This is a genomic window from Amycolatopsis sp. NPDC003861 (assembly GCF_053605405.1).
Map to the genome: position 1 here is coordinate 1 of NZ_JBSGJD010000028.1, position 54,579 is coordinate 54,579.

Annotated in this window: 44 protein-coding genes; 18 read left to right on the top strand and 26 right to left on the bottom strand. The window is 73.6% G+C overall.

Features of this window, described 5'->3' with window-relative positions; translation table 11 throughout:
* Window positions 1–347 precede the first annotated feature (347 nt).
* Window positions 348–956, bottom strand: a complete 609-nt coding sequence (locus ACWEVN_RS10295; RefSeq protein WP_452051014.1) for an SGNH/GDSL hydrolase family protein — start codon at window positions 954–956, stop codon at window positions 348–350.
* A gap of 38 nt (window positions 957–994) precedes the next feature.
* Between ACWEVN_RS10295 and ACWEVN_RS10300 the strand changes: the two genes are divergently transcribed.
* From ACWEVN_RS10300 to ACWEVN_RS10330, 7 genes are all read left to right on the top strand, one after another.
* Complete coding sequence (locus tag ACWEVN_RS10300) at window positions 995–1,774, top strand: alpha/beta hydrolase (RefSeq protein WP_452051015.1); 780 nt, start codon at window positions 995–997, stop codon at window positions 1,772–1,774.
* A gap of 69 nt (window positions 1,775–1,843) precedes the next feature.
* Window positions 1,844–2,113: an alcohol dehydrogenase catalytic domain-containing protein gene (locus tag ACWEVN_RS10305; protein WP_452051016.1), complete on the top strand. Its 270-nt coding sequence runs from the start codon at window positions 1,844–1,846 to the stop codon at window positions 2,111–2,113.
* On the top strand, window positions 2,089–2,817 hold the full coding sequence (locus ACWEVN_RS10310; protein WP_452051017.1) for a quinone oxidoreductase family protein: 729 nt from the start codon (window positions 2,089–2,091) through the stop codon (window positions 2,815–2,817). The genes ACWEVN_RS10305 and ACWEVN_RS10310 overlap by 25 nt, the downstream gene beginning before the upstream one ends.
* Window positions 2,818–3,283: 466 nt before the next feature.
* Window positions 3,284–4,036, top strand: coding sequence for an SDR family oxidoreductase (locus tag ACWEVN_RS10315; protein WP_449687703.1), 753 nt, complete (start codon window positions 3,284–3,286; stop codon window positions 4,034–4,036).
* Window positions 4,033–4,803, top strand: a complete 771-nt coding sequence (locus ACWEVN_RS10320; RefSeq protein WP_452051018.1) for an SDR family oxidoreductase — start codon at window positions 4,033–4,035, stop codon at window positions 4,801–4,803. Before ACWEVN_RS10315 ends, ACWEVN_RS10320 begins: the two co-directional genes overlap by 4 nt.
* Window positions 4,800–6,335, top strand: coding sequence for an acyl-CoA carboxylase subunit beta (locus tag ACWEVN_RS10325; RefSeq protein ID WP_449687705.1), 1,536 nt, complete (start codon window positions 4,800–4,802; stop codon window positions 6,333–6,335). Before ACWEVN_RS10320 ends, ACWEVN_RS10325 begins: the two co-directional genes overlap by 4 nt.
* A gap of 122 nt (window positions 6,336–6,457) precedes the next feature.
* The gene (locus tag ACWEVN_RS10330; protein WP_452051019.1) at window positions 6,458–7,711 is read left to right on the top strand and encodes a cellulose binding domain-containing protein; all 1,254 of its coding nucleotides are present in this window, start codon (window positions 6,458–6,460) and stop codon (window positions 7,709–7,711) included.
* Between the two features lie 12 nt (window positions 7,712–7,723).
* On the opposite strand, the gene ACWEVN_RS10335 is transcribed toward ACWEVN_RS10330, so the two are convergent.
* The gene (locus ACWEVN_RS10335; protein WP_452051020.1) at window positions 7,724–9,298 is read right to left on the bottom strand and encodes a long-chain-fatty-acid--CoA ligase; all 1,575 of its coding nucleotides are present in this window, start codon (window positions 9,296–9,298) and stop codon (window positions 7,724–7,726) included.
* A 177-nt stretch (window positions 9,299–9,475) separates the two neighbouring features.
* On the opposite strand from ACWEVN_RS10335, the gene ACWEVN_RS10340 reads away from it, so the two are divergent.
* Window positions 9,476–10,249 (top strand): maleylpyruvate isomerase family mycothiol-dependent enzyme, encoded by a 774-nt coding sequence (locus ACWEVN_RS10340; RefSeq protein WP_452051021.1) that lies wholly within the window; start codon window positions 9,476–9,478, stop codon window positions 10,247–10,249.
* Here the strand turns inward: ACWEVN_RS10340 and ACWEVN_RS10345 are convergent.
* Together ACWEVN_RS10345 and ACWEVN_RS10350 are read right to left on the bottom strand one after the other, a co-directional pair.
* A complete protein-coding gene (locus ACWEVN_RS10345) occupies window positions 10,209–10,919 on the bottom strand; it encodes an alpha/beta fold hydrolase (RefSeq protein ID WP_452051022.1) in 711 nt (236 codons plus the stop codon). The two genes, ACWEVN_RS10340 and ACWEVN_RS10345, sit on opposite strands and share 41 nt — an antisense overlap.
* Entirely contained in the window at window positions 10,916–12,106 is a 1,191-nt protein-coding gene (locus tag ACWEVN_RS10350) for an MFS transporter (protein WP_452051023.1), read from the bottom strand. The genes ACWEVN_RS10345 and ACWEVN_RS10350 overlap by 4 nt, the downstream gene beginning before the upstream one ends.
* An 84-nt stretch (window positions 12,107–12,190) precedes the next feature.
* On the opposite strand from ACWEVN_RS10350, the gene ACWEVN_RS10355 reads away from it, so the two are divergent.
* Complete coding sequence (locus ACWEVN_RS10355; protein ID WP_452051024.1) at window positions 12,191–13,084, top strand: LysR family transcriptional regulator; 894 nt, start codon at window positions 12,191–12,193, stop codon at window positions 13,082–13,084.
* Between the two features lie 260 nt (window positions 13,085–13,344).
* On the opposite strand, the gene ACWEVN_RS10360 is transcribed toward ACWEVN_RS10355, so the two are convergent.
* Entirely contained in the window at window positions 13,345–14,013 is a 669-nt protein-coding gene (locus ACWEVN_RS10360; RefSeq protein WP_452051025.1) for a TetR family transcriptional regulator, read from the bottom strand.
* Between the two features lie 130 nt (window positions 14,014–14,143).
* Here ACWEVN_RS10360 and ACWEVN_RS10365 point away from each other — a divergent pair, with 130 nt between their 5' ends.
* Window positions 14,144–15,052: an SDR family NAD(P)-dependent oxidoreductase gene (locus ACWEVN_RS10365; RefSeq protein ID WP_452051026.1), complete on the top strand. Its 909-nt coding sequence runs from the start codon at window positions 14,144–14,146 to the stop codon at window positions 15,050–15,052.
* 73 nt (window positions 15,053–15,125) lie between these two features.
* Here ACWEVN_RS10365 and ACWEVN_RS10370 read toward each other — a convergent pair whose 3' ends face one another.
* From ACWEVN_RS10370 to ACWEVN_RS10385, 4 genes are read right to left on the bottom strand one after another with little or no spacing between them, the layout of a single operon-like run.
* Window positions 15,126–16,301 carry a mandelate racemase/muconate lactonizing enzyme family protein gene (locus ACWEVN_RS10370; RefSeq protein ID WP_452051027.1) on the bottom strand — a complete coding sequence of 392 codons (1,176 nt, stop codon included), beginning with the start codon at window positions 16,299–16,301 and terminating at the stop codon, window positions 15,126–15,128.
* Window position 16,302: 1 nt separating this feature from the next.
* Window positions 16,303–17,130 (bottom strand): carbohydrate ABC transporter permease, encoded by an 828-nt coding sequence (locus tag ACWEVN_RS10375; RefSeq protein WP_310969720.1) that lies wholly within the window; start codon window positions 17,128–17,130, stop codon window positions 16,303–16,305.
* The gene (locus ACWEVN_RS10380; RefSeq protein WP_452051028.1) at window positions 17,130–18,077 is read right to left on the bottom strand and encodes a carbohydrate ABC transporter permease; all 948 of its coding nucleotides are present in this window, start codon (window positions 18,075–18,077) and stop codon (window positions 17,130–17,132) included. The genes ACWEVN_RS10375 and ACWEVN_RS10380 overlap by 1 nt, the downstream gene beginning before the upstream one ends.
* Window positions 18,078–18,082: 5 nt before the next feature.
* Window positions 18,083–19,351 carry an ABC transporter substrate-binding protein gene (locus ACWEVN_RS10385; protein WP_452051029.1) on the bottom strand — a complete coding sequence of 423 codons (1,269 nt, stop codon included), beginning with the start codon at window positions 19,349–19,351 and terminating at the stop codon, window positions 18,083–18,085.
* 151 nt (window positions 19,352–19,502) lie between these two features.
* Here ACWEVN_RS10385 and ACWEVN_RS10390 point away from each other — a divergent pair, with 151 nt between their 5' ends.
* A complete protein-coding gene (locus tag ACWEVN_RS10390) occupies window positions 19,503–20,261 on the top strand; it encodes a FadR/GntR family transcriptional regulator (RefSeq protein WP_452051030.1) in 759 nt (252 codons plus the stop codon).
* A gap of 32 nt (window positions 20,262–20,293) precedes the next feature.
* Here the strand turns inward: ACWEVN_RS10390 and ACWEVN_RS10395 are convergent, their stop codons facing one another.
* From ACWEVN_RS10395 to ACWEVN_RS10465, 15 genes are all read right to left on the bottom strand, one after another.
* Window positions 20,294–20,671 carry a hypothetical protein gene (locus ACWEVN_RS10395; RefSeq protein ID WP_449683427.1) on the bottom strand — a complete coding sequence of 126 codons (378 nt, stop codon included), beginning with the start codon at window positions 20,669–20,671 and terminating at the stop codon, window positions 20,294–20,296.
* Window positions 20,672–20,747: 76 nt separating this feature from the next.
* Window positions 20,748–21,938, bottom strand: coding sequence for a glycosyltransferase (locus ACWEVN_RS10400; RefSeq protein WP_452051031.1), 1,191 nt, complete (start codon window positions 21,936–21,938; stop codon window positions 20,748–20,750).
* Complete coding sequence (locus ACWEVN_RS10405) at window positions 21,935–23,392, bottom strand: serine hydrolase domain-containing protein (RefSeq protein ID WP_452051044.1); 1,458 nt, start codon at window positions 23,390–23,392, stop codon at window positions 21,935–21,937. The genes ACWEVN_RS10400 and ACWEVN_RS10405 overlap by 4 nt, the downstream gene beginning before the upstream one ends.
* Window positions 23,393–23,394: 2 nt before the next feature.
* Window positions 23,395–24,075 carry a hypothetical protein gene (locus ACWEVN_RS10410; RefSeq protein WP_449683429.1) on the bottom strand — a complete coding sequence of 227 codons (681 nt, stop codon included), beginning with the start codon at window positions 24,073–24,075 and terminating at the stop codon, window positions 23,395–23,397.
* Window positions 24,072–25,280 (bottom strand): cytochrome P450 family protein, encoded by a 1,209-nt coding sequence (locus ACWEVN_RS10415; protein ID WP_452051032.1) that lies wholly within the window; start codon window positions 25,278–25,280, stop codon window positions 24,072–24,074. Before ACWEVN_RS10415 ends, ACWEVN_RS10410 begins: the two co-directional genes overlap by 4 nt.
* Window positions 25,281–25,293: 13 nt before the next feature.
* Complete coding sequence (locus ACWEVN_RS10420; protein WP_452051033.1) at window positions 25,294–26,166, bottom strand: TauD/TfdA dioxygenase family protein; 873 nt, start codon at window positions 26,164–26,166, stop codon at window positions 25,294–25,296.
* Between the two features lie 23 nt (window positions 26,167–26,189).
* Complete coding sequence (locus ACWEVN_RS10425) at window positions 26,190–34,592, bottom strand: amino acid adenylation domain-containing protein (RefSeq protein ID WP_452051034.1); 8,403 nt, start codon at window positions 34,590–34,592, stop codon at window positions 26,190–26,192.
* On the bottom strand, window positions 34,589–38,332 hold the full coding sequence (locus ACWEVN_RS10430; RefSeq protein WP_452051035.1) for a non-ribosomal peptide synthetase: 3,744 nt from the start codon (window positions 38,330–38,332) through the stop codon (window positions 34,589–34,591). The genes ACWEVN_RS10425 and ACWEVN_RS10430 overlap by 4 nt, the downstream gene beginning before the upstream one ends.
* 147 nt (window positions 38,333–38,479) lie before the next feature.
* A complete protein-coding gene (locus ACWEVN_RS10435; RefSeq protein ID WP_452051036.1) occupies window positions 38,480–39,328 on the bottom strand; it encodes a sulfotransferase domain-containing protein in 849 nt (282 codons plus the stop codon).
* A gap of 103 nt (window positions 39,329–39,431) precedes the next feature.
* Window positions 39,432–40,640, bottom strand: coding sequence for a cytochrome P450 (locus ACWEVN_RS10440; RefSeq protein WP_449683435.1), 1,209 nt, complete (start codon window positions 40,638–40,640; stop codon window positions 39,432–39,434).
* Window positions 40,637–41,170, bottom strand: coding sequence for a GTP-binding protein (locus ACWEVN_RS10445; RefSeq protein WP_449683490.1), 534 nt, complete (start codon window positions 41,168–41,170; stop codon window positions 40,637–40,639). The genes ACWEVN_RS10440 and ACWEVN_RS10445 overlap by 4 nt, the downstream gene beginning before the upstream one ends.
* A 52-nt stretch (window positions 41,171–41,222) precedes the next feature.
* Window positions 41,223–41,582, bottom strand: coding sequence for a DUF742 domain-containing protein (locus tag ACWEVN_RS10450; protein ID WP_310969732.1), 360 nt, complete (start codon window positions 41,580–41,582; stop codon window positions 41,223–41,225).
* Window position 41,583: 1 nt separating this feature from the next.
* Window positions 41,584–42,000, bottom strand: a complete 417-nt coding sequence (locus tag ACWEVN_RS10455; RefSeq protein WP_310969733.1) for a roadblock/LC7 domain-containing protein — start codon at window positions 41,998–42,000, stop codon at window positions 41,584–41,586.
* Window positions 41,997–43,313, bottom strand: a complete 1,317-nt coding sequence (locus tag ACWEVN_RS10460; RefSeq protein WP_452051037.1) for a sensor histidine kinase — start codon at window positions 43,311–43,313, stop codon at window positions 41,997–41,999. The genes ACWEVN_RS10455 and ACWEVN_RS10460 overlap by 4 nt, the downstream gene beginning before the upstream one ends.
* 257 nt (window positions 43,314–43,570) lie before the next feature.
* Window positions 43,571–47,026 carry a CHAT domain-containing protein gene (locus ACWEVN_RS10465; protein ID WP_452051038.1) on the bottom strand — a complete coding sequence of 1,152 codons (3,456 nt, stop codon included), beginning with the start codon at window positions 47,024–47,026 and terminating at the stop codon, window positions 43,571–43,573.
* Window positions 47,027–47,112: 86 nt separating this feature from the next.
* On the opposite strand from ACWEVN_RS10465, the gene ACWEVN_RS10470 reads away from it, so the two are divergent.
* From ACWEVN_RS10470 to ACWEVN_RS10490, 5 genes are all read left to right on the top strand, one after another.
* Window positions 47,113–47,475 carry a hypothetical protein gene (locus ACWEVN_RS10470; RefSeq protein ID WP_449675502.1) on the top strand — a complete coding sequence of 121 codons (363 nt, stop codon included), beginning with the start codon at window positions 47,113–47,115 and terminating at the stop codon, window positions 47,473–47,475.
* A complete protein-coding gene (locus tag ACWEVN_RS10475; protein ID WP_449683438.1) occupies window positions 47,472–48,278 on the top strand; it encodes a hypothetical protein in 807 nt (268 codons plus the stop codon). Before ACWEVN_RS10470 ends, ACWEVN_RS10475 begins: the two co-directional genes overlap by 4 nt.
* A 22-nt stretch (window positions 48,279–48,300) precedes the next feature.
* A complete protein-coding gene (locus ACWEVN_RS10480) occupies window positions 48,301–48,891 on the top strand; it encodes a tetratricopeptide repeat protein (RefSeq protein WP_452051039.1) in 591 nt (196 codons plus the stop codon).
* Between the two features lie 133 nt (window positions 48,892–49,024).
* Window positions 49,025–50,485 carry an RICIN domain-containing protein gene (locus ACWEVN_RS10485; RefSeq protein WP_452051040.1) on the top strand — a complete coding sequence of 487 codons (1,461 nt, stop codon included), beginning with the start codon at window positions 49,025–49,027 and terminating at the stop codon, window positions 50,483–50,485.
* 89 nt (window positions 50,486–50,574) lie between these two features.
* Complete coding sequence (locus ACWEVN_RS10490; protein WP_449683441.1) at window positions 50,575–51,438, top strand: expansin EXLX1 family cellulose-binding protein; 864 nt, start codon at window positions 50,575–50,577, stop codon at window positions 51,436–51,438.
* A 12-nt stretch (window positions 51,439–51,450) separates the two neighbouring features.
* On the opposite strand, the gene ACWEVN_RS10495 is transcribed toward ACWEVN_RS10490, so the two are convergent.
* Window positions 51,451–51,930, bottom strand: coding sequence for a MarR family winged helix-turn-helix transcriptional regulator (locus ACWEVN_RS10495; RefSeq protein ID WP_452051041.1), 480 nt, complete (start codon window positions 51,928–51,930; stop codon window positions 51,451–51,453).
* A 109-nt stretch (window positions 51,931–52,039) separates the two neighbouring features.
* On the opposite strand from ACWEVN_RS10495, the gene ACWEVN_RS10500 reads away from it, so the two are divergent.
* Window positions 52,040–53,215, top strand: a complete 1,176-nt coding sequence (locus ACWEVN_RS10500; RefSeq protein WP_452051042.1) for an FAD-dependent monooxygenase — start codon at window positions 52,040–52,042, stop codon at window positions 53,213–53,215.
* An 87-nt stretch (window positions 53,216–53,302) separates the two neighbouring features.
* Here the strand turns inward: ACWEVN_RS10500 and ACWEVN_RS10505 are convergent, their stop codons facing one another.
* Entirely contained in the window at window positions 53,303–53,524 is a 222-nt protein-coding gene (locus tag ACWEVN_RS10505) for a hypothetical protein (RefSeq protein WP_449683444.1), read from the bottom strand.
* A 171-nt stretch (window positions 53,525–53,695) separates the two neighbouring features.
* On the opposite strand from ACWEVN_RS10505, the gene ACWEVN_RS10510 reads away from it, so the two are divergent.
* Window positions 53,696–54,579: ROK family transcriptional regulator (locus ACWEVN_RS10510; RefSeq protein ID WP_452051043.1), on the top strand; the 884-nt coding region annotated here is incomplete at its 3' end.

The following is a 54,579-nucleotide window of genomic DNA, read 5'->3' on the forward strand; positions in this document are numbered from 1 at the left end:
CAGCCTGCAGCGCGCGTCACGACGGACGCGGGAAGAGCTCCCCCAGTACCCCCTGGCTGCCAGGCGACCGGCACCCTCCCACCGGCAGATCCCCCCGGCCGGTGAGCTCCGGACCCCCAGCCCCTCGCTCCGACCGCCTGGCGGAACTGATCTTGCCGGTCGCCGGTTAAAGCCGGGCAAAACCGGCCGGAGGTTGGGTTGGGCCCGCTGTGGTCACGCCGCCGGCCCGGACGGCCCGGACGGGGCCAGCGGCGAGTTCGGAGCGTGCGGCCTCCACGAACCAGCTCGGGGGCCCGCCGGTGCTTGCTGGTGGCGAGCACCGCCGTGGCCGGGCGCCACGAACCCGGTCAGGCGGCCAGGTCCCGCGCCGCCGTCAGGATGTGGGGGGCCAGGCCTTCGGCGATTGCTGCGTAGCCGGCCGACGAGGGGTGGAATCGGTCGGCGGAAAACAACCCCGGCTCCGCCGCGAAGCGAGCCGCGAGTTCGGGACCGGCCGTTGCCACCGCGCCACCGGCGCGGATCGCCGCCTCCGCCTGCGCCTGCGCGTAATGGCCGCTGGCCGCCGAGACCAGCTGCCGATACGGGCCCGGTACGCGCGCCACGATTCCCAGGTCCGGCGCCGGTACCACGATGACCCGGGCACCGGCGCGCACCAGGCGGGCCACCGCGTCGTGCAGCTGGCGGGCGCCGACCGGCGGGGCGACGAATCCGGCCAGGTCGTTCGCGCCGATCACGATCAACGCCAGATCGACGCCCTCGGCCAGGGCGATGCCGACCTGGCGTTCGAGGTCGGCCGAGCGGGCTCCGGGCACGCCGAAGTTCCGCAGGCGCACCTCGTGGCCCGCGTCGCGCAGGCGGCGGGTCAGCCGCCGGCCGAGGGTGTCGTCCTCGTGGCTGCTGCCGACACCGGCAGCCAGCGAGTCGCCGAGGACGCAGAATCGGAGTGGTGAAGGCATCGAGGGGTACAACGTGGGCGCGCCGCGGTTGCTTCCCCGTGGCCGTGGTCCTCGTGCTGCTGCTCACCGCTCTCTGGTCGTTCCAGCGGCGCCTGGTCTACGTCCCGGACCCGGCACCCGTACCCGCCGCCGCGAGCCTGCTGCCGGGCGCCGAAGAGGTCCGCCTCCGCACCGCCGACGGCCTCGACCTGGGCGCCTGGTACCTGCGCCCGGCCGGCCGGGACCCGGCGGCGACCGTGCTGGTCGCGGGCGGCAACGGCGGCAACCGAGCGGGGCGCGCGCCGCTGGCCGCGAAGCTCGCCCAAGCCGGGCTGGCCGTCCTGCTCCTCGACTACCGTGGTTACGGCGGCAATCCCGGCGACCCGAGCGAGGACGGCCTCGCCCTCGACGTCCGCGCCGCCCACCGGTTCCTCACCGAGGAGCGGCAGGTGCCGCCCGGGCGGCTGATCTACTTCGGCGAAAGCCTCGGCTCCGCCGTCGTGACGGAGCTGGCCCTCGACCACCCGCCGGCCGGGCTGCTGCTGCGGTCGCCGTTCACCGACCTCGCGGCCGTCGGCGCGGAGATCTACCCCTACCTGCCGGTGCGGCTGCTGCTGCGCGACCGCTTCCCGGTCGAGGAGCAGGTCGCGCGGCTGCGCGTCCCGGCGGTGGTGGTCCTGGGCGGCCGCGACTCGCTCGTCCCGCCGGCCCAGAGCCGCGCGGTGGCGGCCGCGGCGTCGGCCCGGCTGGTCGAGGTCCCCGGCGCCGATCACAACGACCCGGTGCTGCTCGACGGCCCTGAGCTGGTCGCGGCCTTTCTCTCGCTGGTTCCGCGCTGAACCTGGTCCTGGCGGACCCAGGCTGGACCGGGCCTGTCCGGGTGCGCCCGGCCGCCGCACGATGGCCGCATGACGAACACCATGCAGGCGGTCACCATCCCCGAGTTCGGCCCGGCCGACGTCCTGCGGCTCGACGCCGTGGCGGTCCCGGAGCCCGGCCCGGGCGAGGTCTCGATCGACGTCGCCTACGCCGGCGCCAACTTCGCCGAGGTCCTCTACCGGCAGGGCGTCGTGGACGTCCCGCTGCCCTTCGTCCCCGGCATCGAGGTCGCCGGCCGGATCCGCGCGCTCGGCGAAGGCGTCACGGGCCGGGGGTGGGGGAGCCGGTCGCCGCGCTGACGATCGTGGCGAGCGGGGGCTACGCCGAAGTCGTCACGACCTCCGCGGACCTCGTCGCCCCGCTGCCCGGGACCGACCTGGCCACGGCGGCCGCGGTGCCGTCCAACAGCAGCACCGCGTTCCTCGTGCTGGAGCGGGTGGCCCGGCTCGCGCCCGGTGAGCGCGTGCTCGTGCACGCCGCCGCCGGCGGGGTCGGCAGCCAGCTGGGCCAGGTGGCCCGCCTGCTCGGGGCCGGCCGGGTGGCCGGCACCGTCGGGAGCGCCGCGAAGATCGCCGCCGCGAAGGCGTTCGGTTACGACGAGGTCGTCCTGCGCGACGAGGTCGCGGGCCTCGGCGAGTTCGACGTCGTGGTGGACGTGGTCGGCGGCCCGGCGCGCCGCGCGAGCCTGGACCGGCTGGCTCCGATGGGCCGCCTGGTGGTGCTGGGCAACGCCTCGGGCGCCGCGGACGTCGGCATCCCGGCCAACGAACTGTGGTTCACCAACAAGACCGTGGCGGGCTTCAACCTCGCCGCGTTCTCCGCCGTGGCCCCGGACACCGCGGGCCGGGCGCTGCGCCGGGCCGTGGCGGCCGTCGCGGACGGCACCCTGCGCGTCGACGTCGAGGTCCTGCCGCTGGCGGACGCGGTCACGGCCCACCGCCGCATCGAATCCGGGGCGACGACCGGCAAGCTCGTCCTGCGCGTCAGCGACCCCTCTGCTTGAGCAGTTCGCCGAGGTCGACGACCTGGTCGGCGGGCGGCGGCCGGATGTCCACCGGCTTGCCCCAGTCGCGGTAGCCGGTCGCGCCCGTGAACGTCCCCTCGCGCCGGAACCCGGCGGACAGGGTCGACGGTGAACCGCGCGGGCCGCTGGGCCGTCAGCGCGCCGGGGGTGTTCGTGGTGCCGGCGCCCTGCACCGCGATCGTGGTGCAGGCGGCGGACGGCGCCGCGGCGATGTCGGCCACGAGCTGGGCGACGTTGTCGACCGGCGCGGTGAGCGTCGCCGGGGCCGTCGGCGGGGCGCTGCCGCCGGGACCGGGGTCGCAGGCGGTCAGGACGAGTGCCGCCGCCGCGATGATCGGGCCGGGCAGTGTGACGTGTGTCCGCCTTGAGACCTCGGCCGCATCGCGCATAATGGCCCCTGACCGACTGCTTGGTATGTGCCGGGCACCACAGCCGAAGGAGACCCGTGAACTCGTTCAAGGATCGCGTCGCGATCGTCACCGGGGCCAGCCGGGGCATCGGCCTCGGGATCGCGAAGACGCTCGTCGAGCGCGGGGCCAAGGTGTGCCTCACCGCGCGCAAGACCGACGCCCTCGAAGAGGCCGTCAGCTCGCTCGGCGGCCCGGACGTGGCCATGTTCGTGGCGGGCAAGTCCGACGACACCGACCACCAGGACGAGACGGTCGCCAAGACGATCGAGACCTTCGGCCGGCTCGACTACCTGGTCAACAACACCGGCATCAACCCCGCCTACGGCCCCACCCTGGACATCGACCCGGCCGCCGCGGCGAAGATCCTCGGCGTCAACGTGCTCGCGCCGCTGGCCTGGACCAAGCGCGCCCGCGACGCGTGGATGGGCGAGCACGGCGGCGCCGTCGTCAACGTCGCCTCCGTCGCCGGCCTCGGCGCTTCGCCGGGCATCGGCCTGTACGGCGTCAGCAAGGCCGCGCTGATCCGGCTGACCGTCGAACTCGGCGCCGAGCTCGGGCCGAAGATCCGGGTCAACGCCGTCGCGCCGGCCGTGGTCAAGACGAAGTTCGCGACCGCGCTCTACGAAGGCCGCGAGGAGGAGGTCGCCGCGGCGTACCCGATGAAGCGGCTCGGCGTGCCGTCGGACATCGCGGGCGCGGTGGCGTTCCTGCTGTCGGACGACGCGGGCTGGATCACCGGGCAGACCGTGGTCCTCGACGGCGGCGTGACCCTCGGCGGTGGCCTGTGACCGGGGTCGTCGTCACCGGGGGCGGCGGCGGTATCGGCGCCGCGCTGGCCCGCCGCTTCGCCGCCGACGGAGCCGAAGTCGTGGTGGCCGACCTCGACGGGGACAAGGCCGCGGAGGTGGCCGCCGAAGTCGGCGGGACGGCGTTCGCGGGCGACGTCGCGAGCCTCGACGGTGTCACGAAGCTGATCGACAGCGCGCGTTCGGCGCTCGGTGAGATCGACGTCTTCTGCGCGAACGCGGGCATCGCGCCCTTCGGCGGCGCGGAAAGCGGCGAGGACGTGTGGGCGCGCACCTGGGACGTCAACGTCATGTCCCACGTCCGCGCGGCGAACCTGCTGCTGCCGGCGTGGCTGGAACGCGGTCGGGGGCACTTCATCGCGACGGTGTCCGCGGCCGGCCTGCTGACCAGCCTCGGTTCGGCGCCGTACTCGGTGACCAAGCACGGCGCGCTGGCCTTCGCGGAATGGCTGTCGGCGACCTACCGCCACCGCGGCATCACCGTGCAGGCGATCTGCCCGCAGGGTGTCCGCACGGCGATGCTGGAGAGCACCGGCACGGCGGGGCAGCTGCTGATGGGCGCCTCGGCGATCGAGCCGGAGCAGGTGGCGGACGCGCTGTTCGCGGCGATGGACGACCAGCGGTTCCTGGTGCTGCCGCACCCGGAAGTCGCGGGCTACTACGCGGCGCGCGCGACCGAGACCGACCGGTGGCTCGGCGGGATGAACAAGCTGCAGCGCAAGGTCGAAGAGGCCGTCGGAGAGCTGTGAACTGGCAGCCCGAGGTCGACGAGATCGCCCGGCGGCGCGAGCTGGCCGAGCGCATGGGCGGGCCGGAGAAGGTGGCCCGCCAGCACGCCGCCGGGCGTTCGACGGTCCGCGAGCGCATCGCGGCACTGGCCGACCCGGGCAGCTTCGACGAAATCGGGGCGCTGGCCGGCACCCGGTCCGCAGTGGACGGATTCACCCCGGCCAACTTCGTGCTCGGGACGGCCCGCCTCGACGGCCGCCGGGTGGCCCTCGGCGCGGACGACTTCACGATCCGGGGCGGCGCGGCGGACGCGGCGATCATGGAGAAGCAGGTCTACGCCGAGCGGTTGGCCAACGAGCTGGGACTGCCGCTGGTCCGGCTGATCGAGGGCACCGGGGGCGGCGGCAGCGTCAAGATGCTGGAGCAGCACGGGTTCAGCTACGTCCCGGTCAACCCGGGCTGGGACGTGGTGGTGGACAACCTGTCCGCGGTCCCGGTCGTGTCGCTGTGCTTGGGCCCGGTGGCCGGGCTGGGCGCGGCGCGGGCGGTGATGTCGCACCTGTGCGTGCTGGTCGAGGGCACGGGTCAGCTGTTCGTCGCGGGACCGCCGGTGGTGCAGCACGCCACCGGCGAGGACCTGACCAAGGAGGAGCTCGGCGGCGCCGAGGTGCACCGGCGCAGCGGCGCGGTGGACCGGATCGTGCCGTCCGAGGCGGCCGCGTTCGCGGTGGCCAAGCAGTTCCTGTCGTACCTGCCGTCCTCAGTGGACTCCCTGCCGCCGGTGGTGTCCACTGTGGACCCGGTCGGCCGCCGTGACGAGGCGCTGCTGTCGCTGGTGCCGCGCAACCGCCGTCACCCGTACCGCCTGCGGCCCCTGCTCGACGGCGTCTTCGACGAGGGATCGGTGTTCGACTACGCCGTTTCGGGCGGCTCGGCGTACGCGGGTCTGGCCCGCTTGGCGGGTCACCCGGTGGGCGTGCTGGCCACCGACGCCTACCGCGGCGCGACGCTGACGCCCGAGGGTGCCGACGTGCTGACGCGGCTGGTGGACCTGTGCGAGACGTTCCACCTGCCGCTGGTGTCCTTGACCGACCAGGCGGGCATGGTGATCGGCGCGGCGGCGGAGCGGGCGGGCGCGATCCGCCACGGCGCCCGCGCGGTGACGGCGGTGTACCAGGCCCGCGTGCCGATGGCGGAGGTGATCGTCCGCCGGGTGTTCGGCGTCGGCGGAGCGGGCCAGGTGAACCGGCACCGCCTGGTCCGCCGCTGGGCCTGGCCCTCGGGGGACTGGGGCTCGCTGCCGGTGGAGGGCGGCATCGAGGCGGCCTACCGCGCGGAACTCGACGCGGCCCCGGACCGGGAGGCGCGGATCGCGGAAATCCGGGCGCGGCTGGACGAGGTGCGCTCCCCGTTCCGCACGGCGGAGCGGTTTTCGGTGGAGGACGTGATCGACCCGCGGGAGACGCGCGCCCGGCTGTGCGACTGGGTGGCGGACGCCTACGCGGTGCTGCCGAAACTGGTGGGCCGGCCGTCGTTCGGGATGCGGCCCTGAGGGCGCCCGCTGAAAGTTACACCGGGCCGGAGCCCGCTGACCCGCACGATTCCGCGGCCGGTTGACAGCTTCGTCACGCCGGTTCCAGCATCGGCCTGCTGACCGCCGGAAGGAGTCGCGTGATGATCAAGAAGGTCCTGGTGGCCGTGGCCGCCGCGGCGCTCGTGCTGGGAACCGGCGGGGTGGCCGCGAGTGCGCCCCGGCAGCCGGCCGCCACCACCGCCGCCACCGCCGGCTGCGGGAAGGCGCCGACGCTGACCAGCGGCACCCGGACGATCCAGACCAGCGGGAAGAACCGCAACTACATCCTGCGGATCCCCGACGGCTACGACCGCACCCACCCCTACCGGCTGATCTTCGGCTTCCACTGGCTGGGCGGCACCGCCACCGACGTCGACACGGGCCGGACCGTGCAGACCGGGGCCTGGGCCTACTACGGCCTGCAGCGGCTCGCGAACAACAGCGCGATCTTCGTGGCGCCGCAAGGGTTCAACAACGGGTGGGCGAACTCCGGCGGCGAGGACGTCACTTTCACCGACGACATCATCCGGCAGGTCGAGGGTGACCTCTGCGTCGACACGACCCAGCTGTTCTCCGTGGGCTTCAGTTACGGCGCCGCCATGAGCTACTCGCTCGCCTGTTCCCGGGCGGCGGTGTTCCGCGCGGTGGCCGTGCAGTCCGGCGGCGTGCTCAGCGGGTGCAGCGGCGGCACGCAGCCCATCGCCTACCTCGGCGTGCACGGGCTGCGGGACAACGTGCTCGGCATCGCGGGCGGCCGGTCGCTGCGGGACCGGTTCGTGGCCAACAACGGCTGCACCGCCCAGAACCCGCCCGAGCCGGCCCAGGGCAGCCTGACGCACCGGGTGACGAGCTACGCGGGCTGCCGGGCCGGGTACCCGGTGCAGTGGGCGGCCTTCGACGAGGGGCACATCGCCGCCCCGCAGGACGGCGCGACCGGCGACAGCGGCTCCCGGACGTGGGTGCCGGCGTTGGTGTGGCAGTTCTTCTCGCAGTTCGGTTCCACCACGCCGCCGCCCGACGACCCGCCGCCGGGCACCGGCGCCTGCCGGGTCGGCACCACGGTCAACGCGTGGAACACCGGCCTGACCGAGAACATCACCATCACGAACACCGGTTCGGCCGCGATCAGCGGCTGGTCGCTCGGGTTCACCCTGCCCGCCGGTCAGACCATCACCTCCGGCTGGAGCGCCACCTACGCGCCGTCGAGCGGGCAGGTGAGCGCCACCAACGTCGCTTACAACGCCGATCTCGCCGCCGGGGCGTCGATCACCATCGGCTTCCAGGCCAACCACACCGGGAACCCGGCCCCGGCCACCGCGTTCACCCTCAACGGCGCGGCCTGCACGGCCGGCTGACCAGCGCCGGGGTCACGCCTTCGTGGCGCGGAGGCGTGACCCCGCTTCGGTGTAGGCGATGGCCTTCCCGTCGCGTTCCCAGAGCACGTCGGCGCACTCCACACCCTCGGCGGACAGCTGCCGCTTGAGGACCTTGAACGTCGAGGTCCGCGGGAGTTCCCGGGCCGTGCGCACGTACCGGGGCACCTGCTTGGGCCCGAGATCGGGCTGGCCGGCGAGGAACCGGCCGAACTCCGCCGGGTCCAAGGGCGGCCCGTCGGTGACGATCGCGGCCATCACCTGGTCGCCGGTCACCGGGTCGGGGACCGCGTAGACGGCGGCGTCGGTGATCGCCGGGTGCCGCAGCAGGATCCGCTCGATCGGGGCCGTGCCGAGGTTTTCGCCGTCGACGCGCAGCCAGTCGCCGAGGCGGCCGGCGAAGTAGCAGAACCCCTCGGCGTCGGCGTAGGCGAGGTCGCCGGTGTGGAACCGGCCGTCGCGCAGCCGTTCGGCGTCGGCCGCGGGATCGCGGTAGTAGCCGGCGAACCAGCCGGCGCCCGCGGTGTTGACCAGCTCGCCGACGGCGTCGGCGGCGTTGACCAGGTGGCCGTCGGCGTCGAACTCGGCGGGCGGGCACGGGCGGCCGGTGTCCGGGTGCAGGATGGCGACGTCGCCGGCCGGTTTGCCGAGCGAGCCGGGCGGGGTGTCGTCGGTGCGGGCGAACCCCACCCCGCCCTCGGTGGAGCCGAACGCGTCGACGACCTTGCAGCCGAAGCGGGTCTCGAACGCGGCCAGGTCGGCGCTCGCCCCTTCGTTGCCGTAGACGAGCCGCAGCGGGTTGTCGGCGTCGTCCGGACGTGGGGGTGTGGCGACCACATAGGACAGTGGCTTGCCGACGTAGCTGGCGTAGGTCGCGCCGAACTTCCGCACGTCGGGCAGGAAGCCGGAGGCGGAGAACCGCCGGCGCAGGGCGATGCCCGCGCCGGCCGCGAGCCCGACGGCCCACCCGGCCATGACGGCGTTGGAGTGGAACATCGGCATCGTGACGTAGACGGTGTCCGATGTGGACAGCCGGAAGCGATCGGCGAGCATGGCGCCGGGGAAGGCGATCTTGCCGTGGGTGCAGCGCACGGCCTTCGGGTCGCCGCTGGTGCCGGAGGTGAAGATCAGCATCAGCAGGTCGTCCGCGGTCGCGGGGACCGGCTCGATCGGGTCGTCCGCCGGGGTCCAGGCCGCCAGGTCCCGCACGTCGAGGTCCAGTCCCGCCAGCAGGGGCCGGTACTTGGCTTCGGCGAGCACGAACTGGCAGTCGGCGAGCCGGACGTCCCGCGCGAGCGCGGCACCGCGCCGCGTGGGGTTGAGCCCGACCAGCACCGCCCCGGCGAAGGCGCAGGCGCCCAGCAGGAACGAGAACTGCGGGACGTTGTCGGCCAGGATCCCGACGTGGGGTGGCTCGCCGGGGCGCAACGCTTCGCGGAGGCTGCCCGCCCAGCGCGTGGACGTCCGGACGTGCTCGGCCCACGACCAGGTTTCGTCCTCGAACCGCAGGCCGGGCCGCTCGTCGCCGGCCCGGGCCAGCAGCAGCTCGGTCACCGTCGGGACGCTCATCCGCGCACCTCCAGGGCCAGTGCGGTCAGAAGTGAAACACGTTCTACTTCTATCACGAGGTCCGCCGCGGGGTCCACCACGCCGGTGGCCTGCTTCAGTGGTGGTTGCCGCGGACCCGGTCACCGGAGCTGCTGTGCTCGGCGGAACACCTGCGGCCCGTCGTGAGTTGTGGGTGGCATGACCCAACTCGTGGACCGCACGATCGCCGCCCTCCGTTCCGAGCACGACACGCTCGCCGAGCTCGTCCGCGGCCTCACCGATGAGCAGCTGGCCGCCCCCAGCGGGGCCGCCGAATGGACCGTCGCCCAAGCCCTTTCCCACCTCGGCAGCGGGGCCGAGATCGGCCGCGCGCCCCTCGCACGAGCCGCCGGTGAAACCGTGGCCGCCGAAGAGAACCAGGCGATCTGGGCCCGCTGGGACGCCTCCGCCCCGCGCGCGCAGGCCGAAGGCTTCCTGGAGTACAACGCCCGCTGGCTCGAAACGGTCGAGGCGCTCACGCCCGAGCAGCGGTCCTCGCTGACCGTCGACCTCGGCTTCCTGCCCGAGCCCGTCCCGCTGGTGACCGCGCTGGGACTGCGGCTCAACGAGGTCGCCAACCACTCGTGGGACGTGCGCGTCGCGTTCGACGAAACCGCCGGGGTGGCCGCCGGCTCGGCCGACGTCGTCGTCGAGCTGCTGGCCGGGCCCGTCGGGTTCATGCTGAACTTCCTCGCGAAGCCGGCCGAGCTCGCCGAGCCGGTGTCCGTCGCGGTGCCCGGCGCCGGCCTGGTGATCGACGACGCGGTCACCGTGGTGGACCACCTCGAAGGGCCGACGGCAACGTTCGACGGGCCGGCCGAAGCGTTCGTCCGGCTGGTGAACGGCCGGCTCAAGGCGCCGTACGACAAGGGTGTCACCGTCGAGGGCCGGGTCACGCTCGACGAGCTGCGCCGGGTGTTCCCCGGCTTCTGAAGCTCTCGAGGAGGGCGGCCAGTTCGGCCGGGCGGCTGAGCGCGGCGCAGTGACCGGCGGTGATCTCGTCGGGCACGATGCCGAGCCGCTCGGCCGCCAGCCGGCGGACGAAGTCCGGCGGGAAGCAGCGGTCCTCGCGGCACAGCACGAACCGGGTGGGCACGTCCGGCCACGCGGCCAGGGGCCACGGCTCCCGCATCGCGGCAGGGGAGGGGTGGGCGCGTTCCTTGCTCAGCGCTTCGTCGGCGAGGGCGCGCGGGACGTCGTGGTAGAAGCTGACGTACGGGTCGGCGTGGCCGGTGCGGCCCTCGTCGCGGGCCGCCTGGGTCTGCACGGCCTCGCCGCAGCCGGTGTTCCGGCTCCAGGCTTCGGGCGGTTCGCCGGGTGCGGGGATCATGCCGGCCACCAGGACCAGCAGCCCGGCCGCGAGCCGGTCGGCGACCAGCGGGGCGGTGAAGCCGCCGAACGAGTGGCCGACGACGACCACGTCGGTCCGGTCGCCGACGTCCTCGACGACCGCGTCGGCGTAGTCGGTGAGCGTCGCCGTGTCGTCGTCGCCGGGCAGGTCCGGGGCGATCACCTCGTGGCCGCGGGCCCGCAGCTCGGCGGCGACCAGGTGCCAGGACCAGCCGACGTCGCCGCCGCCGTGGATCAGGACGTACGTGCTCATGGGACTGCCTTTCCGGGGTTTCGACGGCGCAGGGCGGGCCCGAGCGCCATGTGGACGGTGCACAGCGCGATCCCGCCGATCGCGCAGGCCGCGCCGAGGACGGTGGCCCCGGCGAGGTCGAGAACTGCGGTCCCGGCCAGCGGGCCGAGTACCGCGCCGACGCTCCAGGAGGTCGAGGCGAGACCCAGGTAGCCGCCGCGGAGTTCGGCCGGCGCGAGGCTCGCGAAGGTGTCGCCGAACCGGACGGCGATCCCGATCTGGCCGAGCGTCCAGAGCACCACCGAGCCGGCGAAGGCGGCGGTGCTGTGGCCGACCGCGCCCCATCCGGCTCCGAGCCCGGCCAGGAGCATCGAGACGGCCGACACCGCAGCGGCGTTGCGGCCGGCGAGCAGCCGGACCGCCGGCGGCTGGAGGGCCACGACGGCGATCCCGTTCAGCGCCAGCACACCGCCGTAGGCCGCGGGGCCGAGCCCGCGGGCCGCCATCAGCAGCGGCAACGTCGTGAACGTCTGCAGGAACAGCGTGAAGTAGCCGCCGTACAGCGCCAGCATCGCGAGCATCAACCGGTCGCGCAGCACGACGGGCAGCAGCGCCCGCCGCGTCCGCACCGAGCCCGGCGGACGGGTTTCCGGCACCTGGCGCCAGACGATCAGGGCCGCGGCCAGCGCGGTCAGGACGTTGATCCAGAACAGCAGCCCGTAGCCGTACCGGGCGAGGATCCCCGCGGTGACGGTGGCGACCGAGAAGCCGAGGTTGGCCGCCCAGTAGAGCATCCCGAACGCGCGGATCCGTTGCGACGCGGGGAGATCGGCGACCGCGGCCGAGCCGGCCGGGCGGAACAGCTCGAGCGTCAGCCCGACCGCGACGGCGGCCGCCCAGATCCCGGGCAGCGAGTCCGCCGAGCCGAGCGCGGTGAGCGCCGCGGCGGCGCCCAGGAAGCCGGCCAGCATGGTGTTGCGCCGGCCGATCCGGTCGCCGAGCCAGCCGCCGAGCAGCTGGGAGCCGATGTCGCCGAGGCCGACCGCCGCGACCACCGTCCCGGCGCTCGCGGCGGAGAGGTGCTGCGCCTGCGTCAGGTACAGCACCAGGAACGACCGCACGACACCCCCGGCGCGGCCGACGAAGTGCGTGGCCGCCAGGGCCCAGACGAGTTTCGGGAGTCCCTGCCGGGTGTCTGTGGTGGTCATGGGAATCACGCTAGATCCGCGGAGACATCACGAAAAGCGATGAATTCCGATTGAATCGATCGCCTTCGGCTATGTTAGGGAGTTATGGCCGACTTCGAGCTGCGTCACCTGCGGACCATGGCGGCGATCGCCGAGGAAGGCACGTTCGGGCAGGCGGCCGCCCGGCTCGGCTACACGCAATCCTCGGTGAGCCAGCAGATCGCCGCGCTGGAGAAGGCCGTCGGCGGCCCGGTGTTCGACCGGCCGGGCGGGCCGAGGCCGGTCCGGATCACGCGGCTCGGCGAGGTGGTCCTGGCGCACGGCCGCGAACTGCTGGCGAAGGGCGAGGCGCTGACCGACGCCGTCGACCGGTTCCGGGCCGGCCACGGCCGCATCGACATCGGCACCTTCCAGAGCGTGTCGAACCTGATCCTGCCGTCCGTCATCCGCCGGCTGCTGGACGAGCACCCCGGCTGCGACATCCGGCTGTCCGACGTGACGCCGGACGACCCGCGGATCGGCGAGCTCGACCTGCTGTTCCACGACGGCCCGGTGGCCGGCGACGTCGAGCGCGTCACGCTGTTCGACGAGCCCTACCTGCTGGTGACGGGCGCGGGCGCGCTGCCGGACGGCCCGGTGCGGGTGAAGCGGCTCGACGACGGGCCGATGGTCGCCTGGCCGCCCACCCACCACCAGCGCTGGCTGGAGCGCACGTTCGCCCGCGCCGGCGCGCAGCCCCGGTTCGTCTTCCGCACGACGGGCCACGAGACGATCCTGTCGATGGTCCGGGCGGGCATCGGCTGGGCGGTGCTGCCGTGGCTGGCGCTGCACGGCCAGGACGCCTGGTCCGACGACCAGCTGAGCCTCCACCGGCTGGCACCGTCACCGGAGCGCGAGCTGTCCCTGTACTGGCCGGCCGGGCGCACGGAGTCCCCGCTGGCGATCCGGACGCGGGAGATCGCGGTCGAGGTGGCGGGCGAGCTGGCCGGGCGGATGTGACCCGCCGTAGGCCCCCGAGGACGGCGCGGTTGGTGGAGGCGGAGCAGGAATCGGCCGCGTCGGCGAAGTCGGGGGCCGCGACGGCCGAGCCGACGGCGACGGCGAGGGCGCCGAGCGCTCCGAGGCAGCGACGCACGAACTCGGCGGAACTCCTTTGCCGGGCCGGGCACCGCCGTGGTGCGGCGCGGGCGTTTCGTGGTCTATCACCCGGGCGTGCGGAGGTTTCACGGCACTTGTGACGACAGGTCCGGACCGGCGCGTCAGCCGTTGCGGGCCATGGCGCCGGTGATCAGCAGCGCCAGCCCGTGCTCCAGGGCCGGCGCCAGATCCAGGTGCAGCGCGGCCAGTGCCGGGTCCGCTTCGTAGGCCGCGCGGGCGCTGGGGGACGGGCGGCAGTGTGTCCACAGCCCGCCGGCCAGGATCATGGCGAGGAGGCACACCGGGGCCGCCTCGGTGCCGACCTCGGGGACGGACCGGCCGAGCAGCTCGGCCATCTCCTCCAGCCCGCCGAGGGCGGACCTCTTGAACCGCACCACGACGTCGGTGGACACGTTGTGCTCCAGCACCCCCGCCTGCGCACCGATCAGGTCGCACAGCACCGTGCGGCGGGCCAGCGAACCGGCGACCACCCCGGCGAACGCTTCGGCGCGCTCCTTCGCCGGGCGGTCCGGGTCGACGCCTTCGGCCACTTCGCCGGCCACCTCGGCCAGCCAGTCGCGCAGCGCGCGGTCGAGCAGTTCGAGCAGCACGGCTTCGCGGGATTCGAAGTAGCGCAGCACGTTCGACTTGGCCAGGCCGACCCGGCGGCTGAGCTCGTTGAGGCTGACCTCGGCCACCGGCATCTCGTCGAGCATCTTCAGCGCCGTGTCGAGGATGGTGCGGCGCCGCTCCTCCCGCTGCTCCGCGCTGCGCGCCCGCTGGAACGTCATGAGATCAGCGTAACCCGCCCGCGGCCGAATTGGAGACCGGCAGTCTCTTGACAACAGACCGACGGTTCCTTAGCGTCGGAGTCATAACAGACCGACGGTCCGCAAGGGCCGCGAACGCAGGAGGACTGCCATGAGCGACACCTGGACCGAGCGCGACGTCCCCAGCCAGCGCGGCCGCGTGGCCGTGATCACCGGCGCCAACACCGGCCTCGGCTTCGACACGGCGAAGGTGCTGGCCGAGCGCGGCGCGACGGTGGTGCTCGCCGTCCGCGACGTCGAGAAGGGCAAGCAGGCGGCCGCCCGCCTCGGCGCGGACGCCGACGTCACCGTGCAGGCGCTGGACCTGGCGTCGCAGGAGTCGATCCGGGCCGCGGCCGCCGATCTGCACGCCACGCTGCCGAAGATCGACCTGCTGATCAACAACGCCGGCGTGATGTACCCGCCGCGCCAGACCACCCGGGAGGGCTTCGAGCTGCAGTTCGGCACGAACCACCTCGGGCACTTCGCCCTGACCGGCCTGCTGCTGGACCTGCTGCTGCCGGTCGAGGGCTCCCGGGTGGTGACGGTCGCCAGCATCGCCCACCGCATCCGCGCCGGAATCCGCTTCGACGACCTGCAGTGGCAGAACTCCTACGACCGCGTCGCGGCGTACGGGCAGGCCAAGCTGGCCAACCTGATGTTCGCCTACGAGCTGCAGCGCCGCCTCGCCCCGCACGGGACGACGACGTCGATCGCGGCGCACCCGGGCGTGGCCCGCACGGAGCTGATGCGCAACTCCCCGGCGGTGCTGCGCGCGCTCTTCCCGGTGGTGGCCCCGCTGTTCACCCAGAGCTCCGAGCGCGGCGCGCTTCCGACGTTGCGCGCGGCAACGGACCCGGCGGCCCTGGGCGGCCAGTACTACGGCCCGGCCGGCCTCGGCGGCTACCGCGGCCGCCCGGAGGTGGTCACCTCGAGCCCGCAGTCCTACGACGTGAGCATCCAGCAGCGGCTGTGGACGGTTTCGGAGGAGCTGACCGGCGTCAAGTTCCCGGTCGGGTGAGCGGCGTGACCAAAGGGTCGACACGCGTGCTTCCGGCGACGACACGGCCGCCGGCGCCGTGTCGACCCTTCGATCACGCGAGTTCCACTGACGTGCGGTGGCCGTTGCCCGAGGCCGGGAGCAGGTGGTAGCCCGCGCGGTCCGGGCGGATGTGGGACCCACCCGATGCCGGGTCCGGGAGGCGGTGCCCGGCGGCCGCGATCGCGGCCTCGTCCAGGTGGATGCCCAGGCCGGGGCCGTCGCCGAGGAGGAAGGCTCCGTCGCCGATCGCCACGTCCAGGGTGACGCCCACCGGGGGGCGGAGGTCCTGCAGCTCGGTCACCAGGTGGTTGGGCACCGCCGTCGCCGCGTGGACCAGGCCGATCGGGGTCGTCCCGATCGGGCTGACCGGGAGGTCGTGGGCGTGGGCCAGGGCCGCTACCCGCAGGAAGTGGGTGACGCCCCAGCCCGCCGCCGTCTGGACGACGTCGACCGCTCCCGCCGCGATCAGGGGCCGGTGCTGTTCGAGCCCGGTGAGGTTCTCCCCGGTCGCCACCGAGGCGCGGATGCCGCGGCCGACCGCCGCGTGGCCGTCGACGTCCCAGCGCCGCACCGGCTCCTCGATCCAGGTCAGGTCGAGGGTCCGTTCCAGCTCGGCGACGTGCCGGACCGCCTGCTTGCGCGTCCAGTTCTCGTTGACGTCCAGCATCAGGCCCGGACGGCCGCCGCCGGCCTCGGCGAGGACGTCGCGGACCAGCGTCAGCCGGCGCCGGTCGCGGTCGATGTCCAAGCCGCCCTTGAGCTTCGCCGCGCGCAGGCCGTGGCCGGCGTACGTCCGGTACAGCGCGGCCAGCTCGTCGTCGTCCAAGGCGATGTCGAGACCCGAGGCGTAGGCGGGCACGCGGCGGTCCCGCCCGCCGAGCAGCCGCCAGAGCGGCTCGCCCGCCAGCTGCGCCTTGATGTCCCACAACGCCGTGTCGAAGGCGCCGATGGTGCCGAACACCGCGCCGGCGTGCCCCGCCTTGAACGTCCGCCGCAGCATCCGGTCGTAGAGCGCCGTCACGCCGCGCGGGTCTTCGCCCTCGATCGCGGCGAAGACGGTCTCCGCCTGCACGTGTGAACCCAGCCCGACACCGGTGACACCCTCGTCCGTCTCGACGACGACGAGCGGCATCCGGACGAGACCGCTCGCGTGGACGCCGTTGGCGTCGCCGATCGGGCGGCCCCAGTCCTGCACGGTCGTGAGGGCCCGGAAAGCAGTGATGCGCATTTCATCCCTTCGTGGACCCGGCGGTGACCCCGTCGGCGATCTGGCGTTGCAGGAACAGGTAGACGAGCAGCACCGGCACCGCGGCGATCAGGACACCGGCGGCGAACGTCGGGATGTCGGCCGAGTACTGCCCGCGCAGCGCGGTCACCCCGACCATGAGCGTCCGGTGCTCGGCGGACGGCATCAGCAGCAGGGAGATCAGGACGTCGTTCCAGCAGAAGAGCGCGTTGAGCACCCCGACCGACAGCAGCGCCGGGGCCCCCAGCGGGAGCATGATCCGCCAGTAGACGCCGTAGAGGGTGGTGCCGTCGACGCGGGCGGCGTCGACGATCTCCGCCGGCACGGCCGAGTAGAAGCTGGTCATCAGGAAGACCGTGAACGGCAGGAACTGCGCCACGTACGCCAGCACCAGCCCCGGGTAGGTGTCGATGAGCCCGGTGCCCGCCATGATCCGCGCCAGCGGCACCATGATCACCTGGAACGGCACGAACAACGCGGCGAGGATGCCCAGGAACACCACGGACGACCCGCGGAAGCGCAGGCGCCCCAGCGCGAAGCCGGCCATCGACCCGAGCAGCAGCAGCACCACGACCGAGCACGCCACGACGACGACCGAGTTGAGGAAGTACCGCGACATCCCCACGCTCGTCCACGCCCGGGCGATGTTGTCCCAGCGCAGCGACCCGGCGGGGGCGAACCGGTCGAGGGTGTACTCGCGGCGGTCCTTCATGGCGACGTTCGCGGTGAACACCAGGGGGTAGATCGTCGCCAGGGCCAGCGCGGCCATCGGGACGGCGGCGAGCCACCGGGTGAGCCGGGAACCGGACATCAGTCCTCCCTTCCGGCGCGGCGCAGGATGCCGATCTGGGCCAGCCCGACCACGAGCATGATCAGGAACAGCACAGTGGACGCCGCGGAGGCCAGCGCGGGCTGGTTCAGCTGCCCCTGCTGGATCCAGACGTAGTACTCGGGCAGGTAGGTGGAGCCCGCCGGGCCGCCGCTGGTCATCACGTACAGCAGCCCGAACATCGAGGTCAGCATCCCGATCATGGTGGTGACGAAGACGAACTGGATGGTCCGGGACAGGCCGGGGACGATCACGTGCCGGATGGTCTGCAGCAGCGACGCACCGTCCACTTTGGCCGCGTCGAGCAGCGAAGCGTCCAAAGTGGAGAATCCGGCCAGGAAGACGACCAGCGCCATGCCGAACGTCGCCCAGACGTGCACCCCGACGACGGCGAAGATCGCCACGTCCGGGTTCCCGAGCCAGTCCACCGGGCCGAGGCCGACCAGGCCGAGCAGGGCGTTGACCGGCCCGTCGAAGACCAGCAGCAGGTTGAAGATCGCCCCGACGATCACCGGGGACAGCACCGCCGGGAAGAAGTAGACGCCGCGGTAGACGCGGTGGCCCGGCACCTTCAGGTGGATGAAGGTGGCGAGCAGGCCGGGGATGGCGACGGCGACCGGCAGCAGCAGCACGAGCAGCCCGACGTTGCGCAGCGCGGTGCGGAACAGCGGGTCGGCGAACAGCGCCGCGTAGTTGTCGAAGCCGACCGCCGTGCCGTTGCGGTCGCCGTCCCCGGTGAAGGAGAAGTTGACGCCGAGCAGCAGCGGCCACAGCCGGAGCAGGAGGACGACCAGCACGGCCGGGGCGACGAGCACGAGCGGGGCGAACCGCTCGAGCCGCGTCCCGCGCGGGGCGCGCCGGGCCGGCGCCGGTCCTCCGGTGGTCCGGGCCGGAGCCCGGACCACCGGAGCGGGGGAGTACCCGGTCACCCTCCTCAGCCCTTGTCCGACGCGGCCAGCTGCGTCAGCACGTCGTCGACCCCGACCGACCCGCTCAGCAGCTGCTGCGAGAGCCGGCCCATCAGGTCGAGCGTCTTCGAGGAGAGGGCGACGTGCAGGGCCGGCTTGCCGGTCTTGACCTCCGCGACGATCTTCGCCACGGCCGGTCCGGCCGCCGAGACGTCGATCGAGGTGTCCGCGGCGATCGCGCCGCTGTCGGCGTAGAAGGACTTCAGGGCTTCGGTCGAGCTCAGCGACCGGACCAGGTCCGCGGCCAGCTTGGGGTCCTTGGTCCCCTTCGCGACCGCGTAGCCGATGCCGCCGTCGTACGGGAGGCTCGGCGTGGCGGCCGGGTTGACCTGCGGCGCGGTCATCACGCCGACCTTGTCCGCCCCGAGGAACTCGGCGAAGTCCTTCCAGTGCCCGACGTCGGACATCAGGCCGATGACGTTCGCGGCCTTGCCGGACTGGAAGAGCGCGAAGGCGTCGTTGAACATCGCGGTGGAGTTGGCGCCGTCGGTGTTCAGGCCGGTGTCGCCGGCCTGCTTCCAGAGCTCGAAGATCCGCTTGACGTCCGGAGCGGTCCAGTCGCGCTTGCCGGCGATCCAGTCCGTGTACTCCTGCGGCGTCAGGCTCGCCGAACCCAGCGCCGACAGGAAGAACTGGATCCCGGCGCCTTCCTTGTTGCCCAGCGCCAGGCACTTCGCGCCGGTCTTGGCCGAGATCGTGCCGCAGTCGCCGACGAACTGCTCCCAGGTCCGGGGCGGGGCGTCGGGGTTCAGCCCGGCCTTTTGGTACAGGTCCTTGTCGTAGTACACCGGGTGGCCCTGCAGGGTGACCGGTTCGGCGTAGACCTTGCCGTCCTTGGCGAAGGCGTCCCAGCCGCTCAGGCGCGACCGGTCGTCGGTGACGTAGGAGTCCAGCGGGACGAGGTCGCCGACCCGGTCGCGGATCTGGCCGCCGCCGTTGAAGAGCATGACGTCCGGCCCGCGCTTGGCCTGGATCGCCGCGCCGAGCAGGGTGTAGTACTGGTCGTAGGGCTGGGCGACGAACTCGACGGTGACGCCGGGGTGCTGCTTGGCGAACTCGGCCTTGGCCTTCGCGACGTACCCCGCGGCCTTGGCGTCACCGGATTTCCAGTCCCAGACCACGAGCTTGCCGCTCGCGTCGCCGGACGGCGCGGCCGGGCCGGCGGCACTTCCGCACCCGGCGGTCAACGCCAATGCCGCAGCCAGGGCGGCCGAGAATAGTGTGCGCTGCTTCATCGCTGCTCACTTCTCCAGACGGTGGCCGGACGGGGAGTGGCCCGGCACGGTGCGGCAAAACGTAACTCGTATGACGTATGACGTCAACGGGCGCGCTGTGTAAGCTTCACCTGCGTACGGCGAAGGTCGGCGCAGTGCGACCGGAGGAACGATGACGGCATCAGACCGGCAACCCGCCGCCCCCGAGTGGGTGCGCCGCCCCGCGAACCTGGCGAGCGCGGTCACCGCCGAACTCGTGGGCCGCGTGGTGCGCGGGATCCACCCGCCCGGCACGTCGCTGCCTGCCGAACCGGTGCTGTGCGAGAGCTTCTCGGTGAGCCGGACCGTCGTCCGCGAGGCGGTGAAGCTGCTGCAGGCGAAGGGCCTGGTCCAGGTCCGCCAGGGCGCGGGCACGGTGGTGAACCCGGCGTCGATGTGGAACATGCTCGACGAACTCGTGCTGGCCGCGGTGATCGTCGAGGACGAGACTTCGGCCGTCCTCGACGACCTGGTGGTGACGCGCCGCCTGCTCGAATCGGACATGGCGCAGGTCGCCGCGCGCACCGCCGGCCCGGAGGTGGTCGCCCGGCTGGGCGAGCTGGTGGACCTCATGGACGAGCTCGTCGACGACCCCGCCGCCTACCGCGAGCAGGACCTCGCCTTCCACGACACGATCATGCAGGTCTCGGGCAACCGGCTGGCGCGGGGTGTGGTGCGGGCGCTGGAGAGCCAGGTCGTGAACACGGCCCGGTACGTGGGGCCGAGTGAGCGGGCGCTGTGCGTGGCGTCGAACAAGGGGCACCGGCGCGTCTACGAACGGATCGCGGCCGGGGATGGGGACGGCGCGGCGCAGGCGATGTTCGACCACATCACCGAGGCCTGGCTGGCGCGCCGTCCCGCATCCGGGGATCCCGGCCGTCTGGAACGCTGATTCCTTTGTGGACGGTCAACTTCCCCTGACGGTCAGGCGTTGAGCCAGTTCGAGCACTGCCAGTTCGGCGTCTTCTGGCAGACGCGGAAGATGGTCACCGGGTTGGCCGAGGTGCCCGGGACCTTCGCGCTGCAGCCCGAGCTGCTGCCGTTGGCGTCGTCCACGCCGCCCCCGCCGCCGCTGCGGGTGCGCCACTCCGTGCGGAAGCCGTAGCCGTCGCCGAAAGTGTCGCAGGCGTACACGCGGGTGTGGCCGTTCGTCACGCCTCCGTAGCCGCAGCGGATCGCGCCCTGGTAGCTGCAGTTGACGACGTCGGCGTAGGCGTCGTGCGCCGACGCGGCCGGGGCCACGGCGACGGTCCCGACGGCGGCGAGCAACGCCGCTCCGGCAAGGGTCAGTAGTTTCGGCACGCTTCCTCCTGGTGTCGGCGACAGGCGTACCGTCCACTCCGGACTCTTCCGGCCGGTTGAGGCCGGAACCCGGAAATCACCCGATCGGCCGCACCGCGCGGAGCTCGTCGAGCAGCAACCGGGCCGCCGCCCCGGCACCGTCGGTGCGGATCCGAGCTCCCAAGGCCGCCGCTCGGGCGCGGGTCTCCGGGGCCAGCGCCGTGTCGAACGCCGCGGCGAGGGACTCGGCCGTCGGGTCCTCGAGGGCCGTGCCGACCCCGTGCGCCGCCACCCGGCTCGCCCAGTACGGGTTGTCCGCCAGGCGGATCGGGACCACCACCTGCGGCACCCCCGCCCGGGCCGCCGTCTGCGTCGTGCCCGCGCCGCCGTGGTGGACCACCGCCGCGAGCCGGCCGAACAGGCGCTGGTGGCTGACGTCGCCGACGGCGAAACAGCCGTCCACGGCCAGGTCGGCCCAGCCGCGCGAGACGAGCACCCGGTACCCGCGGGCGCGGCTGACCGCCACCGACCAGAGGACGACGTCCGGCGCCGGGGTGATGCTGCCGAAGCCCACGTAGACCGGCGGCGGCCCCGCCGCCAGGAACTCCTCCAGCCCGGCGGGCAGCGGCCGCTCGTCCGGCAACGTCCACACGCCGGTCTGGACCACGTCGAGATCCGGGGTGGCCGCCCCGAGCACCGGGTCCGCCGCCAGCCACGGCCGGTCGGTGTAGACGTGGTCGCGGACGCCGGCCACCGGCGGCAGGCCCAGCGCGGCCCGGTGGCTGTCGAGCGCCTCGCGGAACTGCGCGTCGACCCGCTGGGCGTCCAACGCCCAGAGCGCCGGGTTGTCCAGCCCCGGCGGCTCCGGCCAGCCCGGCCGCGGCGGCGGCGCGTGGTGCGGCGACGGCAGGTTGACCGCCGAATACGTCACGTAGACGTAGCGGCGGCCCGCGGCTTCGGCCACCGACCGCGCGGCGACCTGCGCCAAGCCGGCCGCCACCAGTGCGTCGCAGCCCTCGGCCGCCTCGGGGAGAACGGCGAACTGCGTCTCGAGCAGCTCGGTGCGGTACCGGGTCAGTTCGGCGGCCGTCGCGCCCATCATCGCCCGCACCGGCGGCCCGATCGGCACCCGCTCGATCCCGAGACCGGCCAGCCGGTCCGCGAACTCCGCATCCGGCGGGGTGCCCATCCGCACGTCCGCGCCGAGCGCCCGGAGCTCGACCGCGAGGGCCACCAGCGGTTCGACGTCGCCGCGCGTGCCGTACGTGGACAGCAGGACCCGCGTCACCGCGCCGCCCCGGCGTAGAAGCCGACCGGCATGGTGACGTCGGCGCTCGCCGCCCCGCACTCCAGCATCCACAGCGCCGCCGCCGGGCCCAGCTCCCGGCCCAGTGCCCCGAGCGCGGCCGGGTCCGGTGCCACCGCGCGGGCCTGCTCCACGCCGCGCCCGAACGCGTCGGCGTCCCAGCCCTCGGAGTCGCCCTCGCCCAGGGAACGGGCGCCGGCGGCCAGCGCCGCCACCGGCAGCGGGCCGGGCACGGCGAGCAGGCCGTGGGTGCGCTCGCCGACCAGGACGCCCATCCAGTGCGAGCTCTCCGGCGTGGGCCGGGGACCGGTCCACCGGGGCCGCCCGTCCATGTCCGGGAGCTTCGCCGGCGCGCCGGCCACCGCCCAGCGGCCCGCCCACTCGACGGCCAGCCCGGGCGCGCTGCGCGTCGCGGGGTTGTGGAACCGGGCCATGTCCCACCGGTTGCCCACCGCGACCGCGGCGAGGTCGCGGTGCGGCCAGACCCGCGCTTCCCACCAGAAACCCCACGGGAACGCCGCGGTGTGCCCCCACCACCAGTCCTCGCCCAGCGCCGGATCGGCGAGTTCGAGGGTCAGGCCGGAGAACGAGCGGACGCCGTGCGGGCTCGGGCGCTCGGCCCGCGGCGTCACCATGGCCGCGAGCGAGTCCGGGCCGACCAGCCCGCGGTCGCCCCGGGCGGTGCGCAGCAGCGATTGCAGCAACCGCGCGAAATCCGCGGCACTGGTGCGCATCCCGACGCCCGGGGAGGCCGCGGTGCGCAGCGGCGGGCTCGGCACGCACCAGTCGCCGAACGCCGCGTACCCGGTGGCGCCACCGGTGTTCCCCTCGTCGAGGCTCGTGTCCGCCATCCCGGCCGGCGCGAACACCTCCCGGGCGACGCGGGCCGCGTACGGCTCACCGGCCAGGTGCTCGACGACCCCGCCGAGCACGCCGACGCCGAAGCTGGAGTACGAGTAGGACCCCGGCGCCGTCATCAGCGGCCGCGCCCCGCCGTACTCGACGGCGCGGCCGGTCTCGTGCCGGCGCCGGACGTAGCCGAGGATCGGCTCGGCCGGCGCGGTGGGCGCGATCGCGGTGACGATGTCGCTGGTGTAGCCGCCCTGGTGGGCGGCCAGCATGGCGGTGGTGGCGGGCGCCGCGCCGGGGCCGCGAAGTCCCGCGGGCAGCACCTGGTCGACCGGCGTGTCCAGCCCGGCCAGCCCGGCCTCGACGAGCTGCAGGAACGCCAGGCCGGTGACGGGTTTGGTGAGCGAGCCCGCCGGCGCGACCGTCCCGGCGGTCATCGGCGTGCGCGCGGCCAGGTCCGCGAACCCGGTCGCGGCCGTCCGCAGCTCGTCGCTCGTCGCCACCGCGACGGCGACGCCGGGCGTGCCGGTGACCGCGGCCAGCCGGGGCAGGACGGTCTCCAGCGCCGCCATCACGTCGTCGAGCATGCTCATCCCTCGGTGGTGTTGTAGTTGACGATCCGCGCCACCATCAGGGCGCGTGCCCCGGCCAGGGGGCTGTCCGCGTCCCGCCGCGCCACGTCCGGCAGCCGGTGGGCCTGGTCCGCGGTGACCGCCACCATGCCCCAGAGCGCGTTGAAGCCCGACGGGTCGGCCGGCTTCTCCGCGGCGGCCTCGACGGTCACGACGCCGTCCCCGCCGGCCACCGTCAGCGCGCCCATCTGCCGCAGCACCACGGGATCCCGCTCTTCGGCGGCCACCACGCTCCAGCCCGCGACCTCCGTCTGCCGCAGCGCGCCGAGCAGGCTTTCCACACTGCTGACGACGATGTCGGGCAGCACCAGCGCCACCGGTCCGCACGTCAGCGGCAGGGCGCACCGGATCGCCCCGTCGAGCCCCGGCGCGGCCACGTCGTCCTGGTAGACGAAGACCAGCTGGAAGGTGCCGGCGTAGCGCGCCAGGTACTTCACCGTGTCCAGCTTGTGCGGCCCGATCACGACGACCACGCGCACGCCGAGCCCGCTCTTCACCAGCTCCACCACGGCCTCCAGGCTGCGGTCGAGCACGGTGACCCCGGGCGCCAGGCAGTGCAGTTCCTTCGCGTACGGCGCGCCGAACCGCGTTCCCAGCCCGGCGCACGGCAGGATGACCGAAACGTCCGGGGCGTTCACCGCAGCCGCACCTCCACGGCGACCCGGTGCCGGGCGCGCGGCAGCGGCACCCACGCCTCTTCCCCGACCGGCTCGACGTCCGGGAAGCGCTCGAACAGGCTCCGCAACGCGACCTCCGCCTCCAGCTTCGCCAGCGCCACGCCGAGGCAGAAGTGCGGCCCCCAGCCGAATCCGACGTTCCCTTCCCGGCCCCCGTGCTCGGCCTGCCACCGCACGTCCGCGGCGTGCGGGTGCGTGAACTGGGCCGGGTCGCGGTTGGCGGCGCCGAGCACCGCCTGCACCGCGTCCCCCGCCTTGATCCGCACGCCACCGACCTCCAGATCGGTGGCCGCGTACCGCAAGCGGGCCAGCTGGACCGGGCCGTCCGTGCGGACCAGCTCGCGCACCGCCGCCGGCCACAGCTCCGGCTCGCCGCGCAGCAGCTCCCGCTGGGCGGGGTCGCGCATCAGCGCGAGCGCCGCGTTGGCCAGCATGTTCGCCATCGTCTCGTGGCCGGCCAGCACCAGGAACACGACCAGGGCCACCGCATCGACGTCGGTCAGGTCGTCCTGGGCGACGACTTCGCTGAGCAGGTCGTCCCGGGGTTCGGCGCGGCGGCGGTCCACCAGGTCGTGGCAATAGGCGAACATCGCGGTGAGCGTCGGCGTGATCGACGCCGGGTCGCCGTCGACGAGGACCTTGCCCCAGCGCCACCAGTCCGCCCAGTCCGTCTCGGGCACCCCGACCAATTCGCACACCACCGCCATGGCCAGCGGGTAGGCGTACTCGTCGAGCAGGTTCGCCGTTTCGCCGAGCCCGTCGAGCAGTTCGCCGGCGATCTGCTGCACCCGCGGGCGCAGGGTGGCGACGCGCGCCGCGCCGAACGCGTGGCTGATGCTGCGCCGCAGCCGCGTGTGTTCGGCGCCGTCGAGGCTCAGCAGGCTCGCGCGCAGGTACGGCAGGTGTTCCCGCGGCGTGCCCAGCGCGAGGAACGTCTCCTCCTGTGTCTGCGCGCCCTGGCCCGGCAGGCCCGCCGGGTCGTTGCGCACGGCCGGATCCGCCAGCACGGCGCGGACTTCGGCGCTGCCGGTGACCAGCCAGCCCTCTTCGCCGTTCGGCAGGCGGGCCCGGCAGACCGGTGCCGCGGCGAGGATGCGGTCGTAACCGCGCATCGGGTCGTCGAGGACGGCCGGATCGCGGACGTCCACCACGGGTTCGGACGACATCGAGCGCTCCCTCTCAGCCTTTGAGCGGGCCGCCGTCGATGGCGACGCGGTGGCCGAAGCGGGTGTGCGGGTAGTAGTCGTAGGTCGCGTGGTGCTGGACGCAGCGGTTGTCCCAGAACACCAGCGTGTCCGGCTCCCACCGCACCCGGCAGGCGAGCATCGGCCGGTTCGGCACGACCGAGAACAGCAGGTCGAGCACGGCCTGGCTCTCGTCGGCCGACAGCTGCGGGATGCGCGAGGTGTAGGCGGGGTTGACGTACAGCAGCGGCCGGTCGGTTTCCGGGTGCCGCACGACGACCGGGTGCTCGCTCACCGGCGGCTCGTAGCCGTCCGGGATCTTGTGGCCGCGGAAGGCGTGCGCGCCGTCGTGGATCGCGGTCAGCCCGGTCAGGAGTTCCTTCAGCTTCGGCGACAGCATGTCGTAGGCCAGGTGCATGTTCGCGAAGAGCGTGTCGCCGCCGCTGCCCGGCTCGGGCATCCGCGTGATGTGGAGCATCGAGCCCAGTGACGGCTCTTCGTCGGCCGTGCCGTCGGCGTGCCAGCCGTTGCCGAAGACAGTGGCCGACTCCGGCGCGGTCGCGACCTCGAGAATGTACGGGTCGCCGTGCTCGGGCGGCGGGTTGACCGGGCGCAGCTCGCCGAAGGCCGCGGCGAGGCGCTTGTGGTCCTCGACCGAGATGTCCTGGTCGCGGAACACCAGGACGTGGTGGTCCAGGAAGGCCGTCTTCAGCTCGGTGAGCTGCTCGTCGGTCAGGTCACGGGTCAGGTCGAGGCCGGTGACTTCGGCGCCGATGACCGGGGTCAGGCCCCGCACCGCCAGGGTCCGGTAGGCGCGCGCCGGCCGCGTGGTGATCCGCTTGACGGCGTCGAGTTCGTACTGCTCCATGGTTTCCTTTCCTCCGGTGGGTCTCACCGTTCGATGGCGGCGGCCACCGCGGTGACGTGCGGGGCGTGCACGACGCCGTAGTGGGTGGCGGGCAGTTCGTGCCAGTGGCTCGGTTCGGGCAGCAGGTCCCGCCAGCCGTCCCGGCTCGCCACCGGCAGGCCCGGTTCGGGTTCGGTGGCGAGCCAGACGTGGCTGGGCGTGGCGGTCAGGCGGGGCAGGGCGTGCCCGGTCATGCTGCGCAGGTTGGCCCGGGTGGCGCGGGCGAGCTTGCGCGCGTGCTCGCCCGCGGCGCCGCCGAGTTCGCGCTCGAACACCGTCTCCAGCTGGGTGTCGTCGTAGTCGGCGGCGCTCGCGCCGGGCGGCGGCGGGTCGATGAGGTGCAGGGCCCGCACCGGCTGCCCGGCCGCCTCGGCTTCGGCGGCCATGCCGGCCGCGACCCAGCCGCCGAACGACCACCCGGCCAGCTGCTTGCTCCGGCCGGGGAATCGCCGTTCGAGGGCCTCGTGGTAGCGGCGGGCCCGGTCCGCGACGGACCACCCCGGCGGTTCGGGGCGGCTCAGCGCGGGGTCGGCGATCACGCAGACGCCGAGCCCGGGCGGCAGGGCCTCGACGAGCGGGCGGTACGCGTGGACGTCCCCGCCGATCGGGTGCACGAGGCAGACGACCTCGGCCGTCGTCCCTTCGCGCCACACCTGGACGACGACTTCGCCGGTGCCGGCGGCCCGGCCCAGCTCGGCCAGCAACCCCGCCATGGTGACCTCCGGGCCGAGCCAGGCGAGATCGAGGTCGACGCCGTAGAGGCGTTTCACCGACTCGACCACGTCCAGCAGGGTGAGGGAGTCGGCGCCGAGGTCGTAGAGCGGGACGTCCGGGTCGAGCTCGGCGACGCCCAGGAGGGCACGGACTTCCTCGGTCAGGTCCGCCTCGGCGGGTTTCGCCGCCGCCTGCGGGGCTTCGCGTTCGTGGAACGATTTGGCGGTTTCGAGGCCGGTCGTGGCCACCAGGACCTGCGGGAGGCCGGTCGCCAGCGCGCGGGCGAAGGTGCGCCGCCCTTCGTCGTCGCTCAGCCCGACGGCCAGGTGGGCCTGGTGCCGGGCGTCGGATTCCAGGGCGGTGACGGCCATGCCGCTGTCGCGCCAGACGTCCCAGCCGATGGCGAGCCGGGCGGTCGGGCCGTCCCGGTGGGCGAGTGCGTCGAGGAACCCGTTGGCGGCGGCGTAGTCGAGCTGGCCGGTGCCGCCGAACTGGGCGGACAGCGACGAGCAGTAGACGGCGAAGGCCGGGTGGTCGCGTTCGATGAGCGCTTCCACGAGGAGGGCGCCGGCGAGCTTGACGTCCTGGGTGCCTTCGCCGCGGGTGGCGATCAAGCGGCCGCCCGGTGTCCCGGCGGCGTGCACGATCCCGGTCAGCGGGCCGTCGATCGCGTCGGCGGTGATCTTCGTGAGATCGGCGGCGAGCAGGTCGACGCGGTCGGCCCACGGTGCGAGGGCCTCGGGCAGGTGCGGGTGGCGGGCGAGCAGGACGACCCGGCCGGTCGAGCGGGTCAGCAGCTCTTCGGCGACCGCGGTGCCGATGCCGCCCGTGCCACCGAGAACGAGGTACTTCCCGTCCATTGTGGATACTTCTTGGGCCTCGGCGGGGGCGGTTCCTTGCCGCCACCAGAACCCGTTCCGGAAGGTCACGCGCTCGGGCGGGGTCGGGCCGGTGAGGAGGTCGGCGATGCGGTCGAAGTCGGGGCTTTCGAGGTCGACCCAGTGGCCGGGGACGCCGGTCTCCTGCGGCCCGACGGCGGTGATCCCGGCGAGCAGCCCGGCTTCGGGACGCGTGGCCGTGGCGCCGTGCGAGACCCACCACGTCCTCAGTGGACGGTCGTGGGCGGCGCGGAGGAGCGCGGCCGGCGTGTCGAGGCAGGCCCATCGCGCGTGGTCGAGGGACTTCTCCCCGACGGGGCCGGTGATGCCGAGCGGGAGGGTGTGGAGCCAGTCGATTTCCCGGTTCGGCAGGGCGTCGAGGACTTGGCGGAGCTGCGCGGTGTCGGCCGGGTCGGCTTCGAAGGTGTCGGGGCCGAGGCGGGCGAAGTGGCCGGCCGCGTGGACGCGCACGACGCGGGGGTAGGCGGCGTCGAGGGCGGGCGCGGTGAGGGCGCCTTCGCCGGAGATGACGAGGACGCGGTCGGCTGCGGTGGCGGTGGTCGCCCGGCGCAGGCGGATCCAGGTGGGCTGGTGCAGCCAGGCGGCTTCGGGCAGCCGGGTGGTGGTGCGCCGCGGGAAGTCGAAGGGTGCGGTGTCGAACGCGGGCGGCGGGAAGTCCCACGGCGCGGGGGCGGGGGAGTGACCCCAGTCGAAGGGAGCGCCGGCCAGCCACGCGGCGGCCGGCCCGGCGGCGGGCGTGGTGCCCGCCGGCTCGGTCACCTCCCGCGGCTCGGCCGTGCGCAGCCATTCGACCGCCGCGGCCGCGTCCTCGCAGGCCGCCGCCATCCGCCAGCGACCCGCCGGGCGACCGGACTGCAGGTGCCGCAGAACGTCCACATAGGACTCCGGGTGCGCGGCCAGGTACTCCGCCACCCGGGCCGCCTCCAGCTTCAGGGCCGGGGCGCTGCGGGCCGAAAGCACCAAGCATCGCACCGGATCACGCCGTGGCGGCGACCCGGGCCGGACCGACTCCAGGACGACGTGCGCGTTCGTCCCGCCGATGCCGAAGCTGCTCACCCCGGCCACCCGCGGGCCCGCGGGCCACGGCTCCGCCGACGTCGGCACCCGGAACGGCCCCAGCTCCAACGCCGGGTTGGGAGCCCGGAAGTCGACCGTCGGCGGCAGCACGCCGTGGTGCAGCGAAAGCACCGCGCGGACCAGCCCCACCACCCCGGCCGCCGCGCCGAGGTGGCCGAGCTGGCTCTTCACCGACGAGATCGCGCACGCCGAGGCCTCGGGCATCGCCTCCCGCAGCGCCGCCACCTCGATCGGGTCGCCCAGGCGGGTGCCCGTGCCGTGCGTCTCCACGTACCCGACGTCCGCCCCCGTGCGCCCGGCTCGCTCCAGGGCCGCGCGGATCGCCGCACGCTGCCCGGCCGGGGACGGTGCGCTGTAGCCCTGCTTGACCGCGCCGTCGTTGGTCACGGCCGAGCCGGTGACCACCGCGTACACCGGGTCGCCGTCGCGGCGGGCCGCCGACAGCGGCTTCAGGACCACGACGCCGACGCCGCTGCCACCCACCGTTCCGGCGGCGTCGTCGCTGAACGGGCGGCAGTGCCCGTCCGGCGAGAAGATGTGCTGCGGCCGGTACCGGTAGCCCTCGGCCAGGGTGACGTCGACGAGCACGCCGCCCGCCAGCATCACCTCCGCCTCGCCGCCGCGCAGCATCGCCGCCGCCTGGTGGACCGCCACCAGCGAACTCGAGCACGCCGTCTGGGTCGTCAGCGCCGGACCCGTCAGGTCCAGGTGGTACGCCACCTTCGTCGCCAGGAAGTCCTTCTCGTGGTGCAGGGCCAGCTGGAAGCCGTCCGGCAAGGCCGCCGGGTCGGCTTCGCGCAGCATCTGCTGGAAGTACGTGCTCTCGCCGCCGCCCGCGATCAGGCCGACGCCGGCTCCCGCGGTGATCCCGGCGTGCGTCAACGCTTCCACGCACGCCATCAGCAACTGCCGCTGCTGCGGGTCCATCAGGGCCGCGTCGCGGTGGCTGACGCCGAAGTACCCGGGGTCGAACGCCAGCGGGTCGGCCAGGAGGCTGCGCGCGCCGACCAGGCCGTCCGCCGCCGGGAACTCCTCGATCCCGCGGCGGCCCGAGACGACCAGGTCCCAGAACTCGGCCAGGTTCCGCGCGCCCGGCAGCCGGACCGCCATGCCGATCACGGCCACCGGCTCGTCGGCCACGGGCCGGGACGACACAGCGGTCGCGGCCGGGCCGCTCGCCAGGTGCCGCGTGAGGTCCCGCAGCGTGACGTGCTCGAAGAGGTCCGCCACAGTGAACCGGTACCCGGCTTCCGCGCAGCGCAGGTGGAACCGCATCAGCGCCAGCGAACCGGCGCCGGCGGCGAAGAAGGTCTCGTCCAGGCCGATCGGCGTCCCGGTCACCTCCTCGAACAGCGCCGCCAGCTCGCTCGACGGCCGGTCCGCCGTCCGGTGCAGGTCCGTTCCGGGCGCCGAAGAAGCGGCGTCGCGGTCGAGCTTCCCGCTCGGCGTGCGCGGCAGGACGTCGACGACCCGGAAGCGGTCCACCCGCGCGTGCGGCGGCAGCAGCGGCACCAGGGAGTCCGCCAGTTCCGCGGCCGACGGCGTCCGGCGGCACTCCAGGAACGCGGCCAGCCGGTCGTCCTGGACCGTGACGACCGCGTTGACGACGTCCGGGTGCCGCAGCAGCGCGGCTTCGACCTGCCCGAGTTCGAGGCGGTGGCCGCTGACCTTGACCTGCCGGTCGGCCCGGCCGTCGAAGTGCAGCAGCCCGGCGCGGTCGAAGTGCGCGAGGTCGCCGCTGCGGTAGTACAGCTCCGGCAGCTCGGCGAACTTCTCCGGCGCCGCGTCGCCGAGGTAGCAGCGGTTCGCCGCGAGCCCGCCGATGAGCAGTTCGCCGATCTGGCCGGGCGGCAGCGGGGTGCCCGCGGCGTCGGCGACGCGCAGGACCGCGTTCGCCACCGGCCGGCCGATGGCGGGCCGCTCGGGCCACGAAGCCGGATCGCCGTCGAGGGTCAGCGCGCTGACGACGTGGGTCTCGGTCGGCCCGTAGTGGTTGTGCAGGCGTGCGCCGGGCAGCCCGGCGAACCACCGGCGGATCGCCGGCGTGCACACCAGCTGCTCGCCGGCCGTGAGCACGTCCCGCAGCCGCGCCGGGTACCGCCCGAGCCGGACGCCGTGCTCGGCGAGCAGCTGCAAAGCGACGTACGGCAGGAAGATCCGCTCGATGCCCGCGGTGTCGAGCTGCGCCAGCAGCGCCGGGACGTCGTGCCGCCACTCCGGGCGGATCAGGTGCAGCCGGCCGCCGCCGCAGAGCGTCGTGAAGATCTCCTGGAACGACACGTCGAACGACAGCATCGAGAACTGCTGGGTCGCCGCGGGCGGCGCGTCCTGCCACTGCAGCAGGTTGGCCAGCGTGCGGTCCGGGACGCGCACGCCCTTCGGCACGCCGGTCGAGCCCGAGGTGAACAGCGTGTAGAGCGGCCGGCCGGCGTGCCGGGCCGGGACGTCCGGCACCGGGCCGCCGGTGAGCGTGACGAACCGCCGCTCGACGTCGGTGTCGAACGTTTCCCCCGGCGCGAGCAGGACGCACCGCGGCCGGACGCGGTCGAGCATGGCGCGCAGCAGCTCCGGTGGGTACGCCGGATCCAGCGGCACCGCGGTGATGTTCAGCCGGGCGAGCGCCAGCAGCGCGACGACGTGCTCGGCCGAGGGCCGGAAGTACAGCGCGATGTCGGTGGCGTCCGCGGGCAGGGTGGCGGCGAGCCGGGCCGCGTGCGCGTCCAGTTCGGCGTAGGTCAGGGTCGTGTCGCCGGTCAGCGCCGGGGCGCCGGGCGTCCGCGCGACCTGACGCGCGAAGCCTTCGGCGATGGTTTCCCACGCCAGGCCGGTGTCGGCCCCGCGGCCGTGGTCAGGACGGTCCGGTGTCCGCGCGTCGCCGTGCAGGGCGCGGCCGAAGACGTCGCCGAGGGCCGTCGCCTCGGTCTCGGTGAAGTGGCCTTCCCCGTACTCCCACAGGCAATCGAAGCCGTCCGGTCGTTCCACGACCGACAGCGTGAGCGCGCACTTCGCCTCCGCCGCCTCGATCCACTGTGGACTGATCGCGCAGCCGGGGAGGCGCAGTGCTTCGAAGTCGGTGTTCTCCAGGACGAACAGGTAGTCGAAGGCCGCGTAGCCGGGATCGAGGTCGGCGAAGGCGACGTCCTGGTGGTCCAGGGCCGCGCCCGCTGCGGTGCCGAGCCGGCGGAGCTGGGTGCCCAGGTCCTCGTCCGGGGACACGGCCAGGGGCAGCCGGACGGTGTTGGCGAACATCCCGACGCTGTCTTCGAAGGCCCGCACCGGCCGGTTCGCCACCGGCGCGGCGATCCGCGGCCGGGTCCGCCCGGTCACCGCGTAGAGGCTCCACGCGAAGACGCCGAGCAGCAGCTGGAACCGCGTCAGGCCCAGCTCGGCGGCCCAGGTGTCGACGCGCTCACGGTCGATGCGGGTCGTGTGGAGCCGTCCGGCCAGGGACGCTTCGCCGAGGGGTTCGGCGTCGTCGGACCGTTCGATCAGCCGGTCGCGGTAGCCGGGGGAGGCGAACCAGCGGGACTGCCAGGCGGCGAAGTCGAGGGGTGTGTGCGCGTCTCGCGGCGGGGTGCCGGACAGCTCCCGGAACAGGATGTTGAGCGACCAGCCGTCGACCGCGATGTGGTGCAGGCACAGCAGGAACGTCCCGTCGGGACGCCAGGCCGCGCGCAGCAGCCGGCCCGAAGCGAGGTCGAAGGGCGCGGTGAAGAAGTCGTCGGAGGGCTCGGTCCACGGGTCGTACGCCGGTTGCGTCACCTGCCGCAGGCCGGCGGAGGTGGCCTCGAACGCGGTGCGCAGCGCCGGGTGCCGCTCGACCAGCCCGCGCACGTCCCGGCGCAACGCCTCGAGGTCCGGCTCGCCGGTGACCCGGAAGGCGAGCGGCACGTGGTAGGCCGTGGACGCGGGATTGCGGTGCTGCACCAGCCAAAGCCGCTGTTGTTCGCTGGTGGCGGGGGCGACGGTGGCGGTGGTCGGGGCGGCCGGTTCCGGGTAGGCGGCGCGTCCCGCCCCCGAGATCGCCGCGGCGAGCTCGGCGAAGGTGCCGCGTTGGACGACCGACGGCGGCAGGTCCGTGCCCCAGCGTTCCCGGATCGCGAATCGGAGCCGCAACGCCTTGAGCGAGTCGCCCCCGGACCGCAGCCACGTGTCGCCGGGATGCAGTTCCGGGCCACCGAGGACGTCCGACACGACGTCGAGGACTTCGCGTTCCCACGCCGTCGCGTCGCCGCCGGTGTCCGGCCGCCACGCGGGGAGGCCACCGGCCAGGAGCGCGGTTTCGTCGACCTTGCCGTTCGCGTTCCGCGGCAGCTCGTCGACGCGGAAGACGTGGTGCGGCCGCATGTAGGCCGGAACCGTCTCGGCCAGGTGCGCTTCGAACGCGTCGAAGGACAGGTCGCCGGCCACGACGAAGGCGAGCAGTTCGGCGGTGGCCGCGCGGCGCACGGCTACGTGGGCCTGCCGGATCCCCGGGTGTGCGAGGAGGCGCTGCTCCAGCTCGCCCGGCTCGATCCGGAACCCGCGGACCTTGACCTGGCGGTCGGTGCGCCCGACGTAGGCGTAGCGCCCGCCCGGCAGCACTCGGACGAGGTCGCCGGTGCGGTAGAACCGCGCGCGGCCCTCGTCCAGCCACGGCAGCCGGACGAACCGCTGCCCGGTCTCCGCGGGCAGCCCGCGGTAGCCGAGGGCGACACCGGCGCCGGAGAGGTACAGCTCGGCGACTTCGCCTTCGGTGGCCACTCGCTCGTCCGGTTCGAAGACCGCGACCGCGCCGGTGCCGGGGAGCGGACGGCCGATCGGGACGACGTCGCCGTCGAAGCCGCGCGGGATCGTGTAACTGAGCGCGAACGTCGTCGTCTCGGTCGGGCCGTAGCCGTTCTGCAGCCGCGTCGGCGAGTCCGGGTTGGCCTGGTACCAGCGGCGGATCAGCGGCGCGTTGAGCTGCTCGCCGCCGATGACGACCCGGCGTACGGTGGCGAAGCTGCCGGGGACGGTTTCGGCGACCGCGTTGAACAGCGTCGCGGTGACGAACATCGTGTCGATGCGTTCCCGTACCAGCGCGTCGGCGAACGCCTGCGGGTCGCGCACGGTGTCGTCATCGAGGATCACGCACGTGCCGCCGGTGAGCAGCGGCACCCAGACCTCGAAGCTGAGCGCGTCGAAAGCGGGGTTGGCCAGGCAGGCGAACCGCGCGCCGATGTCGAGCCAGCCGGGTTCGGCCAGCCGGAGGATCCCGGCGTCGCGGACCTCGACCCCCTTGGGGCGCCCGGTCGTGCCGGAGGTGGCGAAGAGGAACGACGCCGGCGCCGGTTCGGCGGGCGCGCCCACTTCCACGGCTTCGGCCAGCAGCTCGGCCGGGGGGATGCCGGGCGGTTCGTCGCCGACCACGATCGCAGCGCCCGCGTCGGCGAGGATGACATCGCGGCGCGCGGGCGGGCTTTGCCGATCCAGTGGCACGACCTGAGCGCCCAGGCGCAGCACGCCCAGCATCACGAGGACGAGGTCCGCCGAGCGCGGGAGGCTGACGGCGACCGCGTCGCCCGGGTGGATTCCCCGGCGGGACAGCGACTCCGCGACGGCGGCGGCGCCGGCGTTCAGCTCGGCGTAGGTGAGGCGGCGGTCGCCGTCGGCCACGGCGAGGGCGTCCGGGTGCCGCAAGGCCCGGTCGTGGACGCGGCGGGCGATCGAGGTCATCGGGCCGCCAGCTCGGCCGTGATCAGCTTCGCGACCAGTGGTAACGCGTCGCTTTCCAGCATGTCCCAGTGGCCGCAGTCCGCGGGGACCACATCGAACTCGCCGAGGGCGCGGCGGCGCCAGAACTCGGCGCTGCCGGGGATCGGGTCCTCGCCGACGGCCTGCACGAAGAGCACGCGCGCGGCGGTTTCGCCGGGGTCGTGTTCGCGCGCGGTCAGCCGGTTGTGGTTGTACGTGCGGTGGTAGCGCTCGATCTGCGCGTCCTCGATGCCGGGGTACATCCCGTTGAAGCGGACCAGCTTCTCGCGGAACTCGGCCGCGGGTACCGGTTCGATCGCCGCCTTCGCGGCCGGGTCGTCGGTGGCGGTGGTGTCGAGCAGGACGACGCTGGCGCGCTCGCCGAGCCGGCGGCCCATCTCGTAGGCGATCAGCCCGCCGTAGGAAAGTCCACAAAGGACCAGCTTTTCCCCCGGCTGCGGGTCGACGAGCCGCAGGTACTCCTCGGCCATCGCCTCGACGCTCGGCAGCGGCTGCTCCCCGGCGTTGAGCCCGGGGGACTGGATACCGACGACGCCGGCGTCGTCGGGCAGGAGCCCGCTGAGCGGCAGGTAGCAGAACGCCGTGCCGCCCGCCGGGTGCACGCAGACGACCCGGGCCGGGCCCGTGCCGCGGCGGAACTCGATCAGGCTGCCGGTCTCCGGTGGGCGGTCCGCGCGCAGCAGCGCGGCTTGCGCCTCGATGGTCGGGTGCAGGATGACGTCCCGGATGGGCAGCTCCCGGCCGAACTCCGCACCGATCGCGTGGGCCAGCTTGATCGCCGAGATCGACGTGCCGCCGACGTCGAAGAAGTCGTCCGAGACACCGATCGCCGGGTGCAGCAGCAGGTTCCGCCAGATCCGCAGCAGCGCGAGTTCGGCGTGGTCGCGCGGAGCGGTGGTGTTGACCGCGGCGGGGGCGCTCGTGCGGGCGCGCGCCAGGACGGCGTCGCGGTCGAGCTTGCCGCTGCGGCTCATCGGCAGCCGGTCGAACTCGGCGAACACCGACGGGATCATGTAGTCCGGCAGCCGTCCGGCCAGCGCGGCCCGCCATTCGTGCGGTGTCCGGCCGGCGCCCGCGACCCCGGCGACGAGCCGCGGCTCGCCTTCGCGGTCCACCAGCACGGCGGCTTCCTGCACGCCGGGCACGGCGAGCAGGGCGGCCGTCACCTCGCCGGGTTCGATGCGGAAGCCGCGCAGCTTGATCTGGTCGTCGCGGCGGCCGGCGTATTCGGCTTCACCGCTCGGGAGCCACCTCGCCAGGTCCCCGGTCCGGTACATCCGCTCGCCGGGCTTGAACGGATCGGCGACGAACCGTTCGGCGGTCAGGTCGGGCCGGTGCAGGTAGCCGCGGGCCAGGCAGTCGCCGGCCAGGAACACCTCGCCGACCACGCCGGGCGGCACCGGGCGCAGGCGCTCGTCGAGGAGGTACAGCCGGGAGCCGGGCAGCGGCCGTCCGATCGGGGCCGGGCGGTCGCGCGGCTGCGGGTCGACGTGCGCGGTGGCGTAGAGCGTGGCTTCGGTCGGCCCGTAGCCGAAACAGATCCGCAGCCCGGGCAGGGCGGCCGCGAACCGGGCGAGGGCGGCTTCCGGCAGCGGTTCGACGCCGGTCAGCAGCTGCCGCAACGCGAGCCCCTGCAGGCGGGCGGGGTCTTCGTCGGCCCACCGGATGTAGGCGGGCGGCAGGAAGGCCTGGACCACCCGGTGCTCCCGCAACCAGGCCATCAGCGCGGCCGGGTCGGGCCGGACGTCCTCGGGCACCACGTGCAGGACGGCACCGGTGGTCAGGGGCAGCAGTAGTTCGTGCACCGAGGCGTCGAAGCCGATGCTCGACCACGCCGACGTCGCTTCGCCGGGTGTCGCGCCGAAGCGGTCCAGCCATTGGTCGAACAGGGCGAGGACGCTGTGGTGGGTGACCTCGACCCCCTTCGGGCGCCCGGTCGACCCCGACGTGTAGATCACGTACGCGGTGTCGCCGGGCTCGGTTCCCGCCGGTCGCCGGGTTTCGTCGCCGTCCAAGGGAAGGCCCTCGTCGAGGACCAGCACCGGGCACGCGTCCTCGATCATCGCCGCGCGCCGGGCGGCCGGCTGGGCCGGGTCGAGCGGGAGGTAGGCGGCCCCGGTCTTCAGCACGCCGAGCACGGCGGTGACCAGGTCCTTCGACCGTCCACTGAGGACACCGACCACCCGCCCGCGGCCGGCTCCGCGGGCCCGCAGCGCGTTCGCCAGTTTCGTGCTGCGGCGGTCCAGTTCGCCGTAGGTGCAGGTCTGGCCGTCGCAGACGAGTGCGGGGGCGTCCGGGCTGGTGTCGGCGTGGGCGGTGAACCGCTCGACGAGCCCGCCGGGCCGCCGGTTCGGTCGCGGGCCGGTGCTCCAGGAGGTGAGGATCTCGCGGCGTTCGGCGTCGTCGAGGAGCTCGTAGCCGGTGATGTCCGCGTCCGGCCGCGTGGCCAGCTGGTCCAGCAGCCGGACGAGGTAGCGGGCGTACCGCTCGGCGGTGGCGTGGTCGAAGAGGGCGACGGCGTAGTCGAGGTGGCCTTGGACGTCACCGGCTTCGTGCGCCAGACCGAGGGCCAGGTCGAACTTCGCGGGAGCGTGCTCGACGTCGAGGGGCGCGACGGCCACGCCGGGCAGGTCGAGGAGGTCGTGCTGGGTGGGCACCCAGGCGAACATGGTCTGGAACAGCGGGGTGTGCGCCGGGCTGCGCGGCGGGTTGACCAGCTCGACGACCCGTTCGAAGGGCAGCTCGGCGTGGTCGATGGCGCCCCGCAGGGCCGCGCGGACTTCTGTCAGCAGGGTGGCGCCGGTCCGTGGGCCGGACAGGTCGGCGCGCACGGCGAGGGTGTTGACGAAGAAGCCGAGCGTGTTCTCGCCGGTGTCGTCGCGGTTGGCGGTGGGGACGCCGACAACGATGTCAGTTTGCGCGGAAAGTCGGGATAGCAGGAGGCACCAGCAGGTCAGGATGGTGGAGTAGAGGGTGACGCCGTGCTCGCGCGCCAGGGTCTTCAGCCGCGCGGTGAGTTCCGGCCCGAGCTGCACGGGCACCCGGGCACCCCGGAAGTCCTGCCGGGCGGGCCGCGGCCGGTCGGCAGGGAGTTCCAGCACCGGGGGGACACCGTCGAGCCGGTCCCGCCAATAGTCCTCGTGCGGCGACGGGCCGTCGCCGGTCAGCCAGTCCTGTTGCGCCCGCGCGTGGTCCCGGTAGGGCCGGGCGGGTGGCAGGGCGGCTTCGGTGCCGCTCAGCTCGGCGGCGTAGAGGAGGCCGAGTTCGCGCAAGAGGAGAGTCCGCGACCAGCCGTCGAAGACGGCGTGGTGGACGGTGATCAGGAGGACGTGCTCGCGATCGGACTCCACCAGCAGCCGGGCCCGGGCCAGCGGGGCCCGCGTCAGGTCGAACGCCGCCAGGGCCTCGGCCCGCCGCAGCTCGGCCGCCTTCTCCGGCCGCCCGGAGACATCGTTGACAAAGCACGGAAACCCGACATTCTCGACCACCTGCACCGGCCGCCCGTCCTCGACGACGAACCGGGTCCGCAGCGCCTCGTGCCGCTCGGCGAGAGCATCGAACGCCCGCTGCAGTGCCGCCCGATCCACCGGCCCGCGCAACGCGAACGCCATCGTCTCGTTGTAGGCCGCTCCGGCCCCGTCCAGCTGGCAAACGGTCCAAAGGCGCTGCTGGCCGGACGACAGCGGGGCGGACACGCGCATGGAGGGCCTTTCCGGTGGGGGGCGGGCGAGCCTGCGCCGTCGCAGCCGCGTTGGGGAAACGCTCTCTGTCTTCCGCGCCAGTTAACACCACACCATCGGGTGGTGCCAAAAGTCTGCCCGGAAGTCCCTTCGCGAGTGGGCCAAGCGTCAGCCCCGGTGGAGCCACCCGGCCAGGTCGGCGGGCGCCAGCGAGGCCACCCGCCGGTGGTAGTGGTCGATCGCGGCGGCGTCGAGCACGTCACGCCACTGCCCGCTGGTGCCCGACCGGAAGAACGCCTTATTGCTGCGCCACAGCTTCGCGTCGACGCCGGGAGCCAGCTCGTCGGCGCGGTTGCGCATACGGTCGAACGTGGCCGCCGCGGCGAGCTGCTCGATGCGCCGCGACGAGATCGACAGGGCGTCCGCCAATCGGCGCAGCTGGCCCGGAAGGTCGGCCTGCAGGTCCGCGTAGTGGAACAACGCCACCCGGGGCTCGTCGCGGTGGTCCCAGAACGTCCGCACGTGGTGGACCAGGTTCGCCAGGCTCACGCCGAACGTGTCCGACGACGGCGTGGGTTCCGCGTCCACCCACCGCCGGAACCGGTCGAGCGGGTCGGCCGGCGGCGGGGCGAGGACCTGAAGGCCGCCCGCGGTGATGGCGTCCGGGTGGATGTTGGCCACCGCGTGGTCGAACGACAGCATCGCGTCCCGCGGGTCACGGCCGACGCACACGTACGTCACCCCCGGCGCGGACGGCAGGCCGTCGAGCGGGGTGTGCGTCTTGACGAACCGCCGGTGCTCCTGGCTCTCCAGCGCGGCGAGGATCGCCTCGGTGTCGTACGTCGTCGCGTCCAGCCACGGGGAAATCTCCGTGAGCGGCCGGGGCAGCTCGGCGGTGCCGAAGACCAGCAGCGCGCACAGCATCTGCAGCCACGTCGTGCCGCACTTCGGCGGGGTGCTGAGCACGATGTCCCCGGCGCGGAACCGGAACCGGTCCCACAACGCGCTGTCGGACACCACTGTGCGATACCGCCGCAACCCGCCCATTTCCGGCTCCCCGCCTGGTGAGCCGCCAGAATCCCACGGTCCCGGTGCGCGGGCTATCCGCGAGCCGGGGGAATCACCAGGCCGGCGTGAACTTCACCGGCAGCGCCGCCAGCCCGCGGAACAGCGGTGACGGCCGCCAGGCCAGTTCGCCGGCCGGCACTGCCAGCCCGACGTCCGGGAGCCGGTCGAGCAGGACCTCGATCGCCGCCTCGGCGATGACCTTGGCGATCTCCTGGGCGGCGTACGGGCACCGGTGTTCGCCGTGGCTGAACGACAGGTACGCCTGGTTGCCGGTCGAGGCCTGCGGGACGGGCCGGACGAGCGGGTCCTGGTTGGCCGCGGCGAGCCCGAGGATGAGCAGGTCGCCCTTGCGGATCTGCCGGCCGCCCAGCCCGAGGTCGTGGACGGCGAACCGGCCCGGGAAGTTCTGCGTCGGCGTGTCCTCCCAGAGCACCTCGTTCAGCGCCTGGCCGACGCTGCGGCGCCCGCCGGACAGCGTCATCGCGAAGCGGTCGTCGGTGAGCATCAGCCGCAGGGTGTTGCCGATCCAGTACGCGGTGGGCAGCTGACCCGCGTTCATCAGGTGCAGCAGGTCCTCGGTGATCTCCTCGCCGGCGAGGCCGGCCGGGTGGGCCAGCAGCCGCGAGGTGACGTCCGGCCCGGGGTCGCGCCGCTTGGCTTCGACCAGCCGCCGCACCTTGTCGCGGACGCGCGCGTACGCCTCGTTCGCGCCCTCGCCGGCGGCGTGCGTCCGGTAGACGTCCCGGACCAGGTCGGCGGTTTCCGCGTCCGGCACACCGATCATCCGGGCCACGACGGGCAGCGGGATCCCGTCGGCGTACTGGGTGATCAGGTCGGCCTCGCCGCTGCCGGCGAAGGCGTCGACGAGCTGATCGGCCACCTGCTGGGCCCGGGCGCCCAATTCGAACTGGTCCACGGCACCGAGGGCCTCGTCGAGCGCCTGGGCCCGCCGCCGGTGCTCGGCGCCCTCGGCGAACATCATCGTGGGCTGGTGGGCCAGCAGCGGGAGCAACGGCCAGTCGGGCGGGACGCGGTCCCAGGCGTTCCAGCGCCGCGAATCGCGCCCGAAGACCTCCGGGTTGCTGACGACGTACTGCACTTCGCGGTACCCCAGGACCAGCCACGCCGGCACGTCCCCGTCGAGCAGCACCGGGGCCACCGGCCCGTGAGTGCGCCGCATCTCCGCGTAGAGATCCGCCGACGTCTGCTGGAAACCCGGCCCGGACAACGGGGTGGCGAGGGCGGGCGGAGGGGTGCTCATGAAGTGGTCTCCCGGGCGGCGGACAGGGCGAAGAGGTGGTGGACGAGGGAGAGCAGGACGGTCTTGCTGGACTCGCGCCGGCGGGCGTCGCAGTCGATCAGCGGCACGTCGGGGGACAGGTCGAGGGCCTGGCGCACCTGGTCGAGGGAGTGTTCCGGCTCGCCGAAGTTGTTGCGCGCCACGATGAACGGTGTCCCGTGGTGTTCGAGGCGGTCGATGGAGTACCAGGAATCGGCCAGCCGGTGGGTGTCCACCAGCACGACGGCGCCCAGCGTCCCGGCGAACAGCCGGTCCCAGAGGAACCAGAACCGCTCCTGGCCCGGGGCGCCGAACAGGTACAGCACCATCCGCTCGTTCAGGCTGATCCGGCCGAAGTCGAAGGCGACCGTGGTGGTGGTCTTGCCGGGCGAGGCACCGTCGTCGATCCCGATGCCCGCCTGCGTCATGGTTTCCTCGGTGCTGAGCGGGCGGATCTCGCTGACCGACCGGACCATGGTCGTCTTGCCGACCCCGAACCCGCCGACGATCACGATCTTCAGCCCGTCCCGGGCGGTGCTCGGCAGCGGGGCGCGGACGTCCTGGTCAGAGCTTCTGCAGTCCAACGAGTACCTGCTTCAGGGTTTCGAGATCGGGCAGATCGGCGGCGGCGGGAGCCGAGGACGGGTGGCGGGCGGTGACCCGGCCGGTGTCGAGCAGGTCGCACAGCAGGATCTTCACGACGCTCACCGGCAGGCCCAGCTCCGAGGCGACCTCCACCATCGCCGTCGGGTGCCGGCACAGGTGCAGGATCCGGACGTGCTCGGACTGCATGCCCGGCACCGGATCGCCTTCGCTCACGATCAGCGTCACCAGGTCCAGCGCGCTCTCGTTCGCGCGGCTGCGCCCGCCGGTGACGGTGTACAACCGGTCCGGGTCCTCGCGGTGGAGGTCTTGCCGGCTCATGTCACCCGGCCGCCGTCGGCTGCTGGGGGCGGGCCGGCGCGGTCAGGTACTCGCCGAGCTGCTCGACGAGCTCGTTCATGTTGTGGCCGATGAGACCCACGTCGGCGTCGTCGTCGGCGATCACGGCGAGGTGGGCGCCTTCGCCGGCTTCCACGATGAACAGCATCCCGCCGTGGAACTCGGTCATCGACTGGCGCACCCCGCCGGTCCCGTCGCCGAATTCGATGGACGTGCCGTAGGCCAGGCTCTGGATGCCCGAGGCGATGGCGGCCAGCTGGTCGGCCTGGTCGACGGTGAGCCCGCGGGTGTGGCAGAGCTTGAGGCCGTCCTTGGACAGCACCAGGGCGTGCCGGGTGCCCGGCGTCTTGCTCCGGAGGTTCTCCAGCAGCCAGTCCAGGTCGTGGTCCGTGGTGTTCATCGGCTGTCCTCCGAGGAAGCAGAAGGGCGGGTTCCCCGGCCGGCCGCGTGGAACGCGCTGAACTTCGCCCCGGCGTCGGCCCGGGCGGGCGCGGGACTCGGCGCCGGTGGCGGTGGCGGCTTGGGCGCGGCGGCCAGCGTCTGCCCGCGACGCCGCTGGGGCAGCCCGGACGCGGCACTCTCCACTGTGGACACCGGCGCGGCGGCCACGGCCACCGGTTCGGGCTTCTCGACCGGCGGCGCGGCCGGCGGGGTGTCCGGTTCGGCTTGGGTGATCAGGAGCCGCGGGATCAGCACCACCACGCCGGTGCCGCCCCGCGCGGACGGCCGGAAGTGCACGGTCAGGCCGTGCTTGCGGGCCAGGCACCCCACCACGGCCAGGCCCAGCCGGGTCCCGGACAGCGTGGTCAGGTCCAGCGGTTCGGAGGACACCGCCCGCACCGCCCGCTCCAGCGCCGCGGGCCCCATCACCAGGCCGCTGTCCTCGATGGTGACCACCACGCCCGCGTGCACCTCCTCGACGTACACGTGCACGTCCTCCGAGGGAGGGGAGAAGCTGGTGGCGTTGTCCATCAGTTCGGCCAGGGCGTGCATGACGCCTTCGGCGGCGTACCCGGCGACCGCGACGGTGCTGGTCGAGTGCGTCCGCACCCGCTGGTAGGCGCTGATGCGCCCCATCGCGCCGCGCAGGATGCTCTCCATCACGATCGGCTTGGTCCAGCGCCGGCCGGACCGCGCTCCGGTCAGCACGGCGATGCTGTCCGCCAGCCGGCCCGCCTGCGCGGTGCTGTGGTCCAGTTCGAGCAGGTCGCCGAGCACGGTTTCGTCGTGGCGGCCTTCCATTTCGCGCAGGTCGGCCAGCATGCTGGTGGCCAGCGCCTGGACGCGGCCGGCGGCGTTGGCGCAGGCCGCCATCGTGGCCGCGCGCATCCGCTCGCCCCGGCTGATCTCCTGCGCGACCGTGGCCAGGAGCCGCCGGTGGGCCCCGTCGATCGAGTCCGGCACTTCGGCGAGCGCGGTGTCCGCCGACGCACCGTCGCGCACCCGCTGGACCAGGGCGGGCACCGTGTCGTCGGCGAGCCCGACGGCTTGGGCGTCCAGCGCCTCGATCCGGCTCCGGTACCGGCGCGCCGCCTGCGCGAAGTGCGCGGCGAGCGTCACCGCCGCGCACACCACCGCCGCGGCCACCCCGCCGTACCAGGCCACCAGCGTCCGGTCCGCCCCCGGCACCTCGGTCGTCAGCCACCACCACACCGCACCGGTGACGACGACGGCGACCGGCAGGACGTAGCGGGCGGGTAACTGCACTGACATCGATCAGGTCCTCGGGGGCGGTCGGAGACAGGACAACGGCGCGCGGCACCGGAGATTCCGGGCTGCGCCGGGGTTTCGAGCGGATTTCACGGAATGGGCAAGCGGGAGCGGCGCCAGGGCGAGGACGACCCTAGCGCCGATCTTTCCCGTCCGTAAGAGTCAATCTTCTCCGGCAGGAATTTCGCCGGTCTTCGCCGTTTCCGGAAAGTCAATTACCGACGCGCCGGGAAACGGCCGGGAAACGGGGTACCGCCCTTTTACTGTCCGAAGTGGACGAACTGGGCCCACTTGCCCGGCTCGTAGGGTGACTCGTCCCGCAGCCGCTTCACCACGGCGTGCAGGGCGGCCGCCGTGCCCGCCGGGTCGAGGGTGCCGTCCGGTCGGGCGAGGGATCCGTAGATGCCGGCCGTGACGGTGGCCGCCGTTTCTTCGCCGATGGCCCACAACGTCGAGACCACTTGGCGGAACCCGGCGATCTGGAGCGCCGCGGCCAGGTGGCCGGCTTCGTCCGGCGCGGCCGCGTCGGGCATCGCGGTGTGGCACGCCGACAACACCGCCAGCTGGGCGTCGCCGAGGTCGAGCCGGCTGATGCCGGTGGTGGTGAGCGGGCCGTCGGCGAGGAACAACGCGGCCTCGCCGTCCGGGGTCGTGCCGCCGTGGCAGGCGAAATGCGCGCACGAGTACTCCGTCAGCCGGTCCGTCACGTTCCGGACGGTCGCTTCCGCGCCGGCCAGGATCGCGCTGCCGGCGGCGAACACGCTGACCATCTCGGCTTCGTGGACGGCGCCGGGCAGATCGGGCAGGCCGGTGACGTAGGCGGGACGGCGCTCGCAGGCGACGGCGAGCGGCCGGTGCGGGACCGGCCGCGCCGGGCGGCGGGCGTGCCGCAGCGCCCGGATCGTCGGCGTGCTGGAGGAGACCACGCGGTCGAGGACGGTCCGGCCGGGCTCGTCGTCCGGGTCGTGGTACCCGGCGGCGTGCAGCGGGCTCAGCGCGAGGGGACCGGTGGGGCACCACCACAGGCGCGACCCGGGCGGGACCCGGATCTCGTCGAGCACCGGCTCGGCCACGGTGTCCCACAGCCATTCCAGGTAACCCAGCAGCAGCTGCTCCCGCGGCCCGGAGGAAAGCCCGCCGGTGCCTTTCTGCGCGGTCGCGGCGAGGTAGGCCCGGGTGCGGTCGTGCGCTTCGGCGTGCGTCAAGCCCTCCAGCGGGATGACGTGGCTGCCGTCCGGGGTCAGCACGATGGCGTCACAGCGGATCCGGCTGACGTTCACCAGCACGACCGGACCGGCCGCCGAAGACTTCGCGAGTTCCGCGAACGGCGTCGGACGCAGGAAGCCGGCGAACCCGGGCCGGGTCCGGATATCGGCGACGATCGCGTCCCACTCGGCCGCCGCGGCCCGCCGGTCCGGGGCGTCCGGGTCCACCGCGCTCAGCCGCTCGGCCAGCTCGGGGTGGGCCGCCCGCAGCCCGGTCAGGTCGGCGCGGCGGTCCAGGACCTGGCTCCACCACAGGGAACGGCCGTGCTCCAGCAGTTCGACCGCCCGCTCCGGCCGGCCCGCGGCCAGCGCCGCCGCGGCCGCGTCACCGGCGAGCCCGGGCCACTGCGCGACGAGCTTCCCGCGGTCGGTCGCGGACAGCCCGCGCCACACCAGCTGCGGCAGGAGTTCCACGGCCTGCTCGTAGAGGCCGGCGACTTCGCCCGCGTCGTCACCCCGGCCGGCGCGCAGGTCCGCGAGCGTCACCAGGGCCCGCATCCGGTCGAACGACCGGCCTTCCGGCAGGGCCGAGAGGACCGCGATGGCGTCGTCCGGACGGCCGAGCGCGGTGTAGGCCTCGGCGAGGCCCTGGAGCGCGATCGTGTGCAGCGGCGCCTCTTCGCTCGTCGCCGCGCGGACTTCCGTGAAGGCGGTGACGGCGTCGAGCAGATCCTGCCGGCCGGTGTTCAGCTGCCCGCGGTCGCTCAGCGCCAGGCCGGCGTTGAGCAGGGCGTGGACGTCGTACTCCTGACGCAGCGCGGCGTCGAGGTGGTCGATCGCCGCGTCGAGGTCCGCCGGCTCGCCGGTGGCGAGGAAGCGCTGCCGCAGCCGGTTGCCGAGGTTGGCCCGGGCGTTGGCGATCCGCAGAGGCCCGGCCGTCGCGACCGCCCGCTCGCCGACGGCGATCGCCTCGTCGAGGTCGTGCCGCCGCCCGAGGTGGCTGTAGCGGTAGAACAGCGCGCTGCCCAGGATGTGCAGGCTGGTGGTGCCGTGGGCGTCGTCGAGTTCGACACCCCGGCGGGTGAGCGTGACCGCCTCGTCGAGATCGGCGCTGTCGCGATCCCGCAGGAACCGGTTGACCAGTGCGGCGGCGAGGTTGCCCAGCTCCTCGAGGACGTCGGCCGGGCCGTCCACGGGACGGCCGATCGCGGCGCGCTGCAGGTCGATCGCGGCGTCCAGCTCGGCGCGGTCGCCGGTGAGCTCGTAGCGGAGCATGAGCGCGGGACCCAGCCGGGTCTCGATCAGCCACCGGCGCGGGTGCCCGGCCGGCACCGCGGCCAGCAGGGCCTCGCCGTCGGCGCAGATCCGGTCCAGCAGGGCGTGGTCGCGGGTCTGCTGGTACTCCCCGAGCAGTCGGGAGAGCCGGTTGCCGTGGCGCACCAGCTCGGCCGGGTCGCCGGCCACCCCGGCGGGCGTGCTCCGCGGTTCTTCGGGGCCGGCGACGTACTCCAGGGTGACGCCGGGCGGCGGCTCGTACTGCCGCACCGGACCGCGCGCTTCCAGCACGCTCGCCAGCCCGCGCTCGGCCGCGGCGCGCAGTTCCGCGTCCGGCGCGTGCTCGACGGCCTGCCGCAGGTAGTGCGCCGCCGTGTCGAGGTCGGCGACGTCGCCGGTCGACTCGTGGCGCTCGCGGTACAGCCGGCCGATGTTGTGCACGGTGATCGTCCAGACCTGGTGCCCCGGCGGGTAGACGTCGAGGACCTGGCGTTCGGCCTCGAGGAAGGCGTCGAGGGAGGCGCGGGTCCGCTCGTGGTCGTGCCGGAGGCGGCGGACGTCGGCCGCCACGGTGAGGAAGGGACGGCGGTTGCCGTCGTCCGGCGGGCACCGCCGCAGCGCCCGGTCGATCTCCTCCTCGGCGGCACCGAGGAGGGCGACGTCGCCGGTGGCCTCGATGTGGTGGATCAGGGCCGTGCAGCGCAGCGCCCCGATCGCCGCGCGGTCCGGATGATCGGCCGGAAGCGCCACCAGCGCCCGCTCCAGCAGCTCGCTCACCAGGCCGAAGAGGTGGACGGCGCCGGTCGACCCGGCCAGCAGGTGCAGTTCCCGGGTGGCGAGCACCGACTCCTCGGCGCGGGAGCGGTCGCCGGTGAGCACGCCCAGCCGCAACGCGCTTTCGGCGATCGCGGCCAGCGAGAACGGGACCAGATCGGGCTGGTCCGCCCGCACGAGCGGCAGCAGTTCGCGGTAGTGCTCCAGGGCCCGGCCGAGGTCCGGCACCGAACCGGTGGCCTGGTGCCGCCGCATCCGCGCGTCACCGAGGAACATCAGGGTCGCGGGCCGCTCGGGCGCGTCGGGGGCGCACCGCTCGAAGGCGGCCGTGCCCGCGGCGATCGCCTGCTCGAGGGCGGCGAGGTCGCCGGACTCCTCGAAGGTGGCGAGCCACCCCTTGCCCTCCCACAGGGCGCCGCCGACGAAATCGTCGTCCGCCTGCCCTTTCCGCCGCCCGAACACTGGCGCCCCCTCGCGACCGGTTGGCCACCGATGGTAGTGCGGATGGCTAGACTCCGTGATCGTCCGACGTCGGAAGGGGGGACGCGGTGGACTCCGAAGCCGATCACCTGGCGCTGTGGTGCCTGCTGCTGCCCGAGCTGCGGACGGCGGCGCGCCGGAGCGGGGTGCTCGACCGGCTCGACCGCGACGCCGATCGGGTGAAACAGGGCGGCCCGGCGAAGACCGCGCTCAAGAAGTGGGGGCCGGTCGGGCCCGACGGCGCACCGCGCAGCTGGGCGGACCGGCCGGCGCTCGGGATCGCGGCGCTGCCGGGCGGGGGCCGCGCGCCCGGCGTCGGCGCGGGGGAGTACGGCTGCCCGCTCGACCGGTGCGCCCGGGTGGCCACCCGGGACGAGAACGGCCACCCGCCGCGCTGCGCGGCCTTCGACGCCTCGATGCGGCCGAAGTGACCGGCTTCCTGACCGAGGTGGGCAAACGCCTCGGCAACCGCTGGGTCACCGCGATCCTGTTGCCCGGCCTGCTCCTGGTCGCCGTGGTCGTCGCCGCGTCCACGCTGGGGCACGCGCACGCGTTCGCCTTCTCCCGGCTGTCCGCCCGCGCCGAGTTCTCCGCCCCGCCCGCGCGGCTGGTCGTCCTCGCCGCCGTGGTGCTCGCCGCCGCGGGCCTGGCCGGTACCGCCGCCGGCGGCCTGGGCAGGCTGGTCCAACGCTGGTGCCTGCGCGAGCGGTTCCTGACCGGCGGGCTGCTCCAGCGGACCCGGTGGTCGCGGCGGAGCCGGGCGCTGGCCGCCGCGGACCGGGCCGGCACCCCGGTCGTGCCGGCCTACCTGCCGCAGCGGCCGACCTGGCTGGGCGACCGGGCCCGGCTGCTCGAAGTCCGGGTCCGGGCGCAGTACTACGTCAGCGCGGCCCTGGTGTGGCCCCGGTTGTGGCTGCTGCTGGACGAAGACGCGCGGCGTCCGATCACCGACGTCCGCACCCGCTACGCCGAGGCCGCGACGCTGGCCGGCTGGGGTCTGCTGTACCTCGTCCCCGGCGTCCTGTGGTGGCCGGCGCTGCTGGTCGCCGCGGGGGTGCTGCTCACGGCGTGGAGCCGGCTGCGCGAAACCACGGCGGAGTTCGCCGAATTGGCCGAGGCGGCGATCGATCTGCGGCTGCGGGACCTGGCCGAGAAGCTCGGTGTCCCGCTCGGTGCCGAAGTGGGGCCGGCGGAGGGCCGGTCCCTCGACGACCTCCTCGGCAAAGCCGGCTGAGACGTCTGCAAAGGACCTACGGATGGGACTGTTCTCCAAGCGCCCCAAGGCCTGGCCCGCCGACCTCGAACGCCGGGCCCGGGCCGCGGGCGCGATGTTCGACGCCGGGCAGTTCGCGGCGGCGGAGCTCAGCCTGACTTCCCTCTTCGCCGACTGCGAGACCGCGGCCGGTCCGGACCACCCGGGTACCCTCGCCGTGCTCGACCTGCTCGGCTCCACCCAGTTCCGGCGGGAGCGGCTGCCCGAGTCCGCCGTCAGTCACCGGGAGGCGCGCCGCCGGGCGGTCTCGGCGCTCGGGCCCGACCACTCGGAAACCCTGAAGTACGGCCACAACCTCGGCTGCACGCTGTCCGTGCTGCGGGCGTGGGACGAGGGCCTGCCGGTGCTGCGGGACGTGGTGAGCCGCCGGACCCGGAAACTGGGGGAGCGGCACCCCGACACGATCGACACCGCCAAGACCCTGGGGGCCGCGCTCTACATGACCGGCGACAAGCAGGCGGCCGCGGTCACCCTCCAGGAGGCGTACCACGCGGCGCTGAAGGCGTTCGGAGCGGATGACCCGTTGACGCAGGAAGTGGCGCACAACCTGCAGATCGTGCTGCGCAACCTGTGACCGGTTCTCCTCGAACCGATTCGACGGCATCGGCGATGCCGGTGTAATTTTCCCAGCTTCTGCCTTGGCCCGGCTACCATCCTGGACGAGTCGATCCGGCGAACCGGTTCGACCACCCGTGGAGAGGACACCGATGTCCGGCTCAGCGCACCAGGTCCCGAAGCCGTTCGCTCTGCTCGTCACCCTGCTCGCCGTCCTGGCCGGCGTGCTGGTGCCCGCGGACCCGGCGCACGCGGCGGCGAACACGTTCACCCTCGGCGTCACGCGCACCGACACCGCCGGCCGCCCGCTGCAGCTGCACGGCCTCGGCATCGTCAAGGCCGGGAACACCTGGTACGGCTTCGGCGAGGACAAGACCGGCCAGACCACGGCGAACACCGCCTTCCAGGACATCCCCTGCTACACCTCGACCGACCTGGCGAACTGGACCCACCAGGGGATCGCGCTGGCGAAGCAGAGCAGTGGCGACCTCGGCCCGAACCGGATCGTCGAGCGGCCCAAGGTCCTCTACAACGCCGCCACCCGGACGTACGTGATGTACCTGCACATCGACAGCACGAGCTACTCCGACCAGCGGGTCGGGGTGGCCACCAGCCCGACGCCCTGCGGCCCGTACAGCTACCGCGGGAGCTTCCAGCCGCTGGGCAACCAGAGCCGCGACATCGGCCTGTTCCAGGACACCGACGGAACCGCCTACCTGCTGAGCGAGAACGCCGGCCGCAGCCTCCGCATCTACCGGCTGTCCGCGGACTACACGTCGGTGGCGAGCGCGGTGGCGACGCTGCCGAACTACGAATCCCCGGCCGTGGTCAAGGTCGGCGGGACGTACTACCTGCTGGCCTCCCACCTCACCGGGTGGGCGACCAACGACAACGTGTACGCGACCGCGACGTCGCTCGCCGGGCCGTGGTCGCCGTTCCGCACCTTCGCGGCGACCGGCACGAACACCTACAACAGCCAGACCGCCAACATCATCACCGTCCAGGGCAGCGCGGCGACCACGTACCTCTACGCGGGCGACCGCTGGACGGGCAACGCCATGGGCAATTCGCCGCTGATCTGGCTGCCGCTCACGATCCGCGGCACGACGGTCAACCTCGGCCAGTACCCGAGCTGGAACCTCGACGCCGACGCGGGGACGTGGTCGGCGAACTCGGGGCTGCCCGGCGACGGGACGCACGTGCTGAAGAACGCCGGCAGCTCGCAGGTGCTGGACGCCTCGGGCGCGTCGACCGCGACGGGCGGCAAGATCATCCAGTGGCCCGCGCACGGCGGCACCAACCAGCAGTGGCGGTTGACGAAGGTCGCCGACAACGTCTTCACGCTGGTCAACGTCAACAGCGGGCTGTGCCTCGACGTGCCGGACGGGTCCACCGCGAGCGGAGTCCAGCTGCAGCAGTGGACCTGCACCGGCGGCGCCGGCCAGCAGTGGGCCGCGGATCTGGTGGGCAGCCTCACCGGCAGCCAGTACGTCCTGGTCAACGTCGGCAGCGGCCTGACGATCGGGGTGTCCGGGTCTTCGACGGCGAACGGGGCGGCGGTCGTCCAGCTCGGCGGGACGGGCGCCGCGAGCCAGGTGTGGACGGTCTCCTGAACCGGCCGCGGTTGTGTTAGCGTGCACACCGCCCGGCTGACCCTCGGGTGCGGTCCGTTGTGGACTGTCCGGCGGTGCGGGAGGTGCGGGTGCGCGGACGCGTGGTGCTCGGGACGATCGTGGCGTTGCTCGCGGTGGTTGCGACGGTCGTCGTCCTGGTCGCCACCCGGACCGGCGGCACCGCGCCGGCCGAAGCGGCGAACCGGGCGGACGCCGCCCCCGCGATCGGCACGGCCGTCACCTCCACGCCCCCGGCGTCGACCCCGGCCACCACCACGACTCCGCCCGCGACGACTTCGACGTCGTCCAGTGCCGCGGCTCCGACGTCGGTGGCCGCGCCGCTCGCGGGGCGGATCAAGCCGGGCGTGTCCCACTCCGGCGTGGCCACCTTCTACGACACCGACGGCACCGGCGCGTGCGGCTTCGACGCGAGCCCGGATCCGTTGAACGCGGCGATGAACGTCGCCGACTTCGAGGGTTCCCAGGCGTGCGGGGCGTACGTCCAGGTCCAGGCGGGTGGCGCGAGCGTGACGGTGCGGATCACCAACCTGTGCCCGGCGCCGTGCCGGGTCGGGCAGGTGGACCTGAACCCGAAGGCGTTCGACCGCCTCGGGGCGCGCAACCTCGGCGAGATCCCGGTCACCTGGAAGCTGGTGAGCTCGCCGTCGCCGAAGCAGATTTCCCTGCGCTACAAGGACGGCTCGTCCCAGTACTGGTGCGGGATCCAGGTGCTCGACCACCGCAATCCGGTGGCCCGGCTGGAAGTCCGCGCGGGCAGCAGCTGGAAACGGCTGCAGCGCACCGACTACAACTACTTCCTGTCGGAGAACGGTGCCGGGTGCGGCGGGCCGGTCGCGATCACCGACGTCTACGGCGAACGGCTGGTCCTCGACCCGCTGCCGGTCCAGCCCGGGGTCGGCCAGCCGGTGCACCGGCAGTTCGCGCAGCACTGACTCGTAGCGTCTTCAGTCCTCTTCGGCGGTCGCCGACAGGAAGGCCGCGAGGTCGTCGGTGAACCGCAGGAGCAGGTCGTAGAAGGTGCGGCGGTCCTCCGGTGCCCAGCCGGACAGGGCGTCGCCGAACCAGCCGAGCAGGGTGGCGATGTAGCGATCGGCGATCTCGGCGCCGTCGGGGGTCAGCTCGACCAGCCGGGCCCGCCGGTCGTCGGGATCGGCCAGGCCGCGCACGAGCTGCCGTCGTTCGAGCACGTGCAGGTGCCGGGTGACGTGCGGGCCGGCGACCTGCATCCGGTCCGCGATCTCGCCGACGCGCAGCGCCTTCCCGGTCATGTGCAGGGCGAGGATGATCGACAGCCCGGGCCGGTCGAGGTCGGCCCCGATCCGCCGCATCGCGCGTTCGCCGAGGCCGCTGCGGTTCATCAGGTTGCCCAGCTGCATGAGCCGGGGCAGCACGGCACGCAGGTCGCCGGCTTCTGTGTCGGCCATCACACCTCTTAGATAGCTAACTTAGGTATATAGTCGGTCTGGTCGGGGGTTGATCACGAGCATTGTCGCACCCCGAATTTAGATACCTAACTTAGCTATCGGAGGCGTCATGAAGCGAGTGTTGATTTCGGGGGCCAGCATCGCCGGCCCGGCGCTGGCCTTCTGGCTGCGGCGGGCCGGGTTCGCGGTCACCATCGTGGAAAAGGCGGCCGAACTCCGGACCGGCGGCTATCCCATCGACGTCCGCGGCACGGCGCTGGACGTCGTCGAGCGGATGGGGATCCTCCCGCGCCTGCGGGACCTGCACATCTCGACGCGGCGGCTGACGTTCCTCGACGCCGACGGCGCGGAAATCGCGTCGCTGGCCCCGGAAGCGATCATCGGGGGTGCGGACGGCGAAGACCTCGAGATCCGCCGCGGCGACCTCATCCGCACGCTGTTCGACCTGGTGCGCGACGACGTCGAGGTCCGCTTCGGCGACACGATCGAGACCCTCACCGAAGACGGCGAGGTGACGTTCCGCAGCGGCCACCGGGACACCTACGACGTCGTGATCGGCGCCGACGGCCTGCATTCCCGGACCCGCGAACTCGTCTTCGGTGACGAAGCACCGTTCCACCACTACCTCGGCTACTGCTTCGCGGGCTTCACCATGCCCAACGACTTCGGGCTGTTCCGGGAGGGACTCGCGTGGAGCAAGCCGGGGAAGGGCGCGGCGCTGTACGCGGTCCTCGACAGTGAAGAGGTGCACGGGTTCCTGGTCTCGGCCCGGCCGGAGCCGCCGCTGGAGGCGTTCCGCAACCCGGAGGCCCAGCGAGAACTGATCGCCCGCACCTTCGCCGGCGACGGCTGGGAGATCCCGCGCATGGTGGCGGCGATGCGCGAGGCCGACGACCTGTTCTTCGACGTGATCAGCCAGATCCGCATGCCCCGCTGGTCATCCGGCCGCGTGGTCCTGGTCGGCGACGCGGCCCACGCGCCATCGTTTTTGACCGGCCAGGGCACGAGCCTCGCCCTGGTGGGTGCCTATGTGCTTGCGCACGCGTTGGCGGTGTTCCCGGACCATGCGGCGGCGTTCGCGGCGTACGAGAGCCGGTTGCGCGGGTTCGTGGAGGCCAACCAGGGGCTGGTGAGCGAGGGCCAGGCGACCTTGTTCCCGGCAACGGCGGAAGCGTTGGAGGCCCGCAACGCGGCGCTCAGGGGGTTGACCACGGCGCCGCCGGCGGTGGCTCGGCCGGAGCACTCGGCGCTGGTGCTGCCGGACTTCCCGGTGGCGGTGCGGTGAGGCGGCCGGTCGTGGATCGGCCTGGCCGGCCGGCGGGCCGGGTGCCGGGGCACCCGATCGGCACCCCGCACCCGCCCGCCGGCCGGCTCAGCTCGCCGGGATGAGCAGGATCGGATAGGTCCGGGGGACCACGCACAACGCGGTCGTGGCGAACATCGCGAGCGAGCTGCCGATGCACCTCTCCGCCGGGACGCTCTCCGCCTGAGCCGAGGCCGATGGCGTTGCCGATACCGGTGCGGCGGCCGAAGCGCCGGTGAGGACTCCGGTCGTCAACGCCAACGCACCCAGCGCGGCCGTGATCCGTCGCATGGTGATCCTCCTGTCGTAGAGCCGGTTTGCGATGGCGGGAGGCTGCCCCCGAAGCCCGGCCGGTGAACGGGATCGGGGCCGATCGCACCGGTCCGGGTGACCCCCACCCGCACCCCACCAGCCACGGCCGGGCGGATCGGCGGGCCGCCGCGCACCAGTACGCTGAGGCGAATGAGCACGGTATCCACCCCGGAGCAGTCGATGGTCGAAACCCGGCACCAGACCCGGCTGCTGACCCTGCTCCGCGACGACGGCCCGATGTCGCGGGTCGAACTGGGCGAGCGCCTGGAACTGCCGCGCGCCCGGGTGGGCGCCGAGGTCGCCCGGCTCGCCGAGGTCGGGCTCGTCGAAGCCGCCGGGCCGTCGGCCAGCCGGGGCGGGCGGCGGTCCACGCTCGTGCGGCTCGCGGGGGAGCTGCGGGTGCTCGCCGTCGACGTCGGGGCGACGTCGGTCGGCGTGGCCGTCACCGATGCTTCGTGCGAGGTGCTCGCGCACGCCGTCGAGGACTGCGATGTGCGGCAGGGCCCGCACCCGGTGCTGCGGCGGGTCGCCGAGCTCGCCGCGAAGGTCCGGGACGAGGCGCCCGGCCGGCTGATCGCCGCCGGGATCGGGCTGCCGGGGCCGGTCAGCTTCGCCGAAGGCATGGCCGTCGCGCCGCCGATCATGCCGGGCTGGGACCGGTTCAACGTCCGCGACCACCTCGGCGGGCTGTGGGGCTGCCCGGTCGCGGTGGACAACGACGTCAACGCGATGGCGCTCGGCGAGCGGCACGCCGGGGTCGCGCGCTCGACCGACGACCTGATGTTCGTCAAGATCGGCACCGGGATCGGCTGCGGGATCGTGCTCGGCGGCAAGGTCTACCGCGGGGTCGCGGGTACCGCGGGCGACATCGGGCACATCCGGCTCGACGACTTCGGCCCGACTTGCGCGTGCGGCGAGGTCGGCTGCCTGGAGGCCTACTTCGGCGGGGCCGCCCTCGCCCGTGACGGGCTGGCCCTGGCCCGCAGCGGCCGGTCGGCGCACCTGGCCGAGGCGGCCGCCGAGCGCGGGGTCGT

What these genes read in the sequence shown, in the direction of transcription:
- ACWEVN_RS10375 (WP_310969720.1), bottom strand. Translation starts at nt 17,130, where the DNA reads ATGTCCGGTTCCCGGCTCACCCGGTGGCTCGCCGCCGTCCCGATGGCC.
- ACWEVN_RS10430 (WP_452051035.1), bottom strand. Translation starts at nt 38,332, where the DNA reads ATGCGCGTGTCCGCCCCGCTGTCGTCCGGCCAGCAGCGCCTTTGGACC.
- ACWEVN_RS10305 (WP_452051016.1), top strand. Translation starts at nt 1,844, where the DNA reads ATGACGAACACCATGCAGGCGGTCACCATCCCCGAGTTCGGCCCGGCC.
- ACWEVN_RS10385 (WP_452051029.1), bottom strand. Translation starts at nt 19,351, where the DNA reads ATGAAGCAGCGCACACTATTCTCGGCCGCCCTGGCTGCGGCATTGGCG.
- ACWEVN_RS10360 (WP_452051025.1), bottom strand. Translation starts at nt 14,013, where the DNA reads ATGACGTTCCAGCGGGCGCGCAGCGCGGAGCAGCGGGAGGAGCGGCGC.
- ACWEVN_RS10345 (WP_452051022.1), bottom strand. Translation starts at nt 10,919, where the DNA reads ATGAGCACGTACGTCCTGATCCACGGCGGCGGCGACGTCGGCTGGTCC.
- ACWEVN_RS10425 (WP_452051034.1), bottom strand. Translation starts at nt 34,592, where the DNA reads ATGACCTCGATCGCCCGCCGCGTCCACGACCGGGCCTTGCGGCACCCG.
- ACWEVN_RS10390 (WP_452051030.1), top strand. Translation starts at nt 19,503, where the DNA reads ATGACGGCATCAGACCGGCAACCCGCCGCCCCCGAGTGGGTGCGCCGC.
- ACWEVN_RS10295 (WP_452051014.1), bottom strand. Translation starts at nt 956, where the DNA reads ATGCCTTCACCACTCCGATTCTGCGTCCTCGGCGACTCGCTGGCTGCC.
- ACWEVN_RS10405 (WP_452051044.1), bottom strand. Translation starts at nt 23,392, where the DNA reads ATGCTCGACGACGTGATGGCGGCGCTGGAGACCGTCCTGCCCCGGCTG.
- ACWEVN_RS10485 (WP_452051040.1), top strand. Translation starts at nt 49,025, where the DNA reads ATGTCCGGCTCAGCGCACCAGGTCCCGAAGCCGTTCGCTCTGCTCGTC.
- ACWEVN_RS10415 (WP_452051032.1), bottom strand. Translation starts at nt 25,280, where the DNA reads ATGTCGTCCGAACCCGTGGTGGACGTCCGCGATCCGGCCGTCCTCGAC.
- ACWEVN_RS10365 (WP_452051026.1), top strand. Translation starts at nt 14,144, where the DNA reads ATGAGCGACACCTGGACCGAGCGCGACGTCCCCAGCCAGCGCGGCCGC.
- ACWEVN_RS10460 (WP_452051037.1), bottom strand. Translation starts at nt 43,313, where the DNA reads ATGTCAGTGCAGTTACCCGCCCGCTACGTCCTGCCGGTCGCCGTCGTC.
- ACWEVN_RS10455 (WP_310969733.1), bottom strand. Translation starts at nt 42,000, where the DNA reads ATGAACACCACGGACCACGACCTGGACTGGCTGCTGGAGAACCTCCGG.
- ACWEVN_RS10335 (WP_452051020.1), bottom strand. Translation starts at nt 9,298, where the DNA reads ATGAGCGTCCCGACGGTGACCGAGCTGCTGCTGGCCCGGGCCGGCGAC.
- ACWEVN_RS10440 (WP_449683435.1), bottom strand. Translation starts at nt 40,640, where the DNA reads ATGAGCACCCCTCCGCCCGCCCTCGCCACCCCGTTGTCCGGGCCGGGT.
- ACWEVN_RS10450 (WP_310969732.1), bottom strand. Translation starts at nt 41,582, where the DNA reads ATGAGCCGGCAAGACCTCCACCGCGAGGACCCGGACCGGTTGTACACC.
- ACWEVN_RS10495 (WP_452051041.1), bottom strand. Translation starts at nt 51,930, where the DNA reads ATGGCCGACACAGAAGCCGGCGACCTGCGTGCCGTGCTGCCCCGGCTC.
- ACWEVN_RS10480 (WP_452051039.1), top strand. Translation starts at nt 48,301, where the DNA reads ATGGGACTGTTCTCCAAGCGCCCCAAGGCCTGGCCCGCCGACCTCGAA.
- ACWEVN_RS10500 (WP_452051042.1), top strand. Translation starts at nt 52,040, where the DNA reads ATGAAGCGAGTGTTGATTTCGGGGGCCAGCATCGCCGGCCCGGCGCTG.
- ACWEVN_RS10370 (WP_452051027.1), bottom strand. Translation starts at nt 16,301, where the DNA reads ATGCGCATCACTGCTTTCCGGGCCCTCACGACCGTGCAGGACTGGGGC.
- ACWEVN_RS10340 (WP_452051021.1), top strand. Translation starts at nt 9,476, where the DNA reads ATGACCCAACTCGTGGACCGCACGATCGCCGCCCTCCGTTCCGAGCAC.
- ACWEVN_RS10420 (WP_452051033.1), bottom strand. Translation starts at nt 26,166, where the DNA reads ATGGAGCAGTACGAACTCGACGCCGTCAAGCGGATCACCACGCGGCCG.
- ACWEVN_RS10330 (WP_452051019.1), top strand. Translation starts at nt 6,458, where the DNA reads ATGATCAAGAAGGTCCTGGTGGCCGTGGCCGCCGCGGCGCTCGTGCTG.
- ACWEVN_RS10350 (WP_452051023.1), bottom strand. Translation starts at nt 12,106, where the DNA reads ATGACCACCACAGACACCCGGCAGGGACTCCCGAAACTCGTCTGGGCC.
- ACWEVN_RS10355 (WP_452051024.1), top strand. Translation starts at nt 12,191, where the DNA reads ATGGCCGACTTCGAGCTGCGTCACCTGCGGACCATGGCGGCGATCGCC.
- ACWEVN_RS10505 (WP_449683444.1), bottom strand. Translation starts at nt 53,524, where the DNA reads ATGCGACGGATCACGGCCGCGCTGGGTGCGTTGGCGTTGACGACCGGA.